Below are 49788 nucleotides of genomic sequence, written 5' to 3'. Positions count from 1 at the left end.
GAGTATATAAATTATTATAACAATGACAGAATTAAACTTAATCTAAAAGGAATGAGCCCGATACAATATCGAGCTCATTATTATAAAACTTAATTATTAATTTGTCTAAACTTTTGGGTGCAGTCTATTTTGAGTCAGCCCTGTTTCAATTGAAATTAAAACCTAAGAATGAGATTTTGTGAAATTATTTTACAGCAATTTGGTACGTTGCCATTTTCCAGATTTCATCGTATTTTTTTCCGTTATGTTCACCTGCAGATTTCTCTGTATAAGCAAACTCAACCATATAATTTCCTGACCAGATAGGAGTAAAAGAGATTTCTCCTTTATCATTTGTCCATAATTCTTTTTCCCATCCGTTTGGAGCAATTACTTTAATTTTTTGAGATTTTGCAATAGCACCTTCGTATAAAGCAGAAACATTAATTACAGTATTTTTTTTCGCGATATCGGCATTTTCAGAAAAAACACTAATTTTATTATTGTTAGCCGTGGCTACATTTCCAGCCGATTTGTTTCCAACAACAACGGTTGCACTAGAATTGTAGTCTAATTTCATTGTTCCGTAAACATCTCCAACGGTATGATGCATTACAATGGTATAAACTCCATCTTCATCTGGTGTAAAGAAAGCTTGGTATTTATTATCTAGAGCTTTAGAAGTTAGTTTAGTTTCTTTTTTTGAAGGAGAAATTACAACTAGAGAAAAATCTTTTAGATCAGAAAACCATTTATCAGCTTTTGTAATATCATTATCAGAGAATTCTCCAAAATAAACAGAAATTTCCTGAGCTTTTCCTTTTGTTCCTGTTGCTTTGGTGTCAATCCATAAAGCATGGGCAAAAAGCTGAGGTGCAGCAAAAAGCATTAGAAATAAAAAGCTTAGTGTTTTTAAAGTATTTGATTTCATAAGATCAAGTTTAAATTATTAGAATGATATTTTTTACAAACATAAGTCTTATTTAGAATAATTAAAAATAAAACCCGCAAAAAGTGCAATAAATGGGAGAGAGAACCTTAAGAAGTTACTTTTTTCTTTTTATTATTTCGTCCCCACCAAATTAAGAAACCCGTTATGGGTAGACTTGCAGCAACTAGACTGGCAAAAAAAGCAAGAACCTTTCCTGGAAATCCGAGGATGCTGCCAACATGTAAATCGTAATTAATGAACCTGAATTTTTCCCCGTTGCTTTTATCATTGTAAGTTGTAATTCTTAGCGATTTGGCTGTAGATCGGTCAAACTCCATTGATACATCATCAAAACGGTTTTTGTATCGTATAAAGGTTTGAAAAGTAGCTAGAGAATCATCTTCTTTTGGAATGAATAAGTAATAACTTTTGGCATTTGGATTTGCTTTTTTCGTCGCAGCGAATATTTTATCTGTGGCTGTATTTTTAGTATATTGAGTAGTATCAGAAACTAATTTTTCTTTTGCAATTGTTTTTCCTCCGTTAAATAGCCATTGAACACCTTTATCATAACATTCAAAAGCCCAAACTAATCCAGTTAAAGCAATAATTAAAGCAAAAATCATGGTATAATATCCCAGAATATTGTGCAGATCGTAGTTTTTGCGCTTCCACTTTGTGGTGTTTTTCCATTGAAACCAAAAGCGTTGTTTTGCTGCGCTTTTGTTTTTGGGCCACCACAAAATTAAACCTGTAATTAATGAAATAATAAAAATAATAGTTGCCGTTCCTGTAATTGGATCGCCAATTTCGCTTCTAAAACAAAGTGTCTGATGTAGCGCTCGCACAAAAACAAAAAACTCAAAATTATACTCTTCCAGTTTTTGCACATTTCCGGTATACGGATTTACATAAGCATACGTGTTTTGATAACGATTCCAATACCAAATGGCATCTTTATCTAATTCTTCATAGAACCAGACAATAACGGTACGTTTATCATCATTTATAATCCTAGCTCCAGAAAGCTGTTGATTAGGATGGACTTTTGCATTTGCTTCTTTCGCAATTTGAATTAGTTGGCTAACAGGTAGTTTTTTATTTTCAACCTTATCCACATAATAGTATTCATAAATTATGGGGCGCAATTCTTCTTCAAAAACATACAAACAGCCTGTAATTCCTAGGATAATAACAATTAAACCAGAGGATAATCCTAGCCATAAGTGAGCCTTCTTTATAAAATTTTTAAATGTCATGTTCCTATTAAATGTTTTTATCAAAAAAGCACCTCATGGTTTTTAGTGAGGTGCTTTTTATATTTAAATTTTTAATTTGGTTTTAAAACTTAATAGTTAAACTAGCCAAGATATTTGTTGGAGCTTGAGAAGTTCCCCAGAAATCCCAGTATCTTTCGTTTGTGATATTATTAAATTTCAAACCAACTCTCCAAGATGTATGATCATAATATACAGATCCATTAAGAGTAGTGTAAGAAGGCATATAAAAAGTATTATCGGCAGTAAAGAAATTTTTGTCAACATAATTTGCACCCAAACCTAAACCAAGACCTTTTAGTTTGTTTTGGAAAGTGTAAGAAGTCCAAAAGTTCACGACGTTTTCAGGAGAACCAGTAGCTTTATTTCCTTCAATATTAGGATCGGAAGCTTTTACAATTCGGTTATCATTATAACCATATCCGGCAATAATGCTTAATCCGTTAATTGGAGTTGCCATTACTTCAAAATCAAAACCTTTACTCACTTGTTTTCCATCTTGTTCTGTAAAACCCGTAGCATTTACTCTTGTAGCATTATCGATTGTAATATTGTAATAACTTGCAGAAGCGGTTAATTTTTTATTGAATGCTTCCGCTTTAATTCCACCTTCATATTGTACCGCATAAATAGGATCTAAAACAAATTGAGTCGCATCTGGTTGTGTTACCGGCTGCATATTTTGAAAACCATTCATATAATTTCCGAATACAGAAACTTGGTCTTTCACTAATTCATAAACCAGTCCAAGTTTTGGAGCAAGAGCTGTTTGGTTATATCCTTCAACAGTTCCCACTTTTTCGCGATCAAAATTATCCAAACGTAAGCTCAACATAGCCGAAAGACGATCTGTAAAGTTGATTACATCAGATGCATAAACGCTAAATGTTTTTTGATCTGCAACTGGAGATGTTGTAAGAACAAGACCAGCATCAACAGCTTTTCTTCTGATAGGAGAGAACGGAGTAGTAATATCAATATTATCAAGCGTAAAAGTAGTTCCTCCAGAAAAGGCTCCGCTGTAAAGTCTGTAATTGATACCTGCAAGAAATTTATGTTTGATGCTTCCAGTAGAAAACTTCCCATTTAAATTTTCCTGAATATTAGTGTAGTTGTTATAAATTGGTCCCCAAAGTCCAACTCTTCTAGCTACTTGCGTTGGAGAACTCCAAACAGCATAACTTTGGTAACTGCGCTCTACATCTTCGCCAACAAAAGAGAATAAAGTTGTAGACTTCCAGTTTTCTGATATTTCATATTCTGCTTGCGCGAAAACTTTAGTTGCTTTTGTTTTTGCATCATTATCATCATGAAACATAGATTTTCTGTAATCTATTTGCAAATCATTCGGATTTGTGATTCCAGAAGTTGCTGCGTATGTATTGTAAGTGCGTCTTGTGTTGTTTACGTTATAAAGTTCAGCATCAATATTAAAAGTCAATTTTTCAGATGCTTTGTACGTAAGACTTGGTGCAAAAAGTAAAGCATTATTGAAACCATAATCTAAGAAACTTTTCTCTCTGTTAACCGCCATATTTATTCTAAACAAAACACTTTTGTCTTTGTTTAATGGAGTGTTCACATCGGCAGTAAGTCGGTTTAAACCATAACTTCCAGTAGTGTATGAGACTTCTGCAGCAGTAGTTTCGTGAGGTTTTTTGGTCACTAAATTTACAACTCCTCCAAAAGAAGAAACCGTAGAACCAAATAAAGTTCCAGATGGACCTTTTAATACCTCAATTCGTTCTACGTTTCCAAGATCAACAGAAGAACGACCAGAAACTGTTTCCATTCCGTTTCTAGCATTTATTCCCGTCGAAAATCCCCTGAAAATTACTCCAACACCTCCCGATGGATAACTAATCGAAACTACACCAGGCGAGTTTTGTACCGCACTTCTTATATCTACAGAAACCTGCTCTTGCAGTAATTCTTTATGGATAACGCTGTAAACTTGTGGATTTTCAAGATTTTTAAGAGGCATTCTCGCAACGTAATCTGTTTTTTTAGAAACAATACTTTTTGGACTGTTGATGATCACTTCTTTTAATTCTTTATTCGAAACTTTCAGTTGTAGATTAACTGTCGTAGTCTCGTTTTCTGTAACCGTAACTTCAGTTTCTGCGGTTTCGTAACCTGCTAAAGATACTTGAAGTGTATAAGAATTGGCTCTTACTTTATTGAAATCAAAAGTACCATCGTCATTAGAAACAGTGCCATATTTAGTGTTTTTAAGAATAATGTTTACACCCGCTGCAGCATCGCCATCTGAGGTGGTAATGGTTCCTTTAATTTTTCCGTGGTTTTGTGCAAAGGCAGATAAAAACGAAAACAAAAAACTGATAGAAAATAGAAAACGTGAAGTCTTCAAACTGAGATAATTCATTGCTAATTTTATTTGGTTTATAATTAGTTTTTATTTAGAATGAATAAAAACAATGCAAATGTAAAAATTAAAATAACTTTAACAATTTTTATTTCTACCATTTATAAATTAAATTGTTAAATGTTGATTATGGAGCAATTAATCAAAATTCTTATTTCAAATTGTAGTGTGATAAACTTTAAAAAGACTTAATTTTGCGGTCTGAAAAATGACTTCATGATTTTACCATTCTTTAAAAAGATTCAAAATACGCCTAGAGGATATCGTATTGCTAATACTGTTTTTTTCTTTCTGTCAGGTTTTGGTTATTCTTCTTGGGTTTCAAGAATTCCACATATACAAGCCCAATTAAAATTATCTGAAGCTGAATTTGGTGCAGTTTTATTTGCTTTTCCAATAGGTTTAATGCTAACAATGCCTTTTACAGGAAAACTATTAAATAAATACAGCAGCCGTTATATTATGCTTCTTGGTGCGGTTATGTTCAATATTGCGTTGTCTCTGCCTGGTTTGGCGGCATTTGTTTGGCAGTTGGTTATTATACTTTTATTTTTTGGAGCTTCTCGTAATATTTTCAATTTATCTATAAATGCACAGTCTCTAGAAGTGCAGAAACTATATCCAAAATCTATTATTACGCGTTTTCATGCCGTTTGGAGTATTGCCGTTTTTTCAGGTGCGGGATTAGGTTATGTAATGGTGACGCAGAAAATTGCACCATCGCATCATTTATTGGGAGTAAGTATTTTTATGCTGGCGCTAACGGCTTGTTTTTATCCGATGAGTATTCACAACGAACCTGTTCCGGTAAAAAAGAAGTTCTTCTCTATGCCAGAAAAAAATCTGGTAAAATTCTCTCTAATTTGTTTCGTATCTATGGCTTGTGAAAATACCATGTACGACTGGAGCGGAATTTATTTCGAAAATATATTAAAAGCTTCTCCAAAATTAACCAGTGCAGCATTTGTATTTTTTGCTTCGGCAGTAACATTAGGGCGTATATTTGGGGATTATGGCGTAATGAAATTTGGAACTAAAAAAATCCTGCTTTATAGCGGAATCTTAATTACAGCTGGTTTCGGAGTTTGTTTTATTTTGCCGTATGCATATCCAACAATTTTCGGTTATGTTTTAATCGGATTTGGGGTTTCTTGCGTGGTTCCGTTAGTATTTAGCATTGCCGGAAGATCTTCAAAATTAAGCAGTGGTTCGGCCTTAACTTCAATTTCAACAATTGGTTATTTAGGATTTTTATTGGTTCCGCCAATGGTTGGTTTTATCTCTGAATATTTAAGCATGAAATGGGCGTTTCTAGTTATGGCACTTCTCGGAATTTTGATGATTTTTATGGTGAATAAGATCGGGGAGAATGAATAGTTTAAAGATGCTAATGCTTAAAAGGTACAGAGTTGTCTATTAATCTATGGAAATTCCAAAGTATACTTTGCTTTAAAAATTTGTTGTAATTTCAATTTTATAAGCTTCTTTAATTTTTGATGCAATTTTATAAGCTTCCTTTTGATCATTTGCAAAGTAGATTGTTAAATAGTTATCTTCATTATCTACAATATTTATTTTAATTGTTTTTTCATTGATAGTGGACCTAATTCTATTTCCTGCACCACCTTTTTCTATGGCGTGCTTAACAATAGTTTCAACTAAAGAAATGGATTTTATTTCTGGAAATAATTTCCATTTTAATCTAATTTTGATTCCATAAAAAGAATATAATTTCCTGAATTTATTCTTTTGAAAATCAATTTCTAAACCTTCAGTTGAAATGAAAAAGATTCCCCAATATGCTAGCAACAGATAAATAAAGAAATAACTAAATCCATTCTGCTTATTTATAAAAATCGCAGCAAGAAAACCTAGGACAAATAATAAACTTCCAATTGTAGTTTTGTATAAAGGAACTTTTTCAATATAAATGTAATTAGGCATTTTTCTTTTACAAATAAGAAACAATTACTTCTTCGTCATAACAAACTTCTCAGAACTTGGTTTTCCATTCATGTTCCCAGAAATTTCTGCGGTTAAAGTATTATTTGCTCCTTTTGTATAAGTAATTTTTTGAGGGTAATCGTGTTTTGGATTCTCGAAAACCAATTGCTGATCTGTTTCTGAAGTAGAAGGGAAGAAGACCGGTTTGTCATCGTTTTGACCTTTTACTGTTGCTTTGTAAGTAAGCGTTTCGCCTAGCTGTGCCAAAACAATAGTTTCAAAATGCAAAGTGTCTTTCCCTTTTATAAAATAAGAAGAAGCACTGAAAGTACTGTCGTTTAGTTTTTGCCATTTTTCAGATAAAATGCCTTCAGGAGTTTTATTTTCCCAGTTTCCAATTAACCAATCGGCTTTTTTGATTTTGTCTTTTTCAATGGTTTCTTTTTTCTGGCAAGAAACGAAAGCTATAATAAGGGCGATAAGAGTAATTTTCTGAAACATATTTTTTGAGGTTTTTGATAGCACTAATGTATGAAAAAAATGTTTGCCACAAATTTCACGAATTCTCGCGAATTTCTTTTTTATATCTGCCACAGATTAAAAGGATTGAAATGATTTTTTTTACTGTGTGTTTTGCACAAGTTCTCTTATTTTTTATTTCACGCAGATTTAAAAAGATTTAAGCTGATCCATACAGATTTAGATCAATAAAAATCTAATTAATCTGCACAAATCTGCAAAATCTGCGTGAAATAAATTAGTATAAATTTCCGTAATTACTACGTTTGTCCCTTCGGTCGAGTCGTGGCAAAAAAAATAATCTGTGATAATCCTTTTAATCTGTGGCAAATAATATAGACACAGTAATTTAAAAAAAATAATTTGTGGAAATTCGTGAAATTGCTTCGCCAATTCGCTATCGCTCGGGTTGTGGCTAAAAAAAATCAAATGCTTGCACTCAAAATAGAATAAACCAATTCCTTAGTAGGTTTTTGGTCTTTTAATTTTGTTCTAACTTCATCAAAAGTCACTTTAAAATCACAGCCCGATTTATATTCGGCGCAACCATAAGCCGTTTTGCCTTTTAGGATTGTTCCTTTTTTACATTTCGGACAAACCAATGCATCTGAATTTTCTTTTGGGTCGGCTTTTTTATCGGTTTTCTTTGGTTCTAATTTCAGTTTGTAGTTTTCTTCAAAACGAATTAAGCCTTCAACCGTTCCAGAATCGGTTTTAAAGCCTTTTATGTTTACTGTAGAACCTTTCTGAACCAATCGTAAATACTGGCTTTCGGTTATTTTTTTATCATGAAAAACAAAAGGCAATACAAAATCACAACCCGATTTGTACTCGCTGCAGCCAAAGGCCGATTTTCCTTTCAGTATCTTTCCTTTTTGGCATTTCGGACAAGTTTCTGCCGAAATTCCAGAGGCTTTCTTTTTCTCTTTTTCCGCTTTTACAACTGGTTTCTGAATCGTTGCCGCATGCGAAATATTGGCGTGCTTGGTTTCGCTTCGAACTTCATAAACCAAAGCTTCAACCATGCGTTTCATGTTTCTGATGAACGCCGCTGCGGTGAAAGTCCCTTTTTCAATATCTTTTAATTGCTTTTCCCAAGTTCCTGTAAGTTCGGCCGATTTTACCAATTCGTTCTGAATCGTATCAATCAACTGAATTCCAGTCAAAGTGGGTAAAACTTGTTTTTTGTTTCGAACAATATATTGGCGTTTGAAAAGCGTCTCAATAATATTCGCACGCGTTGACGGACGACCGATTCCGTTTTCTTTCATTAATTCACGTAAATCTTCGTCATCAACTTGTTTTCCTGCGGTTTCCATGGCACGCAATAAAGTTGCCTCTGTAAACTGATTGGGCGGTTTGGTTTCTTTTTGAAGAAATGAAGGTTCGTGCGGACCTTTTTCGCCTACAACAAAACTCGGCAGTAAATCGGGTTCTTTTTCCTTTGCATTTGGATCTTCAAAAACAACACGGAAACCTTTCTTCAAGATTTCTTTTCCAGTCGCTTTAAAAGTCACATCGGCAGCTTTTCCAATAACTGTAGTATTGGCAACCAAACAATCATCATAAAAAACAGCAATAAAACGTCTTGTAATAATATCATAGACCTGCTGCTGATTATGAGGCAGATTATTTTGAACTCCCGTTGGAATAATCGCGTGGTGATCGGTTACTTTTTTATCGTTGAAAACCTTTGGCGATTTTTTGATTTTTTTTCCTAAAAGAGGCTCAGTCAATTCGGCATAATTGGTTAATTTCTGCAGAATTCCAGGTACTTTCGGATAAATATCACCGGGTAAAAAAGTCGTATCAACTCTGGGATATGTGATGACTTTCTGCTCATACAAAGTCTGTGCAATCTTCAATGTTTCTTCGGCAGAAAAACCAAATTTTTGATTGCAATAAACCTGTAAACCAGTTAAGTCGAAAAGTTTTGGGGCATATTCATTTCCGTTTTTTTTATCTACAGAAACAATTTCGAAATCACTTTCTTTGACTTTGGCCGCGATAACTTGTCCGTCTTCTTGGTTTAGAAAACGACCTTCTTCATAACTAAAAAGCGTTTCTCTGTATAAAGTCTGCAATTCCCAATATGGCTGCGGTTTAAAGTTTTCAATTTCTCTAAAACGCTCTACAACCATCGCCAATGTTGGCGTTTGTACGCGCCCGATAGACAAAACTTGTTTGTAGCCGCCATGTTTTACAGTGTACAAACGAGTGGCATTCATTCCTAAAAGCCAATCTCCGATAGCTCTAGAAAATCCGGCGTAGAATAAATTATCGTAGTTGGCAGAGGGTTTTAAGTTTTCAAAACCTTCTTTAATTGCTTCTGTGGTAAGAGATGAAATCCATAATCGCTGAATTTCGCCCTTGTAATGCGCTTCGTTCATCACCCAGCGCTGAATCAATTCTCCTTCTTGTCCAGCATCCCCGCAGTTTATAACGACTTCGGCTTTATCAAAAAGACTTTTAATGATTTTAAACTGCTTTTGAATTCCTGAGTTCTGAACCACTTTGGTTTCGAACTTTTCAGGAAGCATGGGCAGATTATTCAAATCCCAGCTTTTCCAATGCGGTTTATAATCGTTGGGTTCTTTTAAGGTGCATAAATGCCCGAAAGTGTAAGTTACTGCATAACCATTCCCTTCGTAATAGCCATCGTGTTTGGTATTGGCACCCAAAACAGATGCAATTTCACGCGCTACACTTGGTTTCTCAGCAATACAGACCTTCATTTTTTCTTTTCTAGTTGGACATGCGAAACTACGGATTTTATGGGAAAGGGGCAAAGATTATTAGGTCCAAAGGGGCAAAGCTTTCTAAAAGAAAGTTTAATAATCAAACATTTTGTAATAGGCCTCCAATTCAATCGCTCTTCTTTTTACTAAATCTCTTTTTAAGCTTTCGGAAACGGCATACCATAAAGTTCCTTGCTTTATTTCGGAAAAGTATTTCGAGCTAAACTCATATTCTTTATCGCGAAAAAGAAGCCATTGTTTTTGAGATTCTTTTAAAGTTTCAAAATTTTCTTTTGGGAGTTTTGTTTTTAGTAAATTATAACTTTTGTTCAATTCTTTGTCCCAAGATTCGCGGGCTTGTATGATACAATTGCACTTGTCTGCATCAGAGATGTCTTTTTGATTTATACATTTTGATTCTAAAACGTCGATTGGATACTCTTTTTTGTTTTGTGAAAACGCTACGATTGATAAAAATAGAAAAGTTAAAAGAAATAATTTTTTCATTGTTTTGTTTATAATTTATAATTTAAAAAGATCTATACTCTTCATCCAGAAAATTTCCGATTCTAAAAATTGAAGTTTGGTCTTAACAACCTTATCGCTTTTATCTCTCGGATTTTTAGCAATAAATCTAGCGGTTGAATTATTGAAATCTAAAGTATATTTTGAGTCAAAATCTTCTTTTTTATTTGCTGAAAAAGTAATTAGATTGTCTTTTACACTCCATTTTCCTTTTCCGTATTTATTGTCTTCCGCTGAATTTCCGCCTTGGATTTTCGAATACGAATGAAACAGAAAAGTTCCGTCTGGGTTTAAAGTCAGTTTATATTCGATTGTGTGTTTTTCTTTTTCAGAAAGTGAACGAGAATATTCGCCAACAAATTGATTGGATTGTGCGGATAAAGTTAAGGTGAAAATTAAAAGAAAAGAGGTGATTAGTGGTTTCATTGGTTTGGTTTTATTAGTTGTTAAGCATTCTTTCAATTATTAATCATCGGATCCAAATTACGATCCTTATTTCTCAAATCTAATCCACCTTCGTAAACCGATTTTAGATTTGTGAGATAAAAATGCCAACCGTTGGAACAGCCCAATCTGATGTATTGTTTCGAATGATCATCTGTCGGAATGTTATAATGGCGAAGTTCTACAATCGTATAATCGTCTTTCTGGCTTAGATTTATGTCTACAAGACAGTTTCCTTCAAAAGTAAATTGCAGTTGATCAATTCCATTGGCAGAAACGATTTTTCCTGACATAGCATCATCATACAAATACCAAAGCCATTCGTACGTATTATCTTTTTCTGCGTTTTTGTCTTTGCTTATAGATTCCTGATTAGCTCCAAAAAAAGATACTTTTTCAAGAAACCATTTTTCTAACTCATTTGCTTTTGTCCAAGCATCGTAAATGTCTGAAAGTTGAGCTTTAACGGCTATTTTTTTGGTAAAAGAAGTCCAATCGAAGTTTTTCATAGTAAACTGTTTTTAATTCTCTTTTGTACTAAATATTTAGAAATTAAGTTCAAATTTTAAGATTCAAAAGATTCAAGATGTTCCTTTAGTTCTTTTTCCGTATAAAGTATTTTATGATTTGGATTTTTCGGATAATTATTTTGTGTGCTTTCAAAGACATCATCTTTATGCATAGCCCATTTCAGTTGCTTGTAATGGTGGTGAGAAAGCTTTTTTTCTTCCATTTCTTCGTTCTTTACTCGCCAAGTCTTTATGTAGCTGTTCCAGGTTTCATTTTCACAGCATTCACATTCATCAAAATAAACTGCCTGATATCCACATATTTTACAATATTCTAGATTTTTAAAATTTTCTATATAACTATAATCTAGGTTGTTAATAGATTTTGGTAAATGATTTAAGAAATTGCCAAATCCCATGACATATTTTGAAATGTATAATTTTCTATCTTCCCAACCAGCATGTCTAACTATTTGATTGTTGAATTGGATATTCAAAAAATTATATTTATCTCTTCCCATTAAATCTTCAAAATTTGCATTTTTAATATCTTTCCAAGGAAAGAAATTGTCATTCAAATTAAAACCACGTTCTACTATCGTTATTTTTCCACGATTCTCTAAGTAGTGTTTTCTGCACGCTACATAATCCCAACCTGAATTAGACCTAATTTCTCCCGGTTCGCCACAAGTTTCGCAAACATTTTGAGATTTGTTTTCGTACTTTTCAACAATATTTGAAATAGCATCACCATAAACACATTCGGCATGAAATCTAAGACCTGCATATTTTTCTTTTATGCAAGTCACTTTTTTATTCCAACCGTAGGCATTTAATTTTTTAATAAGTTCAATAACTAATGGAAACCATCCTGATCGAATCTGTAAGTCAATCCCATTTAAATCAGCAAGCTTCAACAAATCAAATTCGTTAATTTCATCATTTATAATAAAGTCTTCCAGATTTGTACAATTTTTATTTACAAATTCGACTTTGGCATAAAAATCTTGTTTTTTTGTATTTTCAATGGACAAATTTTCAAGAGAATATTGTTTCATCGAAGCCCCATTTGCTTTAGCAATTTTTGCATGAATACTATCAATAAGATCTTGATGCTCAGATCTCTTTTTGGGTTTAAATTTGTCTATATTAATTGTAAGGTATATAATTATAAAAGTAATGCACAGACCTAGTATAATGGTGGTTACTATTGACATATTTTGGTTTTAATTATAGCTTTATTTTTGCAAGATAAGCGATTTTGTTTCGAGCAAATATAAGATATTTCCTCTAGCTTTTATTTCAGAAAAAAAGCTGCAGGAAATGTTTCTCTGCAGCTTTTAAGTTTAGGTTTGATATTGTTTATTTCTTTTGTTTCAAATGTTTATCTAGGAATTTTTCCATGGCACCATAAAAATCAAAACGGTTATCTTGATTTCTAAAACCATGTCCTTCGTCATTTTTAACCATGTATTCTACAACAACACCACGTTTTTTCAGCGCTTCAACCATTTGGTCGCTTTCGGCTTTATTTACTCTTGGATCGTTTGCTCCTTGTGCGATAAACAAAGGCGTTTTTATTTTGTCTGCATGTAATGCAGGCGATGCAGAGGCCAACAGCAAACTATCTTTTTTAGGATCGCCCACCATTTCATGAAATTGATCCAGATAAGGTGTCCAATAAGGCGGAATCGTATTCATGAAAGTAAACAAATTGCTCACGCCCACATAATCTACTGCTGCCGCATACAAATCGGGTGTAAAAGTGATTCCGGCAAGTGTTGCATAACCACCATAACTACCGCCATAAATAGCAATTCTATTTGGGTCTGCAATGCCTTCTTTTTTCAGCCATTCGACACCATCGGTAATGTCGTCTTGCATTTTTTTACCCCATTGTTTAAAACTAGATTGCCAAAATTCCTTTCCATAACCGGTACTTCCTCTATAATTCATCTGTAAGACAGCATAACCGCGATTTGCCAAGAACTGAACTTCTGGATTATAATACCAGCCATCTCGTGCCCAAGGACCGCCATGAGGGTTAATAATGACAGGCAGATTTTTAGGTTCAACTCCCAACGGAAGCGTTAAATAACCGTGAATTTCAAGGCCATCTCTCGATTTATACGTAATAGGTTTAATATGGCTCATGTGTTTCTCTTCGATCCAAGGAAACGGATTCGCAACTTCTTTAACTTTTGTAGTTTTGAAATCGTAGATATAGTATTTTCCTGGAGTTCTATCATTTCCAGCCCAAACAATAGCTTTGGTTCTGGCATCGTCGTAGTTTACAATTTCGGTTTCGTAACCTTCAATCTGCTTTTTCAGATTGTTTTTGATTGCTTCCCATTCTTTATCAAAAAAATGTTCTTCCTGTTTTTCAGCTTCCCAAGTTACAGAAGTCAAGGCTTGTTTTTTTCGATCGTAATTAACCGCATCTAAATCATATTTAGGATCGGCAAATAATTCTTTTACATTTTTTTTGCCAATCGGGTCATATTCAACCAAAACCACTTTATCCTTGCCAATATTACTCAGCGCATAAATGTTTTTATTGTCTTTGTCAAAAGAAGCAGGAGAAAAGAAATCTTTGAAAGTTGTAGTAATAAGAGGCGTAAAAGGCTCTTTGTCAGAATTTCGATAATTCCAAGTAATGTTTACACCGTCCGTTTTTGAAGCAAGACGAATTACGCCATTATTATCTGTAACCCATCCGTCAAAATTTTCCTTGTTGTCGTAAAGCAGTGTCAGAGTTCCAGTTTCGACATTTAAAAGATAAGGATCAAAATATTCTTTTACCCTTTTGTTGATTTGTACAATTAGTTCTTTTTCTTTGCCTGGAACGTCAATTAGCGCATCTGTAATGTCACTTCTAACACCCGGAAAAGGCGTTAATGCTTTTAAATCGGTTCCATCTGTTTTTACCGAAAAGAGTTGGAAATTCTCGTCTCCGCCTACGTCTTGTGCGTAAATAATTCGGTCACCTTTCCAGAAATAATTGAAAATGCTTCGCAAAGTGTCGTTTGTTACACGAACTGCTTTAGTATCGTTTACTTTCTGAACAAAAACGTTGGTTTTTCCTTTATAATCGGCACGATAGCTAAAGTAGTTTCCGTCGGGCGAAATCTTGAAAGAGCTTTTTTCTCCATTCTTGAAGAAAGTCTTTACATCAATTAATGGGGCAGGTGTTTCTTTTGGTTCCTGTTTGCAGGAATTTAAAGTGATTGCCAAAAGAACTAAAATGGATAAAATGGATTTTTTAATCATGTTTGGTTTGTTTTTGGTGATTGATGAATTATAAAACTACTCTGGGAAATGTATTGTAATGGTATTGATAATCTGTTTTTTATCAAATCAAAAATAGGAAAAAGTTTGCAATATAAATGGAGTTAAATTATTTTGCCGCTTTATTTGGATTGCACTAGAAAATTAAAGCGAGTTCTCTTGGCGCTTCATTTTTTTGTAAGATAAAAAGGCGTATATTGCCAAAATAATTTGATATTATAATGGTCACTGCAAATTTTTATTTAATAAACAGTTCTTTAATGTGCTTAATGTGCACGTTATTGTATTTGCATGACGATACTTTCTTAAAAAGCTCAAAAGAGTTTATTCCTTTAGCCCTGTCACAACTCTAGACAGGGGATATTTTCACTATTAATTTTTATTATTTAATCTCATTTTTATTCCGGATAGGATATCACTGAGTAGTTCGTTTTGCGTGCTATTCACTGAAGAGTTGTGTCCTTTTTTAGAGAAAATGAAACCAACAAGAAAGTCATGTCACAAAATATAATTTTAACAACAGGAACATACGATTTAATTAAAGATCACGTAAGAAGAAAAAAAGTAACCGTACAAGAAGAAGAACTTTTATTAGGCCAGCTAAAAAATGCTACGCAAGTATTGCGAAAAAATCTGCCTGAAGATGTAGTTTCGATAGATCGAAAAGTTACTTACAAAGATCATATCAATAACGAAGAAAAAACAATTCTTCTAGTGGGTCCAGAAAAAGCAAAAGCAAGTAAAAACAAAATTTCGGTTCTTTCAGACGAAGGAATTGCAATGGTGGGTTACAAAGAAGGCGATATTGTTGAATGGCCTGCTAAAAAAGGAAATCTCAAATTAGAGATTTTAAAAGTAGAGGAGTAGGTTGAATACCGTTTCGTTTTCGTTTTAAGTTTAGTAAAATCCCAAAAGAGTTTTTCTTTTGGGATTTTTTTTATGGATACTATTTTAGAATAATCTATTTCATTCCAGTTTCGAGATAATCTTCAAAACCTCCGTTGTATATTTTTTCGACCCATTTTTTAAAATCTATTGTGTTTTCAATTAGATACGTTTTAGTGTATTCTTTGTCAATATTTTCAATGATTTTGATCGTTTCTCCGTTTTTAATCCTTTCGTTTATTCTGTAAAGATGATTGGCGCAGAATTTAAAAACCGACAAAGTATCGTATTCGCTAGAATTAGTGAGATATAAAATCTCTGTTTCAGCATTATAAAAATGATATCCCATTTTAATGAATGGTTTTTGAATTAGGTATTAAAGATAATGAGCAGCATTATAAAACCTCCCAAAAATAGAACCCCAATCATATGATTTCGATTACTATTATCATCTTTTTTTTGGCTATTTCCGCTTGGTGACCAGAAACTTGAAAATGTTCTAAAATCATTGTCGTTAGAAAGAGTCCATAAATTGTAACCAAGAAATCTCGCTGAAGCGCCTAAAAACTCCAGGATAATTCGTCCTACTATTATTTGTTCAAAATCCATTTCAAGCGGTTCAGTCGAAGTTTTCCATGATTTGTTTTTTATTAATCCAACACTTAAAGCTGCATTTTTTTAGTGTTATTCGAAACAGCCTTTTTCTTAAAGACCTGCTCGTAATAGGCATCCATTAATTCTCCAATTAATTGAGGACTGTTGTGGTTGAGTAAAATTACCATTCCCCAGTTTGTTTTTTTATCGTAGGCAAATATGGTAGCGCATCCCATTGTATTTCCTGTTTTATAAAAATAAACATCGTCGGCAACTCGTTCCATCTGCTGTCCAAAACCTATTTCTCTTTCTGTATTTTTAAAAAACGTGGTTTCGGCAATTGCTGTTGCTTTTGAGATTTCACCAGTATTCGACAAAATAGCTTTTAGCAATTTTGTTAAATCTGAAGTATTCGATTTTACAAGACCTGCGGGAGCGATTAAATAATTCCAGTTAAAAAAATCCTGCGGAATTCCATTAAATTCATAACCCGTAACTTTATTTTTTACATTAAAATTACTAGTCAGCGTATTTTCCATTTTAAGAGGCAGAAGCATTTTTTCTTTCAATATATCTTCAAAGCTCTTTGCGTAGACTTTCTCTAATATCATTCCCATTAGCGTATAACTGATATTAGAATAACGATAACTTCCGTAATCTATTAGTTTTGTATTTTCGTTTATAAGAGCATGAACACTCTCTTTGGTTATATCTAATGGCTGTTTTGGATTTATTTCCATTAGTTTTCTAAAATCAAAATTAGGCAGACCAGACTGGTGCGAAGCCAAATCTGAGATTTTGATCTTGCCTTTTATTTCGTTTGATAAAACATATTCTTTTGGCAGATAATCGTCTATAAAATCATCAATTTTAAGTTTGCCTTCGTTGTGGGCTTGCGCTAATAAATTTCCTGTAAGAAGTTTGGTAATCGAGCCAATCTCATAAATAGTATTCTCGTTTACGGCCTGTTTGCTTTCTTTGCTAATTTTTCCGTAGTTGAAAAAAGTAGTAACACCATTTTCTACAAATCCCACGCTCATCGCTATTTCTGGATTATAAATAGCAATCGAACGAAAAATCGAATCAATTTTTTTTGCAGCTGTTTGTGCAAAAGTAATTTGGGAAATAAGTAATAGCGTAAAAATACTGGTGGTTACTTTCATTAGTTTTTTTGAGATTAGTTTTATTTTTTAAGATTGTACAAAGGTTATTTTTGAACTTGTAAAGTAGGTATATTTTTCGAAATATAAGAGGATTGTGTTGTGAGTTAGTAAATTTGTTTTTGGTATTTTCTAATTTATAAATTTCTTGATAAAATTCTGATTTAATGAGGGTTGGTTTTTTTTATCCGCACAGTTTTGTCATTTCGACGTAAGGAGCCCCAAGCGTTAGCGAACTGGCGAAGCAAATCTTCGCAAGTAGCTCTACAAAGGTTTTCCATATTGTAACCACAAAGTATTGTCATTTCGAGGAACGAGAAATCACACTCGTTTATCTACAAAGATTGGCAAATATACTTTACGGAGTTTCTAGTGTGATTTCTCGTTCCTCGAAATGACAAAACTAGAAGGAAACAGAATGAGAAAATAGACTTCCTACGTAGATTGTGTTCACGAGCGGGACTCTCGCACCACCTCAGGGTTGTCACTAAATAATTTCTTCAAGTTTATAAACTTCTCCCCATTTATTTAGTGAGCGGCTATCATAAATGTTAAAGGGAATAATTGAACTATCTTTTTCGGTAGACAATCCGGTAAATGTCCAAAACAAATCCTCAAACTTACAAACCAAATATCCTCTATCATTAAATGAGTAATCTCCAACAATCTTATAATTTTGTAAATGTTTAATGTCATGCTCATCCATAGGACGAAAGGCATCAACGACCTTTTTTGTTAGCTCAACTTTACCATTCTTAAAGAACTCCAGTTGATTTTGGTAGATTATACAAAAAAACAAACCACCTGCATGAAGATCAGTATTTGCGATTAAACTTGACTGATACTTTTTGTTAATTTCTATTTTCATTAGTTCATTATTCATGAGTGTATTCAATTTGTGAAGATTGTGTGCACGAGCGAGACGCTGGCACTAGCGGGGGAAATAATGTCATTTTTTAAGTTTTTATTTCTCTAACTCAGCTTCAAGTCTTTTGACTATTTTCTTTTCGAATTCTCGTTTTAGCATTATATTCCAAAATAAGCCTAAATCCTGATTAACTAATTGCCATCCGTTTTCTCTATTTCTATATACAGACACGAAAGCTAGATCTGTTCCGTTATCAGCAGAAGGTCTTGTCCAAGCTTCTATTCTTTTACCATTTAGATCAAAATAAATATCATGCCAATAGTCTTCGGGATATCTATCTTTAAAATCAGGATTTTGAAGATGTAATTTTTCAAGTGTTTCAATGACTTTATTTTCGGGATATTTTAAATAATACGTTTCGGCATACGGATATTTTCCTGCTGCATAAAAGTGAAAAGTAGAGAAAAAAGAAACAATATGATAGACAACAAAGAGAATTATTAAGATGGCTATTAATGACTTGAGTTTAGATTTAATCATTTGGATTCAAGATTTGGAATTTTACTGCTTCTGTTAGAAAGGGCTGGTTTTTTACTTATTCTCATAATTTTGTCATTTCTGTAAAAGTTACTTATTTCAACGCAAGGAGATCCGAGCGTTAGCGAACTGGCGAAGCAAATCTCCACAAGAAGCTCCGCAAAGGTTTTCCACATTATAACCACAAAGTATTGTCATTTCGACGTGAGGAGAAATCTCCGCAAGTAGCTCTACAAAGATTGACGATTTTGATTGCGGAGTTACTTGCGAAGATTTCTCGTTCCTCGAAATGACAAAACTAGGAGGAAAGAGAATGAAAAAATAGACTTCTTATGTAGATTGCGTGCACGAGCGAGACTCTCGCGCTAGTGGAGGGCAATAATTTTATTCTTTAATATTAATTTTAATTAACTCGTCATTTTTTAAAATTGTCGCCCTTTTAGATTTTAAATTATATAGAAATAAAAAGTTTCCGGTTTTACCAATATACTTAAGGTTTTTATCAGTATAATATGTTTTTTCTTTAAATACAATTGTATAATTTAATTGGTCTTTATTTTCAATAATTTTGTAAGCATCAGTGGATCCGTACATTATTGTATAAATTATTATGATTGTCATAATAAATAATGGAAAGGGTAAAGCCATTGTTGTTGAAGATAAATATATTCGAAACGTACTTAAAAATAAGAAAGAACCTACGCAGATTGTTGTAGTTAATTTACTTGTTGAGTTACTGTAATATGCAGAAACTATAATTGTAATTAATATAATTATAGAAATAATTAGGGTTATTCGACGTTCATTTTTATATAGTTCTGGAGTATCACTTTTCAAAGAATAGTCTTGATTTGAATCTTGTATAAAGTCGTACAAATACAAAATAATTGTAATTCCAAAAATGCATGAATACAATAGTAAATCATCAATAAAAGAAGTAATAAATTCTTGAATTTCAATATAATCTACAATTTGAATATTAAAAGTTTTATAGTAGATAATCAGTTTGATCGAACTGCAGAATAAGATAAAGATACTTCCAACAGGTAATAGAGGTATTAATTTTTCAATTTTTTCCATAATATCGAATTATTGAGGTTTGAAATTAAATATAAAAAACTCTCTTTATATTAGTTTTTTGTTAACGTTGAGTTTCTTATTACAAATCTTTAATTAATTCGCTTGGATGAATTTTTAAAGCTTGCGCAATTTTAAACAAAGTACTTACTTTCATTTCTTGTGAGCCTTTAATATATTTTCTTAAATTTTCTACATCCATTTCAGCATCATGAGCAACTTCTCTTGGTTTTAAATCATTGCTGTTAATCACATCTTTTATCTTATTTCCAAGTTCTTTTACCACCTCTGGAATTTCGCTTTTTCTTTCTCTTTTCATAGAAATGAAATTACAAGTAATAGATTGTTTTGATATGATTGTTAAAAATCGATTGTTTTCAACCGATATTTTATATATTTGTTTAAATTGTAAATTAAATCTTATATGAAAATAGAAATAGAAAATAAAGAAAGAGCCGAAGAATTGTTAGAATTAATAAATAAAGGAAGCTACTTCAGCAAACTAAAACCAGTTCCAAAAGAAACCAACTCGTATACAATACCGCTAAAAGTATCTTCATACAACGAATTAAATCTAATGGTTTCAGATTTGCTAAAAGCAAGTATTATTTTGCTTAATCCTGATGCAAACAGTTTGTCGAGTTTTACAAAAGACAATAATGTCAATGTAATGACTTTGCTTGAAATTGCCTTGCAGTTATTGCCTGAGGATGAAATGGAGTTGTTGGATGATTTGTGTAAGGCGCAGTTGTGATTTTTTTGGTATAAAAAAGCGCAATAAGTTTTTTAGACTTTTGCGCATATTTTTTATTTTAGAATAAAATCAAGTAAGTTATCTATGAAAATTTTGAGCCAATTTTTCTTTTTTGGTTTAGTCTCGTTCATTTTTAGAATGAATTAATTTCGTTTTTTTATAATTTCTCGTTGCTGCGCAAATGTCTCTGACTTTGCGCCATTTTCACTATCATTAATTTGAAAACAGAAACGGCTTAAAGTCTCTGACTTTACATCACTCGTGCTTATAAAAATAATCATTTTAGAACGATTCGTAAAAAGTCAGGAGACTTTCGAGTGGTTTTCGGGTTTATAAGAAACAAAAAAACGCAAAGTCAGAGACATTTGCGTAGCGTTTCAGTTTGAAGACTTTGTGGAGCGGGGGAAGCCATTTTTAAAGAGATTTGTGTCTGTTCTTCTAAAAGTGCGTTAAAAATTTTATTTGCATTTGTTTTTAAAAATATTTTTTAATGTTTGTTTTGTCATCAGAAACAAATTTATACTTTCCTTCTGTTGGTTCTAGCTATTGAAAGTTAGTTAATTAAGTCGTCTATTTTAAGATATTTTCTAATATACCTTAAAATTTCTTCGGCATCATTTTCAACCGTATCCATTCGTGAATTATAGATATTCCATATACCTAAATTGTTGAAATTTTGTAGACTTTTAGCATTTGGAAATTTTGTTGGTAATTCTTTAGAGATTTCCGTTAATATTTTACCAACTAAACTGAGATTCGTATGGATTTTTCGTTCAAATTTGTTTATCAAATCTTTTATTTCTTCTGGAAGTATGGGAGATGCGGATAGATTCTTTAATTTTTGAGTTTCTTCTTTAAATTTATTTGTAAAATCAATTTTACCATACTCATAGTCATTCCATTGTTTTAAAATAATTGCAGGATTTGTGATTTTCGCTTTTTCTTTTTTTTCTTCCCTTTCATGATATTCTAATTTAGTAAAGTTTTTTTCTAAATAATTTTTCGAAATGATTGAGCCTGATATTTTCTTTTCAAGTTCATTAACTTTTTGTTCATCAATTTGAATTTCATTACTAAAAAAATGCCTAATAAAATCCAATTGCAATAATTGAGCATTTATTTTTATAATATTATTAAGATCAAATTGATCTATAAAATCTGATTCTCTTTTATTTTGAAAAAATAAAAGTATTTCTTCAAATGCTTTTATCTGCATTTTAAATGTTTCAGTTTTAATTGGTGTAAATAAAGATTTTTTAGCTTGCAGATAACTTAAAATTGTAATAGATAATACGCCACCAAAAAATAAAATATTGAATAAGTCTTTTATTGTTGTAATAAGAAATGAAATATCATTACTGTTTAATTTTTCAGAACAATAAATTTTGTAAACAACAATAAATAAAATAAAAAATATTAATAACGGAATAAAAAGATATATTATAGTTTTAGGGAAAGTAACTTTTCTCGCTTTGAAAAAAAATCTATTCATAATTTTAGTAATGTTTAATATTATTCCATTTTGATTTCATGTTTAACTCTAAGTTGTTTTGTACAGCCAGAACATTTCCCACATGCAATATTTGAAATATGACAAGAATGAGCAATGCTTAATAAATTAAGAGGGACGTTATATTTACTCACCAGTTCATGGCTGTAAAATTCTAATGTAGGGCAAATTATTTTGATCTTTCCTTCTTGAAAAGAGACTAATTCATTTGATAAATGATAAAATTCTTTAGTGCCATCTTTATGGAAATTATCAGATCTAACAGAGGCTAGATAGAGTTCAGAAATACCGTCTTTTATTGCTTGCATTGAAGCTAAGGTAATTAATAGTTGGTTTCTGAATGGCCACCATTCTTCAGAGGGAGAAATACTTAGATTATCTGAATTTGCTAATGTGCCACTTCCTAAATTTTTACAATCAACACTTATTACTTTGTGTTTAATTCCTAACTTTTGACAAACAAAATTGGAGACATAAATTTCTCTCTCAGCAACTGTTTGGCCATAATCAATTGTATATGCAATATCAGGTTTAAGACCATATGCTAAACATATGGAGTCAATCCCACCAGATAATAAAATTGCTTTTTTTATAGATTCCATATTGTTTGATATATAGCAGTTGTTAAATGTTGGTAGAAAAGAATATTTGCAGGTTTAAGCATTAAAAGATCACTTTCATTGCAAGTACGATGATATCCAATTATTTTCTTTCCTTTAGCTAATGAGTAACCGGATTCGATAAGTGTTCCAGAATCAAAATTATCTAAAACACAAAAAATTATATCAGATTTTTCTATTCCTTCTAGGTCTTTTTTAGCTATTGATGTTTCATCTCCCAGTCCAATATCATGAAATGGCGAAAATACTTTTATCCCAAAAGATAAAAATGCTGAACGTATCTTGTCTATTAAAATTAATTCGGAAATAGAGAAAAAAGGAGAGGCTAAATAAACCTGTTTTTTTGAAAATGTTTGATTATCAAACTCTTTATAGTCAAAAGAATTTAAAATTGATGTATCGACGTAAACTTTTTTATCACAATATATTGCAGTTGATCTCGAAGCATATAATGCTGCATCTTCTAAAGATAGCCCTTTAACAATCCAATAAAAACCAAAGCTAGACGTGAAAATGTCTCCAGAACCAATTTTATAAACATTATTAGTTATGTAAGATGGAATTTTTATTTCTTTATCTTTTAAATATAAAATAGCTCCAAAAGGCCCATCTTTTATTATAAATGCTTTTGCTAATTCTAAATTAAAAAAGTAATTTTTAATTTTTTCAATATCTTTCGAAGAAGCAATTGACGAAGCCTCATTACTATTTACAATATATACTAGTTCACTAGCTTTGCCGAATTCGCTAAATTTTTTAGGATTTATAGGGGTTTGAGGATCGTAAACAATTTTATTACCGGATAATGTAAAATCTGCCTCAAGCATACCAAAGGCAATTATGTTCTCAGATTCTGCATTTATTTCTTCAGCTTTAGAAATGTTAAGTGCGTTTGGGAATATAAATGGTTGATCAAGAGAAAAGCTATATTTAAATGTTATTAATTCTTCATATTCTTTGCAATTAAAATTAAAATCTTGATAAACTTTTTGATTTTCTTTAAGATAAGTTATTGTGTCTTGATTTCCAACAGTACTAAAATGTACAGGACATTTATTTTCTAGAAGAAATTTTGTTGCACGAAAACCTGAGCCGTAAATTTCAATAGAAATATCATCATAGTCGATTTCTCGATAAGTTCCACCAACAACTTTAATCATATCTCTGATCTTTTTATCCGCACGCGACATGCAGGTGAATTAATATCTAATATTTCGGCTTCATATGACGCTCCATTTTTTATACAAGCAATGATGTCAGGAGTATTTATATGAAGAATTGAACCAAGTATTTCTCCATCTCCATCTTCTAGTGCTAAAGACCGATTCTCTGTAAGTACAACTTCCAAAACATCTCCTTTCTCACGTTTTTCAAGTATGAGGATATTTACAGTAGATACATTAGTAATAATAATACCTGTTTCGCAATCGAATTTCGTTCGTTGTGGTGGTTCATAACCTCCTCCAGATCCACTCATATTAAATTTATTTAAGTTGTTTTTTATACTTTGTTAATTAGATATCTAAGCAAACATCGTATTTAATTTAAATTTCTCACTAAGTAAAAACACCTGATTTTTATAAATAACAATGTTTTGAAATTAATTTTTTATAAAAATAAAGACTTCAACTTCAATCATATTACGGAAAACCATAATTGCTCTTTTAAAAACCAAAGCCCTAGCCCTGATAGAAGCGGCATCCTTTTTAGGCAAACGAAGAAGAACTTATTAAACCGTAAACCTTCAGCCTAAAAAGATATAGCGGATAGCAGGAAATAGCTCCTAAAAATCATCGTAATTCCACTAAATATTCAACTTAAATTCCCCAAAAAAGGAACACTAGAATTTTAGATAAAAATTTTGTAATTTTGCCGTCCAATAAAAGGAATTAGAAAATGTTAGATAGACTTCAATATGTAAAGCAGCGTTTCGATGAGATTTCGGATTTGATTATTCAGCCGGATGTTATTTCTGATCAAAAACGTTATAAGCAGCTTAATCAAGAATATAAAGGGATTAAAGCGCTTGTTGAAAAGAGAGAAGAGTACATTGTAATTTTGGCAAATATTGACGAAGCAAACGAAATTATTGCTGACGGAAGTGATGCTGAAATGGTGGAAATGGCCAAAATGCAATTGGATGAAGCAAAAGAACGTCTGCCAGAATTGGAGGAGGAAATCAAATTTATGCTTATTCCTAAAGATCCTGAAGACGCGAAAAACGTTATGGTGGAGATCCGCGCCGGAACGGGTGGGGACGAAGCGAGTATTTTTGCTGGTGACTTGTTTAGAATGTACACGAAGTATTGCGAATCTATGGGATGGAGATCATCTGTTGTAGATATGAACGAGGGTACTTCTGGAGGTTTCAAAGAGGTTATTTTTGAGGTTACTGGAGAAGATGTATACGGAACTTTGAAGTTTGAAGCGGGTGTTCACCGTGTACAGCGTGTTCCGCAGACTGAAACTCAAGGACGTGTGCATACATCGGCTGCCACGGTTATGGTTTTGCCAGAAGCTGAGGAGTTTGATGTTCAGGTAGATATGAACGATGTTCGTGTCGATTTCTTCTGTTCGTCTGGACCTGGAGGACAATCGGTAAATACTACGAAATCGGCTGTACGTTTAACGCACATTCCAACAGGATTGGTAGCGCAATGTCAAGATGAGAAATCGCAACATAAGAATAAAGATAAGGCTTTGATGGTATTACGTTCTCGTTTGTACGAAATGGAATTGGCCAAAAAGCAGGAGGAAGATGCTAAAAAACGTAGTTCTCAGGTAAGTTCTGGAGACCGTTCGGCAAAAATCCGTACGTATAACTATGCGCAAGGTCGTGTAACGGATCACCGTATTGGTTTAACGCTTTACGATTTAGGAAACATCATGAATGGTGATATTCATAAAATCGTTTCTGAGCTTCAGTTGGTTAATAATATGGAGAAATTGAAGGAAGCTTCAGAAGTTTACTAAATTTCTGAGATGCTAAGATACTAAGTTGCTAAGGTTCTAAGTTTTCTCTTAGGACTTTTTAATAATTTAAGCCGAACTTTGTTCGGCTTTTTTTGTGGAAAAAATACCAAAGATTGCGAAGACCTTAGAATCTTAGCATCTTAGCACCTAAAAAGAATATAGCCAGCGGTTTCAACCGCTGGAACGCAAAGAATTGGTTAAAGTTGTTAAGATTCTCAGATGCTAAGGTTCTAAGTTTTTTCTCTTTGAAGATAATTTTTTTGAGTTGCTAAGTTACTGAGATTCTAAGGTTCTAAGTTTTTTCTTTGAACATATTTTTTGAGTTGCTAAGATGCTAAGGTTCTAAGTTTTTTTCTTTGAACATAAAATATATTTAAGCCGAACATTTGTTCGGCTTTTTTTATGCCTAAAACTTAAAGAGGGAATGAAAACTTTGCATTTTAATGTCTCAGCAACTTCAATCTTAATTTCTAATGATAATTTAATGTGGATAATTAAGGCTATAATTTCAAAAAAAGCATCTTAAATTAAGACCAATACTACACAAGAATTTTACGAAGTAAGATTTGTAATACTAGTTTGTAAAACTTAGAACCTTAGTGGCTTAGCATCTTAGCGCCTTTTAAAAAAAGCTATTTTTTTTAATTTTTTTGCCTCATATTTGCCCCATCAACCAACCAACTAACATTAATTTATGAAGAGAACTTTACTTTTATTTTGCTTCTTTGGGAGCTTTTTTTATGCGCGATCGCAATCGTATTTCGGATTCAGGGATGATAATTATGCCGGAATTCAGTCGGCATTGTTTAATCCGTCCAATATTGTAGATTCAAAATACAAGGCCGACGTTACGTTTGGGTCTGGCAGCGGAACTGGACAAAATGATTTGTACGGAGTTAATATAATGGATGTATTAGACGGCGGTTACAATCTGGAGACCGACGCAAGCAAAAATTTCAAATCGAACAATAGAGGGAATTTCAATGTAGATATCATGGGACCTTCTGTAATGCTCAATATTACGCCTGTGCATAGTGTTGCGCTTTTTACGCGTGTGCGAAGTGTTACAAGTCTTGTTGGTATAAACGGACAGCTTATTGATGAGGCGAACAAAGAGGTAGATGCTTCGAATAGTTTTTTAATTACGGGCGGAAACCCGAACGCTGTTTCGAATTCTTGGGCAGAGATAGGAGCGAGTTATGCTACTGTCCTGTTTGATCGTGACGATCATTTTGTAAAAGGGGGTATTACTTTAAAGTATTTAATGGCGGGAGTAAACGGCTACATTAACGGAAATGATTTAAGCGTGGCTTTTAATAAAAACGAAGCTAATCCTTTGTTAAGCGAATATTATTCGACAGGAACCATAAGAACAGCGGCAAGTTATGATTATGCTAACGGAAATGATCCTAAGTTTGATGCAGCTTCGGCTGGAGTAGGAGTAGATTTAGGTTTTACCTACGAATATCGTACGAACTGCCATTCTTGCGCTGGAAACCGTTACAAGTTTAAAGCTGCAGCTTCTATAACCGATATTGGAAAACTAAACTATAATAACATTGTCGAGAATACTTATAATATTACAGGAAGGGTGACACAACAAGATATCGAAGATGCGGATGATATTTTTGAGTTTTTTGATTCTAATTATACTAAAGTATCTTCGAGAAAAGGGGTAAAAGCAAATCTTCCTACGGCTTTGCACACCAATTTGGACTGGAACATCGACCAAAGATTTTATGTGAATTTAAGCGGTGATTTCAATTTAGTAGATGCCAAAAAAGTAAACGGAACCGCAATTGCCAATTCGGTTACTTTTACGCCGAGATATGAAACCAGACAATTTAGTTTCTACGTGCCTGTAACCTACATGCAGTACAGCGGAACTCAAATAGGAGCGGGTTTTAGAGCGGGTCCAATATTTATTGGTTCTGGAACTCTTTTTTCCAATATGTTTTCAAACAACTCAAAAGGCTGTAATATTTACGCTGGTTTAAAATTGCCTATTTATCAGGATTATAGGTAGAGTTTCTAAGATGCTGAGATACTAAGATACTAAGTTGCTAAGATTCTGAGATGCTAAGTTTCTTAGTTTATGAAATTTAAGACATAAAAAAAACAGCATCTACTTTATAGATGCTGTTTTTTTTATTTAAGATTAATAAGATAGGATTATAAAATCTAAATATAAAACTTAGAACCTTAGAATCTTAGCAACTTAGTATCTTAAAAAAAATATATAGAAGGTCTTCACTCCATCAACCGTTTCCCCAAACACGTATGATGGAGTTAGACGCCTAAAAATACTCTCGTATATTCAAAACATTTATATAGATTCGAGTAAACGTATACTCCATTTTTTATCATTATTTCGCTAAACTTTTCCATAATAATTTAAATTAAGTTAGACAAATTACTCTCTAGATGATTCGTATTGTGATGATTCTTCTTCTTCTTCTTCAGAAGAATCATGATGAGGTTTCGAAACCAGATTGGTAACAATAAGCTGAACAATCGAGCCTAAAACACCTTTAAACATCGAGTCTCCTTTACCGACAATAAATCTTTTGGCAAGATATCCAATTCCGATACTGATGGCAGATTGAGCGATGTGGCTTTTAAAACCAACCGTTTCGTTGATTTCTTCCACCGTATTTCGAATGAGGTTAATGGGCTTTAAATTGTCTTTAATTTCATTAATCTCGTCCTTTATAGCACACCATTCTGTGTCCTGGCGAATTTCTAGTTCCTCAATTTTTTGATTTAACTGATCAATAGTGTAAATAGCCTCCATAGTTTTTTCGGTTTTTTAGGTTAATTAAATCAGTTTTTTGTTTCTTTTAGAATACTTGAAATGATAGTATTTCCAATAGGAGTTTTTATCAGTCTATGATGTGATTTTACAACCACAATTACCAGAATAAGATAAAATAGCGCCATGATAAAAAAGCCATAGTAATACTCTCCAAGTTCTTTACCAATCCATAAACTAATCCCAATATTTAGGAACAAAGTAAAAAATGCAACAACAATACCAATCGCTATCTTTGAAGCCAATGATGAAGCACCATCAGCAACAGAACATACTGTTTTTAGTTTAAGTAATTCTAAACTTGTTTTAGCATAGTTTTCTGCTTTTTCATAAAGATTTAAATTCTCGTTTGTTGTTGCATTTGGTTCCATGATATAGGGTTTTATGGTTTGAAAATTTCACTAATTAATTCTACTTATTAATAGTTTGATTTTACTGTTTTAACATCGTCTTTTAGCGTGTTGTAATCTTCTTTAACTTGGTTAAGTTTAGATTTTCCTTCTTCGATAATTTCTTTACCGTTTGAAGTAATCGTGTTTACAATGCCATCAAATTTTGTTTTTAGATTATCACCGTAATCTTTTGATTTATCTTTGATTTTTTTTCTTGTGTTTGATCCTTTGTCTGGTGCAAATAAAACACCTATGAATGCTCCCGCCGCTGCGGCTCCTAAAATTCCTAAAATTGTGCTACTAGTTTTCATAATAAATAATTTAATGGATTAATATTTAATAATTTGTTGATTTAATAATTTGTGATTTTTAAATTTCTCGACCCTTAATTAGTCGAAGCAATACTGCGATAATGGCAATTACTAACAGAATATGGATTATGCTTCCGAAACTGTAAACAAAGAACCCAAGAGCCCAAAGTATTACCAGAATCACTGCCAGTGTATATAATAAGTTTGACATGGTTTTTTATTTTAGTGGTTAATAATCAGTTTTATTCGCTTAGTTTAACTTATAAGAAAGATATAAAGTCAAGTTGCTGTTTTTTGCATCAGGAAATGTGTATGTAGTTCCTGCAACCGTTCTTTCTTTACCTACAGTATTTAAACCGTAATTGTAACGTAATCCAACGCTAATTGGGTTAAAATCTACTCCGACACCAGCAGAAAGACCTGCATCAAATTTGGCTAGATCATCTGTGTCAATGTCTTGGTCAAAATCAAAACTTCCGTCTCCGCTTACTTTAGAGCTTACTAAATAAGAAGCGTAACCACCGGCATGAATGTTAAAATTCTTAGTAACATTTACTCTAACCAAAAGTGGCACTTCTATGTAGTTCAATCTAAATTTTGTGTTTCCAGATGCAAAAGCATTGTTGTATTCTAATTCTGAACCTTTTGTTGTGAATAAAATCTCTGGCTGAATCGCTACAAAGTCTGAAATAGGAAGTGTAGCATAAACCCCGGCATTAAATCCGTATAAGATATTATTGTCATCGACATTGTCTCCGCTTCCATATAAGTTAGACATGTTGAATCCTCCTTTTACACCGAATTCGGTATTTACATTAGTGTCCTGAGCGTGCAGCATTCCAAATGATGCTGATAAAAAAAGTGTTAAGGCGCATAAAAAATTGGCTTGTAATTTCATAGTAAAAAATAATTAGTTAATAGATCGATAATAGGCGTTTATTCATTTCGTTTTTTTATTCTTTCAGTCTCTCGTAAGAGTTTATATTGTTCGGGCAAAAATCTAAGAACGAGTTCCAAAATTTGTTTATCATTTGTTTCTCTAGAAATAGTCTCAAATAACTCAATCTGGTCGCATATGGCTTCTGTCATGGCGTTTAAATAGATATTGTTAAAATCATTATTGCTTGCGTCTATGAGATTGTACAGGTCTCGTTTATGCGTGGCGTTTATTTCAGTAATAACAATGAGCTTTGATGTGGACAATTTGGATATTTGATCTAACAATTGATTCTCTTGGATTTCAATTCTTTTACTTAATTCCTGAACAATAACATCTGAACTTTTTTGTTGTGCAATTTGACTTTTTGAAATAATAGATTTGCTAATATTCGCCGTAGAAATAAAAAAGAAGGCTTCTGTTTCTTCTCTTTCATTTTTTGCAAAGGCTTGATTCTTCAAAGTATTTTCAATCGGATTAATTTTTCTGCAAGATGTGATGCATAGTACCAATAAGATTAAGAAAAAGACTTTAAAATATGTCGCCTTCATGGGGGAAATTACTTTCATTATTACTTCTTAAAGTATTACATTACAAAGATGCTAACGAATGAAAGATTTTGCTTTACAGCATAAAAATGAATCGTTATATAATTCCCATAACAGATTTTTTTTAAGGGTTTATCCTTTTAAAATCAATGGTTTGTGAAGTTTGAGTTTGTTGTAAAAAAAAAAGAAATTATAGATTTTTCTATAATTTCTTTTTCTGTTTTCGGTATAATGTGATAGATTTTTTTTCTTACAAATAGAAATAAAATTTTAATCTGGTAGAAAGACCGTAAAGATCGAGCCTTTGCCCAAAGTGCTATCTGCTGTAATGTGACCCTTATGGTTCTCGACAATCTTCTTGCAGATCGCTAATCCGATTCCGGTTCCTGGATAATCTGTTTTAGAATGGAGACGCTGAAAAAGAATAAAAATGGTTTCTTTAAACTGTGGGTCAAATCCCATTCCGTTGTCTGTAAAAGTAATTTTATGAAATTTCTTTACCGACTGTTCTAATATTTCTGGATAATCGCAAGAATTGACTTTTTCGCTAGAAATGGAAATTTCAGGTTCAACATCGGGCTGGCTATATTTTAATGAATTTCCAATTAAATTGATAAACAGCTGTTCGATCTGATACGGAATTACCGCAAGCTTCGGAAGTTTACCAATGCGCTGGATTACCGCTTTCTTTTCTTCAATAGTTTCAGCCAGTTCAGATTCAGCATTGTCCAGAAGTTCATTCAGATTCATTTTGATGAATTCCTTTTTGGTTGTATTGGTTCTGGAGAATAAAAGAAGGTCGTCTATTAATACACGCATTCTTTTTGCCGAACTTTCTATTTTGGTAATGTAATTTTTGCCGCTTTCAGACATAACTTCTTTGTCGGCACTTGAAACTCTAGAAATAAAGGTTTGTATTTTTCGAAGCGGTTCTTGCAAATCGTGACTAGCAACATGGTTGAAAGAAGCCAATTCTTTATTGCTTTTTTCCAATTCTTTATTTCGTTCCTGCAATTCGATATTAAGAAGATGCTCGTCTGTAATGTCAAAGTTAATTCCGAGCAAGATTTTACTGCCTTGCTGATCGGTTACTAATTTACCCGTTGTTTTAAAGTAACGCACTTCAAAATCTGGACGTATAATTTTGTAATATACAAACGGAAGATGTTTCTTCTCTATAATTCCGTCAATAGCTTTTGCTACAGATTCTTTATCGTCTGGATGAACATATTTTAAAAGTGTTGCTTTGTTGGGAGCAAAAGATTTTGGCTCAAGCCCTAATAATCGAAACTGGTTGTCTGAAAAATCTATTTTATCAGAATCCAGATCCCATTGCCAAGTGCTGAATTTACCAATGTTTTCAGATTCAGAAATTAAACCTGTCGAAATAAGAAGCTTTTTATTGAATACTTTCAAGCGTTCAAAATCACGGCTAATTTGACGATAAGCCAATAGAATAAAACTTAAAGCGACTAGAAATAAGGAAATAGAAAACAGCGGACTTAAAGAAATCTCCGAATCGTAAATTTTAAGTCTTTTCTTTAAGAAATCTTTCTCAATGTCGTTCATTTCATCCACCTTAAAGCGGATGTTTTCCATTAAAATACGGCCGCCAAACATATGATTGTCCAATTTTCTTTTATCGTATGTTTTTGGGTCGCTATATTTTAGACAATTTTCAAAAGAAACAAAACGCTGGGTAATGAGTTTGAAAAGTTTCTGAAGATTTTCCTGCTGTCTCGGATTATCGGCAGTGAGTTTTTTTAAGGTAATAAAAGAAGTATTGACCTTGTCTCGGGAATAAATGTACGGAGTCAGAAAACGGGCATTGCGAGTGATGATGTACCCGCGCTGGCCCGTTTCTGCATCTTTTATAGCCGACATTAATCGTTCGAGCTGAATGTTGATTTCGTAAGTATGCATAACCAGTTTGCTTGATTCATTCAAGTCCTGATTATGTTTGTAAGCAATTGAAGAAAGAAATAACAGAATGAAAACTGCGATTACAAAAATAACTCTCAAAGAGTTTGAAGAATTAAAATTTGGTATCCACTTCATTATTGGAATGCTTTTATTTTAGTCGCAGCAAGAAATTATCACGGTTTAAACCAGAAGTATGATAATGCCAGTTTACGGTCACGACTTCATTAATTATTTTTTTCAGCGTATTGAAATCGCTTGGCTTTTTGATGTAAATATTGGCGCCTTGAATAAAGGTATCTTCAATATCTTCTTCAGATGAAGAAGTAGAATAAATCGCAATGATTATATCTTTTAAATGGTCCGTTTTTTTGATTTCAATCAAACATTCTTTACCTGTTTTCTTAGGCATGTTTAAATCTAGAAACAAAATATCTGGAAGTTTATTGTCTTTATTCATTAAATGATCCATGAGCTGCATCCCGTCATGAACAAAATTTACATTCGTTTGTATCTTTATTTCTTCAAATGCATCTTTAAAGAAAAGACGGTCATCTTCATCATCATCGGCCAATAAAATGTGTAATGCGTTTTTTTGCATTTTAATATGGTATTTGGGTTTTTATTTTAAATTTTCTCTTCGTTTCTTAATAATTCTCTGAAAAGCAGACGGAGTAATTCCGGTTGTATTTTTAAACTGCGTACTCAAATGTGCAACACTCGAATAGTTTAGTAAAAAAGCAATTTCGGTCAAACTCATTTCGTTGATAATAATCAACTGTTTTGCTCTTTCAATTTTCTGTAAAATAATAAAGTTTTCAATAGAAGAATATGTAACTTCTGAGAAAACATTAGATAAATAACCGTAACTGTGGTTTAATTTTTCTGCCAAAAATACAGAACTTTTATAATTATTGCTGTCATCCATAAAAACAAGTTCAATAATTGCATCTTTTATTTTTTGGACTAAGACACTTTTTTGATTTTCAACTACTTCAAAACCACACGGAGCCAATTTAGTTTTTAAATTATCCAATGCTTCAGCATCAAGATTGTCTTCAATCTCAATTTCACCAAAACCCAGAGTTGTAAAATTTATGTTGTTTTGTTCCAGATTTTGTTTTAAATAAAGAGAGCAAATAGTATTGATGTCGAACTTTATAAATAGTTTCATTTTATAGAAATTTGGTTAAAGATACTTATTTTTTTTGGTGTTTTTGCTTTTAAATGGTATAGAATTACACGGAAATGTGATTTTAAAATAAATTTTTCAAAAAAATACCGTCTAATATTTTCTTACTAGACGGTATTTCCCTGATTGAGTTGCAAGGATTTACAATTCTGACAGGATCTGATGAAATTCTTCTTTTGTTTTTCCCAGTTTTTGCTGAAGTCTTCCGTACATTTCGTCTTCTTTTCCTTCAGCGAACATCAAATCATCATCTGTTAGAGTTGCATACTTTTGTTTCAGTTTACCTTTCAGCTCATTCCAGTTTCCTTTTATTTCAGTAGTATTCATAATTTCTATTTTTTTAATTTTATTGTATTGTAAAATTGCAAATTATCGATCGGCTTTATGTTACATTTATTTTTCCGACTGTTGCATAATTTTCATTTTTTTGTCTTTGTTACTCCTGATATCTTCTCAGAATCCACGCCATTTTTTCGTGTTGCTGCAACAGTCCTGTTACAAAATCAGCAGAACCAACATCATTAGTTTCGTTTTCAAAAACTGGAATATAGTCTCTAAATTCGGTAACCAGCTGTTCGTGGTTTTCTAAAAGTTCAGATAACATATTTTTTTGCGAAGCATATTCTTTTGGAGATTCTTTCAGTGTAGAATTATCGATAAACTCTTTCATTGTCCCGATTGTTTTTTCGCCCAACTGATTAATGCGTTCTGCAACTTCATCAATATTGGCTTCCAAAATTCTATATTGTTCTTCAAACAATTTATGCAGTTCCATGAAGCTATTTCCCGAAATATTCCAATGAAATTTTCTGGTTTTTACATATAATGTCATCTCATTTGATAAAATTGTTGCTAAAATAGAAGCGCTCTTCTTTAAGTTTTTGGGTGTAATTCCAATATTTGGGCTCATAATTATCTGTATATTAGGTTATTCTCAAAGATACTTTTATAACCTCATTTTTTCTTATATAATTTATCAGAGAAATTACATGAATTCAATGTTTTTTTAACCTTTATAGGCTTTAATTGTTGTAGTTTTGCGCCCATCTAAAACTAAATTTAATGAGAAAACATTTACCTATTTTATTTTTTTTAATTATTTCTTTTACAGCAAAATCACAATCCTATTTAGGCTATTTTCATGACAACTATGCGGGAGTTCAAAGTGTTTTGTTCAATCCAGCTTCTATTGTAGATTCACGTTTTAAAACAGACATTAATTTGTTCTCAATTAGTGGTGCTGTCGAAAATGACTTATATGGTGTGAAACTATTTGATGTTTACAAAGACGGATATGATTTTGAAAGCCAGTCAAAAGTTTCTGCAAAAAATGCCAACAACGGATTGGCAAATTTTGATATCATGGGACCCTCTTTTATGTTTAATATTGCGCCAAAACATTCTTTGGCTGTTTTTACAAGAGCGAGATCTGTTTCTAATATCAGAAAGATTAACGGGTATCTTATCGATCAGGTAAAAGACGGATTAGATCAGTCTGATAGTTTCAATTATAATTTAGGAAGTCCAAATGCTGCCTCTCATTCTTGGGGTGAACTTGGAATTTCTTATGCCGCAGTTTTGTTTCAAAAAGACCAGCACTTTTTAAAAGGAGGTTTAACGGCTAAATACCTTCAAGGTGGTGTAAATGCCTATGTTCACGGAAAAAATGTGAATGTCGCTTATATTGAAAATGCTGCAGATCCAAAAGAAGGTTCTTTAATTTCAAATGGTGAAGTTACGGTTGGAGGAAGTCAAGATTGGGAAGCCAATGACGATTACGAATTTGATTCAAAATCACGCGGATTTGGTTTTGATTTTGGATTGGTTTACGAATGGAGACCTGATTATGATCAATATGATCTTAAAAAAGCAAAACCAGCAGATAATAATTTTAGAGATTTAAATAAATATAAATTGCGTTTCGGTTTATCGGTAACAGACATCGGATCGATCAATTATAAAAACTCAAAAGTTGACACTTATAATGTAAACGGAGTAGTAACGCAACAAATGATTGATGATGCAGAAGATTTGTATGATTTCTTAAATGAACATTATACCAAAACTTCAACGTCAAAAGGAGTAAAAACAAATTTGCCAACTGCTATTCGAGCAGATGCAGATTGGAATATGTACAATAAATTCTATTTGAACCTTAACGGAGATATTAATCTGGTTTCTGGCAGTAAATTGAATGGTTACGGAATTGCTGACCGAGTTACATTAACGCCTCGTTACGAAAGCAGATGGTTTAGTTTTTATTTGCCAATGACATATATGGAATATAGTGGTATGCAGGCTGGAGCAGGTTTGCGTGCAGGAGTTTTCTTTATAGGTTCTGGTTCTATTTTGAGTAATTTAGCTTCTAGCAACTCTAAAGGAGCTGATTTTCACTTAGGAATGAAGATTCCAGTTTACGAAAAACAATTTAAAGATACAGACGGAGACGGTGTAATTGATAAAGAAGATGCTTGTAGAAAAGTTGCTGGCCCAGCCGAAAATGGTGGTTGCCCTTGGCCAGATACAGATAAAGATGGTGTTTTTGATAAAGATGATGCTTGTATAGATGTGGCAGGACCAAAAGAAAATAAAGGTTGTCCTTGGAAAGATAGTGACGGAGATACTTTATTGGATAATGTAGATGCATGTCCTACAGTTGCTGGTCCTGTAGAAAATAAAGGATGTCCATGGCCAGATACTGATGGAGATGGCGTTTTAGATAAAGATGATGCGTGCCCGAACGAAGCAGGTGCAGCAGAAAATAAAGGCTGTCCAGAATTAGACGCAGATAAAGACGGTGTTTTGGATAAAGATGATGCTTGTCCGACAGTTGCAGGTCCAGCAGATAATAAAGGTTGTCCAAAAGTGACTAAAGAAACTTTAGCGCAGCTAAAAGTAGAAGCAAGATCTATTTTCTTTACAACTGGAAAAGCGACTTTAAATGACGCTAAAAAAGGAGAAACTTCTGGAAGATTAGATGCGATAAAAGAAATCTTAAGAAATTATCCAAATGCAAAATTTACTATTAACGGACACACAGATAATGTTGGAAATGCAAAAGCAAATCAAAAATTATCTGAAGCTAGAGCAAAAGTAGTAATGGATCTTTTAATCGAAAAAGGTGTAAATCCAGAGAATTTAACTTCTAAAGGTTACGGTTCTACAAAACCAGTAAAATCAAATAAAACAGCTGCAGGAAGAGCAGAAAACAGAAGAACTGAAATTGTTTATTTAGGCAATTTGTAAACGCTTCTGAATATAAAAGTAAAAAGCCATTCTTAATTGAGTGGCTTTTTTTATTTTTGCATACTTTTTAAAAAGAATTAATTCTTTGAAATAGAAGAACTAAAAATACAATATGACAACACAACAACTACACGAACAAATTCTTCAAAAAAAATCATTTTTATGCGTTGGTTTGGATCCTGATCTGACTAAAATGCCGCAGCATTTATTAGAAACCGAAGATCCTATTTTCGAATTTAATAAAGCGATAATCGATGCAACGCACGATCTGACGGTTGGATACAAACCAAACACCGCTTTTTTTGAAGCATACGGAATAAAAGGATGGATGTCTTTGCAGAAAACAATCAATTATATCAACGAAAATTACCCTGATATTTTTACAATTGCAGATGCAAAACGTGGAGACATCGGAAACACTTCTAGCATGTATGCAAAAGCTTTTTTTGAAGATTTAAATTTTGATAGTGTAACCGTTGCCCCGTATATGGGAAAAGATTCTGTAGAGCCTTTTCTGGCATTCGAAAATAAACATACTATTATATTGGCTTTGACTTCCAACGAAGGTGCTTTCGATTTTCAGACTTTAAATACCAACGGAAAAGAATTGTACAAACAAGTTCTAGAGACTTCTAAAACTTGGAAAAACAGCGAAAACCTAATGTATGTTGTCGGTGCAACAAAAGCAGAATATTTTACTGAAATTAGAAAAATTGTTCCAGACAGTTTCCTACTAGTTCCAGGAATTGGCGCTCAAGGCGGAAGCTTATCTGAAGTATGCAAATATGGAATGAATGATAAAGTTGGTCTTTTGGTAAACTCTGCAAGAGCTATTATCTACGCTTCAAAAGGAACCGACTTTGCTGAAAAGGCTAGGGAAGAGGCTTTGAAAGTACAGCAGGAAATGGCTGAAATTATTGGTTTAAAGTTTCAGGTTTAAAGTTTCAAGTTAACTTTGAGCATAATTTTTTAACGCAAAGTTCGCTGAGTTTTTTCGCAAAGTGCACAAAGAAATTATATACAGTGTTTTAAAAGTTTCTTAAGTTCTCAAAGTAGCGTGTAAGCTTTACTTTTTTGTTAAAGTTAACTTTGAGTATAATTTTAACGCAAAGTGCGCTAAGTTTTTTCGCAAAGTACGCAAAGAAATTATATACAGTTTTTTTAAGTTCTCAAAGGGAAATTTATTTTAAGCTTTGAGAACTTAAAAAAAACTTAAACTCAACGTTTAAGCATAAACCTCTGCGAACTTTGCGAAAAAACTTCGCGAGCTTTGCGTTAAATTCCACACTCCAACAAACCTCAAACATGAAACAAATAAAAGACCAGCTTGGCAAAGTTCATACTTTTGAAACTGCTCCAAAGCGTATCATTTCGCTAGTTCCATCGCAAACCGAGTTATTGTACGATTTAGGTTTAGAAGAGAAAATTATCGGAATAACGAAGTTTTGTGTTCATCCGTTTCATTTTAAATCGACTAAAAAGATTGTTGGTGGTACCAAGAAAATTCACTTCGAAAAAATAAAACTTTTAGAGCCGGATATTATTATCTGCAATAAAGAAGAAAATACACTTGAGATTGTTGAACAGTTAAGTGCAATTTGTCCAGTTTGGGTTACCAATATTGTTTCTATAGAAGATAATTTCCAGATGATTTCAGATTTCGGGCAGTTATTCAATTGCAGAACCGAAGCGCAGAAATGGAACAACAAATTGGCTTTCGCTTTAAGCGATTTTAAAAATTATATTCAGGATATAAAAGAAAAAAAAGCGGCCTATTTTATTTGGAAAAATCCATACATGGTTGCAGGAAAAGATACGTATATCAATGAGTTGCTAAAACTAAATCATTTTAAAAATATCTACGAAGACAAAGGTCGTTATCCCGAAATCGAATTAAAAAAAATGCGTTTAGAAGGCGATCCTGATATTGTTTTTCTTTCTTCAGAACCATATCCTTTTAAAGAAGAAGATGCTTTCGAAATCGGAAGATTTACACATCATGCTAAAACCATTTTCGTTGATGGTGAAATGTTTTCTTGGCACGGCAGCCGATTGTTAAAAGCTTTCCCTTATTTTAAATTACTGCACGAAAGATTAAAAAATTAGTTAAATGAATTTCTAAACTCTAAAGGCGAAACTGTGGTTTTACTTTTGAAAAGCTTATTAAAAGATTGAGGATATTCGAAACCTAATTTATAAGCAGTTTCACTTACACTCAAGGTAGTTGTGGTAAGAAGTTCTTTGGCTTTTTCAATAATTTTATTGTGAATATGATGCTGTGTGCTTTGTCCTGTCAACGAGCGCAGCATATCACTGAGATAATTTGGCGTAACATTTAATTGTTCCGAAATGTAAGCGACAGTTGGTAATCCTAATTGCTGCACTTTATCACTTTCAAAGTATTCAGAAAGAAGTGTTTCCAGTTTAGTTAAAAGAGTATTGTTTGCATTTTTTCGGGTAATAAACTGTCGGTTGTAAAAACGATTGCAATAATTAAGAAGCAGTTCAATATGCGAAATCATTACATCTTGGCTGAAAGCATCAATCGAAGACAAATATTCTTGTTCGATATTCTGCATAATTCCAGTAATCATTGTTTCTTCTTTTTCTGAAAGATGCAATGCCTCATTAACAGCATAAGAGAAATATCCGTACTCTTTTATTTTTTTTGCCAAAGCATAATTTTGAATAAAATCAGGATGAATTACTAACATTGAGCCATATACAGAAGAATCCATTGGAACTTCTGTCGAAATAATTTGTCCTGGCCCCATAAATGTCATGACACCTTCATCAAAATCATAATAGTTTTGGCCGTATCTCATTTTTCCCTTAAATCCTCTTTTAATTGAAATCGTGTAGAAATTATAAATGACACTTTTTAGATTATTATCAAAATGACAACTTATATCTTTCAGATTTACAAAACTTACCAAAGGATGATCTGGTTTTGGAATTCGTAATAATTGATGTAATTCTGAAATAGAGGTAATGTTATACGGAATATGATCTTCTTTCTTCATGGCTTTAGGTTTAATACAGGAAAAGCTGTTATAAAGATAACTTTTCCTGTAGATTTTTTTCTGATTTCTTATAGATTAACAGACTTCATTCCAGATTCATCATAACGATTTCCGGTAATCGTTCCTAGAGGAATAATGTTTTCCAATCTGTTCAATTCTTCAGTAGTCAGGATAAGCTGAGAAGCCTCAATATTTTGCTCTACATATTTTACTCGCTTTGTACCCGGAATGGCTAGAAATCCTTTAGATGCAATCCATGCCAAAGCCAATTGCGAAGCAGTAATTTTTCTTTCGTCGGCGATAAGTTTTATTTCATTTAAAAGTTCAATATTTTTATAAAATTGTTCTCCTTGAAAACGAGGAATTGTTCGTCTAAAATCATTTTCGGCTAAGTCTTGCGGATGTTGTATTTCTCCCGAAATAAAACCTCTTCCTAAAGGCGAATAAGCTACTACACCAATTTGAAGTTCTTGTAATGTTTTTATAATTCCGTCTTCTTCAATACTTCTTTCAAAAAGAGAATATTCACTTTGAACTGCCGTTAGAGGATGAATGTTATGCGCTTTTCTAATAGTTTCAGAAGAAACTTCAGAAAGGCCAATATAACCAACCTTTCCTTCTTTTACCAAATCAGACATTGCCTGAATTGTTTCCTCTATTGGAGTATTAGGATCAACGCGGTGCAGGTAATACAAATCGATATAATCTGTTCCAAGATTTTTAAGAGAACGTTCTACGGCCTTTTTTACATATTCTTTTTTGCCATTAAACTGCCAGGTAAGTTCTTCGTTGTCATTAATCTCAAAACCAAATTTTGTAGCAATGATGTAAGCGTCACGATTTCCTTTTATAGCTTTAGAAATCAATCTTTCATTTTTCAACGGACCATATAAATCGGCCGTATCTAAAAAATTACCGCCTAGTTCAAGTGAACGATGTATTGTTTGTATAGATTCAGTTTCGTCTGCTTTACCGTAAATATCATTTCCTGCAATCTGGCTCATTCCCATGCAGCCTAAACCAATATTTGGAACAACAAGTCCCTGATTTCCTAAATTAACTTTTTTGATAGTACTCATAATTACTGTTTTAATTTTAAATCAAAATTGATTTAGCAAAGATCCGTCAGTATTGCTTTTATAAAGTATCTAAATCTCGTGTAGTTGTATCCAAAATGAGCCAATGTTTAAAAGATTGTGTTTTTTACCGCAAAGCACACAAAGATTTACGCAAAGTTCGCAAAGTTTTTAAGGCAAAGCTTTGCGAACTTTGCGTTTTATACAAAACCTCTTGAGAAAAAAACTTTACGCTCTTTGCGGTAAAATATGCTCAAAGTAAAGCAACCTGAAACAAAAGAAAACATGAAACCTGAAACTAAACTTATATAAAAAAAGAATGCCGACATCTCGAAGACGCCGGCATTATTTAACTAACCAAAACCAAAATAATAAATAACCAGTTTATTACATTACAAATGTCCGACATAAATCAATCTTATGCTGTTAAGATCTTGTTATTACTTTGTTGGATATAAGTTAATGTTCATATTGTTGAGAGTTTAACCGCAAAGCGCGCAAAGAATTACGCAAAGTTCGCAAAGTTTTTTTATAGAAAGCTTTGCGAAGTTTGCGTTTTATACAAAACCTCTTGAGTAAAAACCTTTGCGTTCTTTGCGTTAAAATTATGTTCAAAATAGATAAGTTAATGTTTTTTTTACCGCAAAGAGCGCAAAGAATTGCGCAAAGTTCGCAAAGTTTTTTTAAGGCAAAGGTTTGCGAACTTTGCGTTTTATACAAAAACTCTTAAGTAAAAAACTTTGTGCACTTTGCGTTAAAATTATGCTCAAAGTAAAGCAACCTGAAACAAAGAAAACATGAAACTTGAAACAAAACTTATATAAAAAAAGAATGCCGGCATCTCGAAGACGCCGGCATCATTTAACTAACCAAAACCAAAATAATAAATAACCAGTTTATTACATTACAAATGTCCGACATATATCAATCTTATGCTGTTAAGGTTTTGTTATTACTTTGTTGACCATACGTTAAGATTTGTCAAACCGCTGTTTTGAGCTTTCTGCACTGTTAAATAAAATTTGATTATTAAAATATAATAACAATCAATTTTGCTTATTAATATGGTAAAGATAAGTTTGTATATTTGATAAAACATTAAAAATCAGCAATATGGAATCAAACAAAAAATTAACAACTGCAACAGGAACACCCGTTCCAGACAATCAAAACATTCAAACAGCTGGCCCTCGCGGACCCGTTTTATTACAAGATTTTTGGTTCTTAGAAAAAATGGCTCATTTTGATCGAGAAGTGATTCCCGAAAGAAGAATGCATGCCAAAGGATCTGGGGCTTACGGAACTTTTACTGTTACGCACGATATTACTAAATACTCAAAAGCAGACTTGTTTTCTGAAATTGGTAAAAAGACAGAAATGTTTGTGCGATTTTCGACTGTTGCAGGAGAAAGAGGCGCTGCTGACGCCGAAAGAGACATTCGTGGTTTTGCTATGAAATTTTACACTAACGAAGGAAATTGGGATTTGGTAGGAAATAATACGCCAGTTTTCTTTTTCCGTGACCCAATGAAATTTCCTGACTTGAACCATGCTGTAAAACGTGATCCAAAAACCAATTTAAGAAGTGCTGATAACAATTGGGATTTTTGGACTCTACTGCCAGAGGCTCTCCACCAAGTTACGATTGTAATGAGTGACCGTGGAATTCCGAGATCGTACAGAGAAATGCATGGTTTTGGAAGCCATACTTTTAGTTTCATCAATGCGCAAAACGAAAGGCATTGGGTAAAATTCCATTTAGTTTCGCAACAGGGAATCGAAAATCTCTCTGATGAAGAAGCTGCTAAATTGGTGGGTGGAGACAGAGAAAGCCATCAAAGGGATTTGTTTAATGCAATTGAAGAAGGTAATTTCCCGAAATGGAAAATGTTTGTTCAAATTATGTCAGAAGAACAGGCGAGAACGTATCGTTTTCATCCATTCGATTTGACTAAAGTTTGGTTAAAAGGAGATTTTCCGTTAATTCCAGTTGGAGAATTTGAATTGAATAAAAATCCAGAAAATTATTTTGCAGAAGTAGAGCAGGCGGCATTTAATCCAGCTCACGTAGTTCCAGGAATTGGTTTTTCTCCAGATAAAATGCTTCAAGGACGTTTGTTTTCTTATGGAGATGCGCACCGTTACCGTTTAGGAGTAAACAATTATCAGATTCCGGTAAACGCTTCTAGATGTCCGTATAACAGTTTCCACAGAGACGGAGCAATGCGTGTTGATGGAAATTATGGCGGAAGAAAACATTATGAGCCAAATAGTTTTGGCGAATGGCAAGACCAGCCAGAAGTAAAAGAACCGCCATTGGCAATTTATGGTGATGCTTATGCACATAATTTTAGAGAAGACGATAACGATTATTTTACTCAGCCAGGACTTTTATTCAACTTGCTGACAGAAGAGAAAAAACAGCTTTTGTTTAAAAATACAGCAGGTCAAGTAGGAGGAGCGCAGAAGTTTATTCAAGTGCGTCATATTAGAAATTGTTACCAAGCCGATCCAGCTTATGGTGCAGGTGTAGCAAACGCTCTAGGAATGACAATGGATGAAGTAAATGCTTTTGATGATCCTAGATTGGCGATTAAAGCGAGATAAGTTTTTTTTTAGGTTCAGAGCGACAAAGGTTCAGAGTGACAAAGGCTTTTGAACTGGATTTATAAAATTAAACCCGACAGGTTCAAAAACCTGTCGGGTTTGTTATTTTTATTGTCAGACTGAGCGAAGTCGAAGTCTTTTTAGGTAAAGAAAAATCTCTGTTCCTTTGAACCTTTGCCTCTTTGAACCTTAAGAAAAAACCACCGTCTTATTGCTATAAACCATTGTTTTTCTTTCGGCATGCAGTTTAATTGCTCTTGCTAAAACGATGCGTTCTAAATCGCGTCCTTTCATAATAAAATCTTCTACAGAGTGAATATGAGAAACTCGTGCAATATCTTGTTCAATAATCGGGCCTTCGTCTAATTCTTCTGTTACATAATGGCTTGTCGCACCAATAATTTTCACACCACGTTTAAAAGCCGAATGATACGGTTTTGCACCTGGAAAAGCAGGTAAAAACGAATGGTGAATATTGATGATTTTATTTTCGTAAAGCGAAATCAATTTTGGAGTCACGATCTGCATATAACGCGCCAAAACAATAAAATTGATCTGATATCTTTTCAAAAGTTCTATTTGTCTTGCTTCTCCTTCTTCTTTGTTGTCTTTTGTGAACGGAACATAGTGAAAAGGAATATCAAAACGCTCTGCAATTGAACGTAAATCGTTATGATTGCTAATAATCATAGGGATTTCTACACCTAATTCATCGGCACTATATCGACCCAAAATATCAAACAAGCAATGATCGTATTTAGAAACAAATAAAGCCATTTTAGGTTTTTGCTCCTGATTGTACAAATCCCAAGACATGTCAAATTTGGCAGCAAGAGTTTTATTAAAGTCTTCTTTAAAACTTTCAACTGTGATAGTCGAATTTTCGAATTCACATTCCAGACGCATAAAAAACACATTTTGCTCTACGTCTACATGCTGGTCGATATAAGTAATATTTCCTCCAACCTTAGCAATAAAAGTAGTAACTGAAGCAATAATATTCTTCTGATCTTTACAATGAATGAGTATGGTAATTTTTTGCATTTTGGTCTTTTTTTTGGTTAGTAACAAAGTTGCAAAGTTGACTTTGTGCCTTTGCAACTCTGTGTCTTAGCATCTTTATGAAAACTATTTTCCATCCTGCATTGCAAAAACCTTTTGTAATAAAGGAGTTGTTCTGGCAGAAATATTGTTTCTAATTTCTTTTTCTTCAACAGCAATCATTTTAAAAACGCCAGATAAAGCTTGATTTGTCGTGTAATCCGTTAAATCTGGATTTACTTTCTTTACTAGCGGAATAGTGTTGTATTTTGTAATAATATTTTTCCAAACCGCATCTGCGCCAACTTTTTCGAAAGAGCTTTTAATTACTGGATTAAATTTGGCATATAATGAAGTTGTTGTGCTTCCTTGCAAATAATTTGTTGCTGCGTTGTCGTTTCCTAAAAGAATGTTTTTAGCATCTGTAAAACTCATATTTTTTACTGCTGTAACAAAAATTGGAGTTGCTTCTTTCACGGCATCTTCTGCGGCGCGGTTCAGCATTTTGATTCCTTCATCTGCAAGAGAGCTTAAACCTACTTTACGAAGGGTTGCATCTACTTTTTGTAATTCTTCGGGCATTAAAATTTTTACAGCTTCATTTTTATAAAAACCATCTACTGCGGTTAATTTACTCACTTGTTGTGTAATTCCTTTGTTTAGCGCTTCTTTTAAACCTGAAGCAATATCAACAGTTCCTGAATTTGGAATCTGTGATGCGATTTGTGGTAACTGATTTAATGTTTGTTGTACCTGTGCGCAAGAAGTAAGCGAAAATGTAACGGCTAATACTAAAATCTTTTTCATTTGGGGTTTTTGTTTAAGTTTCAAAAATACTACTTATTCAAAAACAACGCCACAATTTTATTTTAAGCAAACTAACATTTTGTTGTAAACTTAACACAAGAGCACTTAGTAACTTAGAATCTCATTTTCTTAGCATCTTAATTTATGGCCAACCCATTCGAATATTATCTTGCCAGTAGGTTTTACTCGAAATATAAACGGGCTTTAGCAATATTATAGGTTTATTATTAGCATCAAAATATTGAACCCGAATGATTTTTTCATTAGAATCATCTTTCATGGCAATATTTCCTTCGGCATCATCGATTATTTTCTTTTTTTTGAGATATAAGGCAGGTTTTTCAATTATATATTCGACAACAGCTTCGTTGTTTAGTTTTAAATTACATCCAATCAAATTGCCATTGCTGTCAAGCGATTCAATTCTTTTTAGAAAATTGTTTTCATAATAGTATATTTCAAAAGCAATACTGCAAGATCCTTGTTGAAGTTTATTATTATGCAATCGGAAACGAAGTATCTGGTTTTTAGCATTTGTAAATTCAACATATCCATTTCCTTGAGCGTCAATATTCTTATTCAATATTCTCGAAGGCTTTGAGAATTGTTTGATTTGATTGGAGTAAACTTGGTAATTTTTGGCAGATTGTGCAAAAGAAGAGATACAAACTAAAGAGACTATGAATAGACTAAAAAAAGATTTCATTTTATAAATTTTAATTACTCAAATCTATTTTTATTTCTCCAATAAATCTATTTTCTCATTTGTATTTTTAATATAAACCGACATTTCAGAGTATTTCCACGTACCTCTTTTTTCGCCTACGATAAATAAAGTTCCTTTGCCTTTCGGACCTTTCAACGGAACCTGTACATTGCAAGTTCGTACCTCATTATGTGAAGTGACGGTTCCAGAAACTATTCCGTCTGTTTCAACGGGAGAACCGAGTTTTTCTACTACGAGCTTGTTATTCTCTACTGCTATCATAGATTCTTTATAGGCTTCAGAATCTTTAAGAACCGAAGTTACTTCATAGAAAATTCCTCCAATGAATAAAGCCACTAATACTAAAAGCGTTAAACATCCGCTGGGAATAAACCATTTCCAATTTCTGTTTAGCCAGCTCTGTCTTTGTACTAACTCGTTTGAATCTTCCATAAATTTAGTTTTAGGTGAAATTGATAAAGCTAAAATAAGAATAAATTCAATTGATATTCAGTGTTTTATATTAAATAAAAAAATCAGTTTATAATGTTTCTATAAGGTGATTTTAAATTAAGCTTTTATATTTTTAATTCTTTTATTCCCGATAGAGCATTAATCTTGTTTACATCCATTATCAGGGAAAATTTTAGTGTGTTTGAACCAAAAATATTTGTATTCGAGTTCTCCAAAAATTGGGTCATTTTTAATCATAGTCACTGTTTGTTTTTCAGTATAAAATAGTTAAGCGCCATAAGGAATGTCTTTTACTTGCTCCAATATCATATAAATTGAAAATACAGACAAAAGGAGTACAACTAGAAATACAAGCCATACACATATTTGCTTATAGTTTAAACATATAGCAATGATTGATAAAACCATTGATCCGAAAAATAAAAGGGGACATATAATAGCTGCATGATAAGGCTCTACATCCCAACGTGTGCAAAGGCGAGATAATGTCAAACAAGCAAATATTATAGTAATAATGCATACAGTTAAAGATAGAAGGCTTAAAACTGTGGAGGTTTTTTTACGGTTTTTCATTTATGTATTGATTCTATAAGCACGCATTAAAACAAAAAAATCATCTTATATTTTTATAAAATGATTTAAAATTGAGCTTTTATGTTTTACTTCTTTTTTAAAATTTGACTGATATCAGTATCCTGTTCTTCAATCAGATCATAAAAACCAACGTGTACGTTACTTTCATATTTCCAGAATAAATCAGTTCCATAATCTGCATTAAATATTTCATTTAATACTGGCGCAATTTTATACATTGATTCAGCATTAATGATAGAAAAGTTATTTGGATTACTAATATAATTTTCGTCATCAATTTCAGATAAAACATTCCATCCATTTAATTGTGGGATACTGCTTTTTTCTCTATATGTATATAATATCGGAATACCTTTTATTACATTTTTAGATACTACGAAACCACCGTATAAATCATTTGGAATTGACATAAATTTCCTTTGTGTTTTAAAGTTTAACGATTACTAAAAGCAATTTCTTCTAAAGCTTTTGGATCACTGATTGCTTTGCTGACATCTTGTTTTTTCATATCATCATTATCTCCAGTTCCCGTGCTTAAAGTAAGTTCTTTCGGCATTATCGGTTTCTTATCGAATAGGGTTGCAAAAAGTAATGCTCCTTGCAAATAACCGCCGTCATTTAAAAGATGCAATGTACTTTCGCCAAAACGCAGATTATCTTCATCTTTCACTAAATACATATAATCAGCTTTACCGTTGTATGCATCATTTATTGCATCACCAACTCGTAGCAAACCAGCATTTTTAGTGGTTTTTACAACAGCAATTGCATTTTCACGCATTTCGTCATAATAGTCTTTGTATTCTGAATCCGTAATAGGCATTGGAGACATTCCTTCGTAGATATAAAATGCTACATCGGGACTGTTTTTACGTATTTTATCAGTAATCATTTTTACATTAGCCTGATATTTATCTAGTTCAGCCAAAGCGACAGGAGTAGATTCCTGAATAACTACGTAATCATAATAGTTACCATCTTTGTCTGTTTTTGCAAAATTTTGTTCGGCCTCTGTTTTATGATCTTCATAAATTTTATCAATAGAAACTCCCATAGTAACCAATTGATCAATGATCATTGGCTGGTTATTAGCTTTACAAATTTCTCCAAATAGAATAGGAGCGCTTACAAAAAATTCTGTATGGCTGTTTCCGATGAATAATATTCTAGGACTTCCTTCTGCTTTTGGAGCTTTAGGATGTGCTATTTTTTCTGCAGTTACTGTCGAATCTTCTGGAGAAGTCGATTTGTTATTGCAGGCTGAAAAAAGCATTGCAGCAATACCAAATAGTAAAAAGTGTTTTTTCATTGTAATTTTAATTTGAAAAGGGTTCATCCGCTATTTTTTTTGATAAAATTTCGACAAATCTCTTCTTAATAGTTAACAATTAAAGCCTTGATAAGTTTTAAAAGTGTTAGTTTAGGACATTAAATTTGTGGATTGAGAATTTGGTGCTAAATACAATAACCATATTAAAGATAATTTATCTATTACTAAAAGCAATTTCCTCCAGAGCCTTAGTATTGGTAACTGCTTTTTCTACTTCTTGCTTTCTCATATTGTCATTATCACCAGTTCCCGTGCTTAGAAGAAGTTTTTTAGGGATGATTGGTATTTTATCAAATATTGTAGAATATATTAAAACGGCCTGTAAAAAACCTCCATCGTTTATAAAATGAAGGGTGTTTTTGCCGTCACGGAGATTGTCTTTATTACCTGTTAGGTACTTATAACCGCTTTTGCCTTCATATGCATCTTTAACAGCATCACCCACTCTTAATACACCTGCATTTTTAATAAAAGCGGCAGCTAGAATGGTATTTTTACGTAATTCTGTATAATAATTATTGTATTCTGAGTTTGCATAAGATAAAGGAGACATATTTTGATAGACATAAATTGCTGCATCTGGACTGTTTTTATGTATTTTTTCTGCAAATAATTTCAAATTGTCTCTAAACTTAGAAAGGTTTGTTAGTGCAATTGGTGTCGATTCCTGAATTATAACATAATCATAATAATTACCATCCTTGTCTATATTAGAAAAATTTTGGTCGGCCTCTGTTTTATTAGTGAAATAAACTTTATTGAGCGAAACACCTATTGTTATCAGCTGCTGAACATTTATATTTTGATTATTGGCATTGCATAATTCCTGAAATAGAGTTGGACCGCTTACAAAGTATTCCATATGACTATTTCCAATAAATAATACACGTGGTGGACCTACGGCCTTTGGCGGTTTTGGTTTGCTGATACCGTCAGAAGTAATTGAGGTTTCTGACTTGAAATTATTACATGAAAAAAGGAGAATTGAAACAATAAGACTAGAAATTAAAATGTATTTTTTCATTGTTGATTTTCTATTAAAAAAAGATTTGCAAATCTCTCTTTAACACATAATCAAACTAGTCTCAAAAGGTTTTAAAAATAATAGAATAAGACAAAAAAAAATCACCTTATAAAAATATAAGATGATTTTAAATTTGTACTTATAAGTATTAGAAGCACTTTGCTTTCAGGATGTAGGTTTTCCTGTTACTCTAATGCTTTTTTATTTTCAAATTGTACAATTAAAAATTT

General features: G+C 32.6%; 52 protein-coding genes. 10 read left to right on the top strand and 42 right to left on the bottom strand.

Annotated elements, in window-relative coordinates; genetic code table 11:
* The first annotated feature begins 6 nt into the window (after nucleotides 1–6).
* Nucleotides 7–93 (top strand): IS3 family transposase, encoded by an 87-nt coding sequence (locus ACFO3N_RS12465; RefSeq protein WP_379798166.1) that lies wholly within the window; start codon nucleotides 7–9, stop codon nucleotides 91–93.
* A gap of 91 nt (nucleotides 94–184) precedes the next feature.
* Here the strand turns inward: ACFO3N_RS12465 and ACFO3N_RS12460 are convergent, their stop codons facing one another.
* The 3 genes from ACFO3N_RS12460 to ACFO3N_RS12450 all read right to left on the bottom strand — a co-directional run bounded on the left by ACFO3N_RS12460 (nucleotide 185) and on the right by ACFO3N_RS12450 (nucleotide 4573).
* Entirely contained in the window at nucleotides 185–910 is a 726-nt protein-coding gene (locus ACFO3N_RS12460; RefSeq protein WP_379798151.1) for a DUF4198 domain-containing protein, read from the bottom strand.
* A gap of 107 nt (nucleotides 911–1017) precedes the next feature.
* Complete coding sequence (locus ACFO3N_RS12455) at nucleotides 1018–2169, bottom strand: PepSY-associated TM helix domain-containing protein (protein WP_379798149.1); 1152 nt, start codon at nucleotides 2167–2169, stop codon at nucleotides 1018–1020.
* Nucleotides 2170–2251: 82 nt separating this feature from the next.
* Entirely contained in the window at nucleotides 2252–4573 is a 2322-nt protein-coding gene (locus ACFO3N_RS12450) for a TonB-dependent siderophore receptor (protein WP_379798147.1), read from the bottom strand.
* Between the two features lie 216 nt (nucleotides 4574–4789).
* Here ACFO3N_RS12450 and ACFO3N_RS12445 point away from each other — a divergent pair, with 216 nt between their 5' ends.
* Nucleotides 4790–5950 (top strand): MFS transporter, encoded by a 1161-nt coding sequence (locus ACFO3N_RS12445; RefSeq protein WP_095929814.1) that lies wholly within the window; start codon nucleotides 4790–4792, stop codon nucleotides 5948–5950.
* Nucleotides 5951–6022: 72 nt separating this feature from the next.
* Here the strand turns inward: ACFO3N_RS12445 and ACFO3N_RS12440 are convergent, their stop codons facing one another.
* The 8 genes from ACFO3N_RS12440 to ACFO3N_RS12405 form a co-directional block, all read right to left on the bottom strand.
* Nucleotides 6023–6517, bottom strand: a complete 495-nt coding sequence (locus ACFO3N_RS12440) for a hypothetical protein (protein ID WP_379798145.1) — start codon at nucleotides 6515–6517, stop codon at nucleotides 6023–6025.
* A gap of 24 nt (nucleotides 6518–6541) precedes the next feature.
* On the bottom strand, nucleotides 6542–7018 hold the full coding sequence (locus tag ACFO3N_RS12435; RefSeq protein ID WP_379798142.1) for a DUF6265 family protein: 477 nt from the start codon (nucleotides 7016–7018) through the stop codon (nucleotides 6542–6544).
* Nucleotides 7019–7461: 443 nt separating this feature from the next.
* Complete coding sequence (locus ACFO3N_RS12430; RefSeq protein ID WP_379798140.1) at nucleotides 7462–9771, bottom strand: type IA DNA topoisomerase; 2310 nt, start codon at nucleotides 9769–9771, stop codon at nucleotides 7462–7464.
* Between the two features lie 96 nt (nucleotides 9772–9867).
* A complete protein-coding gene (locus ACFO3N_RS12425) occupies nucleotides 9868–10281 on the bottom strand; it encodes a lysozyme inhibitor LprI family protein (protein WP_379798138.1) in 414 nt (137 codons plus the stop codon).
* Nucleotides 10282–10296: 15 nt separating this feature from the next.
* On the bottom strand, nucleotides 10297–10725 hold the full coding sequence (locus ACFO3N_RS12420; protein WP_379798136.1) for a copper resistance protein NlpE N-terminal domain-containing protein: 429 nt from the start codon (nucleotides 10723–10725) through the stop codon (nucleotides 10297–10299).
* Between the two features lie 32 nt (nucleotides 10726–10757).
* A complete protein-coding gene (locus ACFO3N_RS12415) occupies nucleotides 10758–11252 on the bottom strand; it encodes an SRPBCC family protein (RefSeq protein ID WP_379798134.1) in 495 nt (164 codons plus the stop codon).
* Between the two features lie 56 nt (nucleotides 11253–11308).
* Nucleotides 11309–12469, bottom strand: a complete 1161-nt coding sequence (locus ACFO3N_RS12410; RefSeq protein ID WP_379798132.1) for a hypothetical protein — start codon at nucleotides 12467–12469, stop codon at nucleotides 11309–11311.
* A 145-nt stretch (nucleotides 12470–12614) separates the two neighbouring features.
* Nucleotides 12615–14522: a S9 family peptidase gene (locus ACFO3N_RS12405; protein WP_379798130.1), complete on the bottom strand. Its 1908-nt coding sequence runs from the start codon at nucleotides 14520–14522 to the stop codon at nucleotides 12615–12617.
* A gap of 513 nt (nucleotides 14523–15035) precedes the next feature.
* Between ACFO3N_RS12405 and ACFO3N_RS12400 the strand changes: the two genes are divergently transcribed.
* The gene (locus tag ACFO3N_RS12400; RefSeq protein ID WP_379798128.1) at nucleotides 15036–15407 is read left to right on the top strand and encodes a GreA/GreB family elongation factor; all 372 of its coding nucleotides are present in this window, start codon (nucleotides 15036–15038) and stop codon (nucleotides 15405–15407) included.
* Between the two features lie 94 nt (nucleotides 15408–15501).
* Here ACFO3N_RS12400 and ACFO3N_RS12395 read toward each other — a convergent pair whose 3' ends face one another.
* From ACFO3N_RS12395 to ACFO3N_RS12365, 7 genes are all read right to left on the bottom strand, one after another.
* On the bottom strand, nucleotides 15502–15774 hold the full coding sequence (locus tag ACFO3N_RS12395) for a hypothetical protein (RefSeq protein WP_379798126.1): 273 nt from the start codon (nucleotides 15772–15774) through the stop codon (nucleotides 15502–15504).
* Nucleotides 15775–15794: 20 nt separating this feature from the next.
* Nucleotides 15795–16034: a hypothetical protein gene (locus tag ACFO3N_RS12390; protein ID WP_379798124.1), complete on the bottom strand. Its 240-nt coding sequence runs from the start codon at nucleotides 16032–16034 to the stop codon at nucleotides 15795–15797.
* A 53-nt stretch (nucleotides 16035–16087) separates the two neighbouring features.
* On the bottom strand, nucleotides 16088–17182 hold the full coding sequence (locus ACFO3N_RS12385) for a serine hydrolase domain-containing protein (protein WP_379798122.1): 1095 nt from the start codon (nucleotides 17180–17182) through the stop codon (nucleotides 16088–16090).
* A gap of 484 nt (nucleotides 17183–17666) precedes the next feature.
* A complete protein-coding gene (locus ACFO3N_RS12380) occupies nucleotides 17667–18047 on the bottom strand; it encodes a hypothetical protein (RefSeq protein ID WP_379798120.1) in 381 nt (126 codons plus the stop codon).
* Nucleotides 18048–18143: 96 nt separating this feature from the next.
* Nucleotides 18144–18587 (bottom strand): hypothetical protein, encoded by a 444-nt coding sequence (locus tag ACFO3N_RS12375; RefSeq protein WP_379798118.1) that lies wholly within the window; start codon nucleotides 18585–18587, stop codon nucleotides 18144–18146.
* 381 nt (nucleotides 18588–18968) lie between these two features.
* A complete protein-coding gene (locus ACFO3N_RS12370) occupies nucleotides 18969–19664 on the bottom strand; it encodes a hypothetical protein (RefSeq protein WP_379798116.1) in 696 nt (231 codons plus the stop codon).
* Between the two features lie 79 nt (nucleotides 19665–19743).
* On the bottom strand, nucleotides 19744–19980 hold the full coding sequence (locus ACFO3N_RS12365) for a helix-turn-helix domain-containing protein (RefSeq protein ID WP_379798114.1): 237 nt from the start codon (nucleotides 19978–19980) through the stop codon (nucleotides 19744–19746).
* A 105-nt stretch (nucleotides 19981–20085) separates the two neighbouring features.
* Here ACFO3N_RS12365 and ACFO3N_RS12360 point away from each other — a divergent pair, with 105 nt between their 5' ends.
* Nucleotides 20086–20415, top strand: coding sequence for a hypothetical protein (locus tag ACFO3N_RS12360; protein ID WP_379798112.1), 330 nt, complete (start codon nucleotides 20086–20088; stop codon nucleotides 20413–20415).
* A gap of 553 nt (nucleotides 20416–20968) precedes the next feature.
* On the opposite strand, the gene ACFO3N_RS12355 is transcribed toward ACFO3N_RS12360, so the two are convergent.
* The 4 genes from ACFO3N_RS12355 to ACFO3N_RS12340 are packed head-to-tail and all read right to left on the bottom strand — an operon-like array spanning nucleotide 20969 to nucleotide 24022.
* Nucleotides 20969–21907 (bottom strand): hypothetical protein, encoded by a 939-nt coding sequence (locus ACFO3N_RS12355; protein WP_379798110.1) that lies wholly within the window; start codon nucleotides 21905–21907, stop codon nucleotides 20969–20971.
* 20 nt (nucleotides 21908–21927) lie between these two features.
* Entirely contained in the window at nucleotides 21928–22527 is a 600-nt protein-coding gene (locus tag ACFO3N_RS12350; RefSeq protein ID WP_379798108.1) for a 7-cyano-7-deazaguanine synthase, read from the bottom strand.
* Nucleotides 22515–23705 (bottom strand): PfkB family carbohydrate kinase, encoded by a 1191-nt coding sequence (locus ACFO3N_RS12345; RefSeq protein ID WP_379798106.1) that lies wholly within the window; start codon nucleotides 23703–23705, stop codon nucleotides 22515–22517. Before ACFO3N_RS12345 ends, ACFO3N_RS12350 begins: the two co-directional genes overlap by 13 nt.
* Nucleotides 23702–24022, bottom strand: a complete 321-nt coding sequence (locus tag ACFO3N_RS12340; RefSeq protein ID WP_379798104.1) for a hypothetical protein — start codon at nucleotides 24020–24022, stop codon at nucleotides 23702–23704. The genes ACFO3N_RS12345 and ACFO3N_RS12340 overlap by 4 nt, the downstream gene beginning before the upstream one ends.
* A gap of 419 nt (nucleotides 24023–24441) precedes the next feature.
* Here ACFO3N_RS12340 and prfA point away from each other — a divergent pair, with 419 nt between their 5' ends.
* Both prfA and ACFO3N_RS12330 read left to right on the top strand, forming a co-directional pair.
* A complete protein-coding gene (gene prfA, locus ACFO3N_RS12335; protein WP_250835301.1) occupies nucleotides 24442–25518 on the top strand; it encodes a peptide chain release factor 1 in 1077 nt (358 codons plus the stop codon).
* A 694-nt stretch (nucleotides 25519–26212) separates the two neighbouring features.
* A complete protein-coding gene (locus ACFO3N_RS12330) occupies nucleotides 26213–27544 on the top strand; it encodes a DUF5723 family protein (protein WP_379798102.1) in 1332 nt (443 codons plus the stop codon).
* Between the two features lie 387 nt (nucleotides 27545–27931).
* On the opposite strand, the gene ACFO3N_RS12325 is transcribed toward ACFO3N_RS12330, so the two are convergent.
* The 11 genes from ACFO3N_RS12325 to ACFO3N_RS12275 all read right to left on the bottom strand — a co-directional run bounded on the left by ACFO3N_RS12325 (nucleotide 27932) and on the right by ACFO3N_RS12275 (nucleotide 34540).
* Nucleotides 27932–28312, bottom strand: coding sequence for a hypothetical protein (locus ACFO3N_RS12325; RefSeq protein ID WP_379798100.1), 381 nt, complete (start codon nucleotides 28310–28312; stop codon nucleotides 27932–27934).
* 29 nt (nucleotides 28313–28341) lie between these two features.
* Nucleotides 28342–28701 (bottom strand): hypothetical protein, encoded by a 360-nt coding sequence (locus ACFO3N_RS12320; RefSeq protein ID WP_354590435.1) that lies wholly within the window; start codon nucleotides 28699–28701, stop codon nucleotides 28342–28344.
* 47 nt (nucleotides 28702–28748) lie between these two features.
* Nucleotides 28749–29033, bottom strand: coding sequence for a YtxH domain-containing protein (locus ACFO3N_RS12315; protein WP_198856936.1), 285 nt, complete (start codon nucleotides 29031–29033; stop codon nucleotides 28749–28751).
* Between the two features lie 58 nt (nucleotides 29034–29091).
* On the bottom strand, nucleotides 29092–29244 hold the full coding sequence (locus ACFO3N_RS12310; protein ID WP_141248143.1) for a lmo0937 family membrane protein: 153 nt from the start codon (nucleotides 29242–29244) through the stop codon (nucleotides 29092–29094).
* A gap of 39 nt (nucleotides 29245–29283) precedes the next feature.
* Nucleotides 29284–29931 (bottom strand): porin family protein, encoded by a 648-nt coding sequence (locus ACFO3N_RS12305; protein ID WP_379798097.1) that lies wholly within the window; start codon nucleotides 29929–29931, stop codon nucleotides 29284–29286.
* Between the two features lie 38 nt (nucleotides 29932–29969).
* Nucleotides 29970–30539, bottom strand: a complete 570-nt coding sequence (locus ACFO3N_RS12300) for a DUF4142 domain-containing protein (RefSeq protein ID WP_379798095.1) — start codon at nucleotides 30537–30539, stop codon at nucleotides 29970–29972.
* A gap of 249 nt (nucleotides 30540–30788) precedes the next feature.
* Nucleotides 30789–32576 carry a sensor histidine kinase gene (locus tag ACFO3N_RS12295; RefSeq protein WP_379798093.1) on the bottom strand — a complete coding sequence of 596 codons (1788 nt, stop codon included), beginning with the start codon at nucleotides 32574–32576 and terminating at the stop codon, nucleotides 30789–30791.
* A 13-nt stretch (nucleotides 32577–32589) separates the two neighbouring features.
* Nucleotides 32590–33039 carry a response regulator gene (locus ACFO3N_RS12290; protein WP_095929844.1) on the bottom strand — a complete coding sequence of 150 codons (450 nt, stop codon included), beginning with the start codon at nucleotides 33037–33039 and terminating at the stop codon, nucleotides 32590–32592.
* A gap of 21 nt (nucleotides 33040–33060) precedes the next feature.
* Nucleotides 33061–33612, bottom strand: a complete 552-nt coding sequence (locus ACFO3N_RS12285; RefSeq protein WP_379798091.1) for a helix-turn-helix domain-containing protein — start codon at nucleotides 33610–33612, stop codon at nucleotides 33061–33063.
* A gap of 159 nt (nucleotides 33613–33771) precedes the next feature.
* The gene (locus tag ACFO3N_RS12280) at nucleotides 33772–33957 is read right to left on the bottom strand and encodes a CsbD family protein (protein WP_250835307.1); all 186 of its coding nucleotides are present in this window, start codon (nucleotides 33955–33957) and stop codon (nucleotides 33772–33774) included.
* Between the two features lie 109 nt (nucleotides 33958–34066).
* Complete coding sequence (locus ACFO3N_RS12275; RefSeq protein WP_379798089.1) at nucleotides 34067–34540, bottom strand: Dps family protein; 474 nt, start codon at nucleotides 34538–34540, stop codon at nucleotides 34067–34069.
* A 152-nt stretch (nucleotides 34541–34692) separates the two neighbouring features.
* Here ACFO3N_RS12275 and ACFO3N_RS12270 point away from each other — a divergent pair, with 152 nt between their 5' ends.
* The 3 genes from ACFO3N_RS12270 to ACFO3N_RS12260 all read left to right on the top strand — a co-directional run bounded on the left by ACFO3N_RS12270 (nucleotide 34693) and on the right by ACFO3N_RS12260 (nucleotide 38982).
* Nucleotides 34693–36876, top strand: coding sequence for a DUF5723 family protein (locus ACFO3N_RS12270; protein WP_379798087.1), 2184 nt, complete (start codon nucleotides 34693–34695; stop codon nucleotides 36874–36876).
* Nucleotides 36877–36988: 112 nt separating this feature from the next.
* On the top strand, nucleotides 36989–37816 hold the full coding sequence (gene pyrF / locus ACFO3N_RS12265; RefSeq protein ID WP_379798085.1) for an orotidine-5'-phosphate decarboxylase: 828 nt from the start codon (nucleotides 36989–36991) through the stop codon (nucleotides 37814–37816).
* A gap of 365 nt (nucleotides 37817–38181) precedes the next feature.
* Nucleotides 38182–38982 carry an ABC transporter substrate-binding protein gene (locus ACFO3N_RS12260; RefSeq protein WP_379798083.1) on the top strand — a complete coding sequence of 267 codons (801 nt, stop codon included), beginning with the start codon at nucleotides 38182–38184 and terminating at the stop codon, nucleotides 38980–38982.
* Here ACFO3N_RS12260 and ACFO3N_RS12255 read toward each other — a convergent pair.
* Both ACFO3N_RS12255 and ACFO3N_RS12250 read right to left on the bottom strand, forming a co-directional pair.
* Nucleotides 38979–39899 (bottom strand): helix-turn-helix domain-containing protein, encoded by a 921-nt coding sequence (locus ACFO3N_RS12255; RefSeq protein WP_379798081.1) that lies wholly within the window; start codon nucleotides 39897–39899, stop codon nucleotides 38979–38981. The two genes, ACFO3N_RS12260 and ACFO3N_RS12255, sit on opposite strands and share 4 nt — an antisense overlap.
* A gap of 68 nt (nucleotides 39900–39967) precedes the next feature.
* A complete protein-coding gene (locus ACFO3N_RS12250; protein ID WP_379798079.1) occupies nucleotides 39968–40978 on the bottom strand; it encodes an aldo/keto reductase in 1011 nt (336 codons plus the stop codon).
* A gap of 1110 nt (nucleotides 40979–42088) precedes the next feature.
* Here ACFO3N_RS12250 and ACFO3N_RS12245 point away from each other — a divergent pair.
* The gene (locus tag ACFO3N_RS12245) at nucleotides 42089–43582 is read left to right on the top strand and encodes a catalase (RefSeq protein ID WP_250835314.1); all 1494 of its coding nucleotides are present in this window, start codon (nucleotides 42089–42091) and stop codon (nucleotides 43580–43582) included.
* Nucleotides 43583–43771: 189 nt separating this feature from the next.
* On the opposite strand, the gene purU is transcribed toward ACFO3N_RS12245, so the two are convergent.
* The 7 genes from purU to ACFO3N_RS12210 all read right to left on the bottom strand — a co-directional run bounded on the left by purU (nucleotide 43772) and on the right by ACFO3N_RS12210 (nucleotide 49558).
* Nucleotides 43772–44626, bottom strand: coding sequence for a formyltetrahydrofolate deformylase (gene purU, locus ACFO3N_RS12240; RefSeq protein ID WP_379798077.1), 855 nt, complete (start codon nucleotides 44624–44626; stop codon nucleotides 43772–43774).
* Between the two features lie 84 nt (nucleotides 44627–44710).
* On the bottom strand, nucleotides 44711–45430 hold the full coding sequence (locus ACFO3N_RS12235; protein WP_379798075.1) for a DUF4197 domain-containing protein: 720 nt from the start codon (nucleotides 45428–45430) through the stop codon (nucleotides 44711–44713).
* 142 nt (nucleotides 45431–45572) lie between these two features.
* Nucleotides 45573–46136 carry a hypothetical protein gene (locus tag ACFO3N_RS12230; protein WP_379798073.1) on the bottom strand — a complete coding sequence of 188 codons (564 nt, stop codon included), beginning with the start codon at nucleotides 46134–46136 and terminating at the stop codon, nucleotides 45573–45575.
* Between the two features lie 30 nt (nucleotides 46137–46166).
* A complete protein-coding gene (locus ACFO3N_RS12225; RefSeq protein ID WP_379798071.1) occupies nucleotides 46167–46589 on the bottom strand; it encodes a cytochrome c oxidase assembly factor Coa1 family protein in 423 nt (140 codons plus the stop codon).
* A gap of 680 nt (nucleotides 46590–47269) precedes the next feature.
* Nucleotides 47270–47614 (bottom strand): immunity protein Imm33 domain-containing protein, encoded by a 345-nt coding sequence (locus ACFO3N_RS12220; RefSeq protein ID WP_379798069.1) that lies wholly within the window; start codon nucleotides 47612–47614, stop codon nucleotides 47270–47272.
* Between the two features lie 23 nt (nucleotides 47615–47637).
* A complete protein-coding gene (locus ACFO3N_RS12215; protein ID WP_379798067.1) occupies nucleotides 47638–48513 on the bottom strand; it encodes a hypothetical protein in 876 nt (291 codons plus the stop codon).
* A 175-nt stretch (nucleotides 48514–48688) separates the two neighbouring features.
* Nucleotides 48689–49558: a hypothetical protein gene (locus ACFO3N_RS12210; protein WP_379798065.1), complete on the bottom strand. Its 870-nt coding sequence runs from the start codon at nucleotides 49556–49558 to the stop codon at nucleotides 48689–48691.
* Nucleotides 49559–49788: the final 230 nt, after the last annotated feature.

Source organism: Flavobacterium chungangensis (assembly GCF_042654045.1).
In the GTDB taxonomy this organism is placed as follows: domain Bacteria; phylum Bacteroidota; class Bacteroidia; order Flavobacteriales; family Flavobacteriaceae; genus Flavobacterium; species Flavobacterium chungangensis.
The sequence above is the reverse complement of the archived record's forward strand: the minus strand, read 5'-3'. Positions and strand labels throughout refer to the sequence as shown.

Bases quoted from the DNA above. Each gene is read 5' to 3' on its own strand.
- ACFO3N_RS12365 (WP_379798114.1), bottom strand. From the start codon at position 19,980: ATGAAAAGAGAAAGAAAAAGCGAAATTCCAGAGGTGGTAAAAGAACTT.
- ACFO3N_RS12385 (WP_379798122.1), bottom strand. From the start codon at position 17,182: ATGAAAGTAACCACCAGTATTTTTACGCTATTACTTATTTCCCAAATT.
- ACFO3N_RS12390 (WP_379798124.1), bottom strand. From the start codon at position 16,034: ATGGATTTTGAACAAATAATAGTAGGACGAATTATCCTGGAGTTTTTA.
- ACFO3N_RS12305 (WP_379798097.1), bottom strand. From the start codon at position 29,931: ATGAAATTACAAGCCAATTTTTTATGCGCCTTAACACTTTTTTTATCA.
- ACFO3N_RS12370 (WP_379798116.1), bottom strand. From the start codon at position 19,664: ATGGAAAAAATTGAAAAATTAATACCTCTATTACCTGTTGGAAGTATC.
- ACFO3N_RS12320 (WP_354590435.1), bottom strand. From the start codon at position 28,701: ATGGAACCAAATGCAACAACAAACGAGAATTTAAATCTTTATGAAAAA.
- ACFO3N_RS12235 (WP_379798075.1), bottom strand. From the start codon at position 45,430: ATGAAAAAGATTTTAGTATTAGCCGTTACATTTTCGCTTACTTCTTGC.
- ACFO3N_RS12345 (WP_379798106.1), bottom strand. From the start codon at position 23,705: ATGATTAAAGTTGTTGGTGGAACTTATCGAGAAATCGACTATGATGAT.
- ACFO3N_RS12285 (WP_379798091.1), bottom strand. From the start codon at position 33,612: ATGAAACTATTTATAAAGTTCGACATCAATACTATTTGCTCTCTTTAT.
- ACFO3N_RS12310 (WP_141248143.1), bottom strand. From the start codon at position 29,244: ATGTCAAACTTATTATATACACTGGCAGTGATTCTGGTAATACTTTGG.
- ACFO3N_RS12455 (WP_379798149.1), bottom strand. From the start codon at position 2,169: ATGACATTTAAAAATTTTATAAAGAAGGCTCACTTATGGCTAGGATTA.
- pyrF (WP_379798085.1), top strand. From the start codon at position 36,989: ATGACAACACAACAACTACACGAACAAATTCTTCAAAAAAAATCATTT.
- ACFO3N_RS12430 (WP_379798140.1), bottom strand. From the start codon at position 9,771: ATGAAGGTCTGTATTGCTGAGAAACCAAGTGTAGCGCGTGAAATTGCA.
- ACFO3N_RS12210 (WP_379798065.1), bottom strand. From the start codon at position 49,558: ATGAAAAAATACATTTTAATTTCTAGTCTTATTGTTTCAATTCTCCTT.
- ACFO3N_RS12280 (WP_250835307.1), bottom strand. From the start codon at position 33,957: ATGAATACTACTGAAATAAAAGGAAACTGGAATGAGCTGAAAGGTAAA.
- ACFO3N_RS12460 (WP_379798151.1), bottom strand. From the start codon at position 910: ATGAAATCAAATACTTTAAAAACACTAAGCTTTTTATTTCTAATGCTT.
- ACFO3N_RS12425 (WP_379798138.1), bottom strand. From the start codon at position 10,281: ATGAAAAAATTATTTCTTTTAACTTTTCTATTTTTATCAATCGTAGCG.
- ACFO3N_RS12290 (WP_095929844.1), bottom strand. From the start codon at position 33,039: ATGCAAAAAAACGCATTACACATTTTATTGGCCGATGATGATGAAGAT.
- ACFO3N_RS12445 (WP_095929814.1), top strand. From the start codon at position 4,790: ATGATTTTACCATTCTTTAAAAAGATTCAAAATACGCCTAGAGGATAT.
- ACFO3N_RS12375 (WP_379798118.1), bottom strand. From the start codon at position 18,587: ATGATTAAATCTAAACTCAAGTCATTAATAGCCATCTTAATAATTCTC.
- ACFO3N_RS12245 (WP_250835314.1), top strand. From the start codon at position 42,089: ATGGAATCAAACAAAAAATTAACAACTGCAACAGGAACACCCGTTCCA.
- ACFO3N_RS12440 (WP_379798145.1), bottom strand. From the start codon at position 6,517: ATGCCTAATTACATTTATATTGAAAAAGTTCCTTTATACAAAACTACA.
- ACFO3N_RS12340 (WP_379798104.1), bottom strand. From the start codon at position 24,022: ATGAGTGGATCTGGAGGAGGTTATGAACCACCACAACGAACGAAATTC.
- ACFO3N_RS12250 (WP_379798079.1), bottom strand. From the start codon at position 40,978: ATGAGTACTATCAAAAAAGTTAATTTAGGAAATCAGGGACTTGTTGTT.
- ACFO3N_RS12410 (WP_379798132.1), bottom strand. From the start codon at position 12,469: ATGTCAATAGTAACCACCATTATACTAGGTCTGTGCATTACTTTTATA.
- ACFO3N_RS12395 (WP_379798126.1), bottom strand. From the start codon at position 15,774: ATGGGATATCATTTTTATAATGCTGAAACAGAGATTTTATATCTCACT.
- ACFO3N_RS12355 (WP_379798110.1), bottom strand. From the start codon at position 21,907: ATGAATAGATTTTTTTTCAAAGCGAGAAAAGTTACTTTCCCTAAAACT.
- ACFO3N_RS12325 (WP_379798100.1), bottom strand. From the start codon at position 28,312: ATGGAGGCTATTTACACTATTGATCAGTTAAATCAAAAAATTGAGGAA.
- purU (WP_379798077.1), bottom strand. From the start codon at position 44,626: ATGCAAAAAATTACCATACTCATTCATTGTAAAGATCAGAAGAATATT.
- prfA (WP_250835301.1), top strand. From the start codon at position 24,442: ATGTTAGATAGACTTCAATATGTAAAGCAGCGTTTCGATGAGATTTCG.
- ACFO3N_RS12270 (WP_379798087.1), top strand. From the start codon at position 34,693: ATGAGAAAACATTTACCTATTTTATTTTTTTTAATTATTTCTTTTACA.
- ACFO3N_RS12255 (WP_379798081.1), bottom strand. From the start codon at position 39,899: ATGAAGAAAGAAGATCATATTCCGTATAACATTACCTCTATTTCAGAA.
- ACFO3N_RS12330 (WP_379798102.1), top strand. From the start codon at position 26,213: ATGAAGAGAACTTTACTTTTATTTTGCTTCTTTGGGAGCTTTTTTTAT.
- ACFO3N_RS12405 (WP_379798130.1), bottom strand. From the start codon at position 14,522: ATGATTAAAAAATCCATTTTATCCATTTTAGTTCTTTTGGCAATCACT.
- ACFO3N_RS12230 (WP_379798073.1), bottom strand. From the start codon at position 46,136: ATGAAATCTTTTTTTAGTCTATTCATAGTCTCTTTAGTTTGTATCTCT.
- ACFO3N_RS12275 (WP_379798089.1), bottom strand. From the start codon at position 34,540: ATGAGCCCAAATATTGGAATTACACCCAAAAACTTAAAGAAGAGCGCT.
- ACFO3N_RS12220 (WP_379798069.1), bottom strand. From the start codon at position 47,614: ATGTCAATTCCAAATGATTTATACGGTGGTTTCGTAGTATCTAAAAAT.
- ACFO3N_RS12215 (WP_379798067.1), bottom strand. From the start codon at position 48,513: ATGAAAAAACACTTTTTACTATTTGGTATTGCTGCAATGCTTTTTTCA.
- ACFO3N_RS12435 (WP_379798142.1), bottom strand. From the start codon at position 7,018: ATGTTTCAGAAAATTACTCTTATCGCCCTTATTATAGCTTTCGTTTCT.
- ACFO3N_RS12415 (WP_379798134.1), bottom strand. From the start codon at position 11,252: ATGAAAAACTTCGATTGGACTTCTTTTACCAAAAAAATAGCCGTTAAA.
- ACFO3N_RS12300 (WP_379798095.1), bottom strand. From the start codon at position 30,539: ATGAAAGTAATTTCCCCCATGAAGGCGACATATTTTAAAGTCTTTTTC.
- ACFO3N_RS12225 (WP_379798071.1), bottom strand. From the start codon at position 46,589: ATGGAAGATTCAAACGAGTTAGTACAAAGACAGAGCTGGCTAAACAGA.
- ACFO3N_RS12450 (WP_379798147.1), bottom strand. From the start codon at position 4,573: ATGAATTATCTCAGTTTGAAGACTTCACGTTTTCTATTTTCTATCAGT.
- ACFO3N_RS12420 (WP_379798136.1), bottom strand. From the start codon at position 10,725: ATGAAACCACTAATCACCTCTTTTCTTTTAATTTTCACCTTAACTTTA.
- ACFO3N_RS12360 (WP_379798112.1), top strand. From the start codon at position 20,086: ATGAAAATAGAAATAGAAAATAAAGAAAGAGCCGAAGAATTGTTAGAA.
- ACFO3N_RS12350 (WP_379798108.1), bottom strand. From the start codon at position 22,527: ATGGAATCTATAAAAAAAGCAATTTTATTATCTGGTGGGATTGACTCC.
- ACFO3N_RS12315 (WP_198856936.1), bottom strand. From the start codon at position 29,033: ATGAAAACTAGTAGCACAATTTTAGGAATTTTAGGAGCCGCAGCGGCG.
- ACFO3N_RS12400 (WP_379798128.1), top strand. From the start codon at position 15,036: ATGTCACAAAATATAATTTTAACAACAGGAACATACGATTTAATTAAA.
- ACFO3N_RS12260 (WP_379798083.1), top strand. From the start codon at position 38,182: ATGAAACAAATAAAAGACCAGCTTGGCAAAGTTCATACTTTTGAAACT.
- ACFO3N_RS12380 (WP_379798120.1), bottom strand. From the start codon at position 18,047: ATGAAAATAGAAATTAACAAAAAGTATCAGTCAAGTTTAATCGCAAAT.
- ACFO3N_RS12295 (WP_379798093.1), bottom strand. From the start codon at position 32,576: ATGAAGTGGATACCAAATTTTAATTCTTCAAACTCTTTGAGAGTTATT.